The sequence below is a fragment of the Tamlana flava genome (assembly GCF_041287255.1).
GTDB lineage: Bacteria > Bacteroidota > Bacteroidia > Flavobacteriales > Flavobacteriaceae > Tamlana > Tamlana flava.
The window spans coordinates 980414-1028000 of the sequence record NZ_JBGGTX010000001.1 but is presented as its reverse complement, the minus strand read 5'-3'; the positions used below and the strand labels follow the sequence as shown (position 1 = coordinate 1028000).

At 33.9% G+C, this 47587-nt stretch carries 39 protein-coding genes and 1 rRNA gene; 26 read left to right on the top strand and 14 right to left on the bottom strand.

Going from position 1 to position 47587, the window contains the following annotated elements:
• The 20 genes from rrf to ACB104_RS04460 all read left to right on the top strand — a co-directional run.
• Positions 1-84, top strand: a 5S ribosomal RNA gene (rrf, locus tag ACB104_RS04555); the annotation flags it as partial.
• A gap of 160 nt (positions 85-244) precedes the next feature.
• On the top strand, positions 245-658 hold the full coding sequence (locus tag ACB104_RS04550) for an HYC_CC_PP family protein (RefSeq protein ID WP_370477088.1): 414 nt from the start codon (positions 245-247) through the stop codon (positions 656-658).
• Between the two features lie 107 nt (positions 659-765).
• Positions 766-4473, top strand: coding sequence for an efflux RND transporter permease subunit (locus ACB104_RS04545; RefSeq protein ID WP_370477087.1), 3708 nt, complete (start codon positions 766-768; stop codon positions 4471-4473).
• Positions 4470-5705 (top strand): TolC family protein, encoded by a 1236-nt coding sequence (locus ACB104_RS04540; protein ID WP_370477086.1) that lies wholly within the window; start codon positions 4470-4472, stop codon positions 5703-5705. Before ACB104_RS04545 ends, ACB104_RS04540 begins: the two co-directional genes overlap by 4 nt.
• A gap of 3 nt (positions 5706-5708) precedes the next feature.
• Entirely contained in the window at positions 5709-8210 is a 2502-nt protein-coding gene (locus ACB104_RS04535; RefSeq protein ID WP_370477085.1) for a heavy metal translocating P-type ATPase, read from the top strand.
• Between the two features lie 3 nt (positions 8211-8213).
• Positions 8214-8924, top strand: a complete 711-nt coding sequence (locus ACB104_RS04530) for a PepSY domain-containing protein (RefSeq protein WP_370477084.1) — start codon at positions 8214-8216, stop codon at positions 8922-8924.
• Positions 8925-8926: 2 nt separating this feature from the next.
• Positions 8927-10678 (top strand): efflux RND transporter periplasmic adaptor subunit, encoded by a 1752-nt coding sequence (locus ACB104_RS04525; RefSeq protein WP_370477083.1) that lies wholly within the window; start codon positions 8927-8929, stop codon positions 10676-10678.
• A 32-nt stretch (positions 10679-10710) separates the two neighbouring features.
• Positions 10711-11151, top strand: coding sequence for a heavy-metal-associated domain-containing protein (locus tag ACB104_RS04520; protein WP_370477082.1), 441 nt, complete (start codon positions 10711-10713; stop codon positions 11149-11151).
• A 304-nt stretch (positions 11152-11455) separates the two neighbouring features.
• Positions 11456-12802, top strand: a complete 1347-nt coding sequence (locus ACB104_RS04515) for a tyrosine-type recombinase/integrase (RefSeq protein WP_370477081.1) — start codon at positions 11456-11458, stop codon at positions 12800-12802.
• A gap of 25 nt (positions 12803-12827) precedes the next feature.
• A complete protein-coding gene (locus ACB104_RS04510; protein ID WP_370477080.1) occupies positions 12828-13667 on the top strand; it encodes a hypothetical protein in 840 nt (279 codons plus the stop codon).
• Between the two features lie 88 nt (positions 13668-13755).
• A complete protein-coding gene (locus ACB104_RS04505) occupies positions 13756-14031 on the top strand; it encodes a helix-turn-helix domain-containing protein (RefSeq protein ID WP_370477079.1) in 276 nt (91 codons plus the stop codon).
• Between the two features lie 34 nt (positions 14032-14065).
• On the top strand, positions 14066-14707 hold the full coding sequence (locus ACB104_RS04500; RefSeq protein ID WP_370477078.1) for a hypothetical protein: 642 nt from the start codon (positions 14066-14068) through the stop codon (positions 14705-14707).
• A 706-nt stretch (positions 14708-15413) separates the two neighbouring features.
• A complete protein-coding gene (locus tag ACB104_RS04495) occupies positions 15414-15575 on the top strand; it encodes a hypothetical protein (RefSeq protein ID WP_370477077.1) in 162 nt (53 codons plus the stop codon).
• Positions 15576-15619: 44 nt separating this feature from the next.
• Positions 15620-16525 (top strand): hypothetical protein, encoded by a 906-nt coding sequence (locus ACB104_RS04490; protein WP_370477076.1) that lies wholly within the window; start codon positions 15620-15622, stop codon positions 16523-16525.
• A 9-nt stretch (positions 16526-16534) separates the two neighbouring features.
• Positions 16535-17281, top strand: a complete 747-nt coding sequence (locus tag ACB104_RS04485) for a hypothetical protein (RefSeq protein ID WP_370477075.1) — start codon at positions 16535-16537, stop codon at positions 17279-17281.
• 9 nt (positions 17282-17290) lie between these two features.
• The gene (locus ACB104_RS04480; RefSeq protein WP_370477074.1) at positions 17291-17920 is read left to right on the top strand and encodes a hypothetical protein; all 630 of its coding nucleotides are present in this window, start codon (positions 17291-17293) and stop codon (positions 17918-17920) included.
• Positions 17920-18297: a hypothetical protein gene (locus ACB104_RS04475; RefSeq protein WP_370477073.1), complete on the top strand. Its 378-nt coding sequence runs from the start codon at positions 17920-17922 to the stop codon at positions 18295-18297. Before ACB104_RS04480 ends, ACB104_RS04475 begins: the two co-directional genes overlap by 1 nt.
• Before the next feature lie 11 nt (positions 18298-18308).
• Complete coding sequence (locus tag ACB104_RS04470) at positions 18309-19181, top strand: hypothetical protein (RefSeq protein WP_370477072.1); 873 nt, start codon at positions 18309-18311, stop codon at positions 19179-19181.
• Between the two features lies 1 nt (position 19182).
• A complete protein-coding gene (locus ACB104_RS04465; RefSeq protein WP_370477071.1) occupies positions 19183-19635 on the top strand; it encodes a hypothetical protein in 453 nt (150 codons plus the stop codon).
• A gap of 267 nt (positions 19636-19902) precedes the next feature.
• Complete coding sequence (locus tag ACB104_RS04460; protein ID WP_370477070.1) at positions 19903-20304, top strand: hypothetical protein; 402 nt, start codon at positions 19903-19905, stop codon at positions 20302-20304.
• A 229-nt stretch (positions 20305-20533) separates the two neighbouring features.
• On the opposite strand, the gene ACB104_RS04455 is transcribed toward ACB104_RS04460, so the two are convergent.
• A complete protein-coding gene (locus ACB104_RS04455) occupies positions 20534-21559 on the bottom strand; it encodes a WG repeat-containing protein (RefSeq protein ID WP_370477069.1) in 1026 nt (341 codons plus the stop codon).
• A 119-nt stretch (positions 21560-21678) separates the two neighbouring features.
• Here ACB104_RS04455 and ACB104_RS04450 point away from each other — a divergent pair, with 119 nt between their 5' ends.
• Genes ACB104_RS04450 through ACB104_RS04435 form a run of 4 tightly spaced genes read left to right on the top strand, consistent with a single transcriptional unit; the run spans position 21679 to position 24054 of the window.
• Positions 21679-22290: a hypothetical protein gene (locus ACB104_RS04450; protein WP_370477068.1), complete on the top strand. Its 612-nt coding sequence runs from the start codon at positions 21679-21681 to the stop codon at positions 22288-22290.
• Positions 22291-22308: 18 nt separating this feature from the next.
• Entirely contained in the window at positions 22309-22773 is a 465-nt protein-coding gene (locus ACB104_RS04445; protein WP_370477067.1) for a hypothetical protein, read from the top strand.
• On the top strand, positions 22751-23383 hold the full coding sequence (locus ACB104_RS04440; RefSeq protein WP_370477066.1) for a hypothetical protein: 633 nt from the start codon (positions 22751-22753) through the stop codon (positions 23381-23383). Before ACB104_RS04445 ends, ACB104_RS04440 begins: the two co-directional genes overlap by 23 nt.
• Positions 23384-23388: 5 nt before the next feature.
• Positions 23389-24054, top strand: coding sequence for a hypothetical protein (locus ACB104_RS04435; protein ID WP_370477065.1), 666 nt, complete (start codon positions 23389-23391; stop codon positions 24052-24054).
• On the opposite strand, the gene ACB104_RS04430 is transcribed toward ACB104_RS04435, so the two are convergent.
• The 9 genes from ACB104_RS04430 to ACB104_RS04390 form a co-directional block, all read right to left on the bottom strand.
• Complete coding sequence (locus ACB104_RS04430; RefSeq protein WP_370477064.1) at positions 24038-24460, bottom strand: hypothetical protein; 423 nt, start codon at positions 24458-24460, stop codon at positions 24038-24040. The genes ACB104_RS04435 and ACB104_RS04430 overlap by 17 nt on opposite strands.
• 55 nt (positions 24461-24515) lie before the next feature.
• Positions 24516-25325 carry a hypothetical protein gene (locus tag ACB104_RS04425; protein WP_370477063.1) on the bottom strand — a complete coding sequence of 270 codons (810 nt, stop codon included), beginning with the start codon at positions 25323-25325 and terminating at the stop codon, positions 24516-24518.
• A gap of 63 nt (positions 25326-25388) precedes the next feature.
• Entirely contained in the window at positions 25389-27116 is a 1728-nt protein-coding gene (locus ACB104_RS04420; protein ID WP_370477062.1) for a formylglycine-generating enzyme family protein, read from the bottom strand.
• 104 nt (positions 27117-27220) lie between these two features.
• A complete protein-coding gene (locus ACB104_RS04415; protein ID WP_370477061.1) occupies positions 27221-28201 on the bottom strand; it encodes a hypothetical protein in 981 nt (326 codons plus the stop codon).
• A 12-nt stretch (positions 28202-28213) separates the two neighbouring features.
• A complete protein-coding gene (locus tag ACB104_RS04410; RefSeq protein ID WP_370477060.1) occupies positions 28214-29782 on the bottom strand; it encodes an FG-GAP repeat domain-containing protein in 1569 nt (522 codons plus the stop codon).
• 50 nt (positions 29783-29832) lie between these two features.
• Entirely contained in the window at positions 29833-31485 is a 1653-nt protein-coding gene (locus tag ACB104_RS04405; RefSeq protein ID WP_370477059.1) for a formylglycine-generating enzyme family protein, read from the bottom strand.
• A 76-nt stretch (positions 31486-31561) separates the two neighbouring features.
• Positions 31562-33145, bottom strand: a complete 1584-nt coding sequence (locus ACB104_RS04400; protein ID WP_370477058.1) for a BatD family protein — start codon at positions 33143-33145, stop codon at positions 31562-31564.
• A 142-nt stretch (positions 33146-33287) separates the two neighbouring features.
• Positions 33288-34811 carry an Hsp70 family protein gene (locus tag ACB104_RS04395; RefSeq protein WP_370477057.1) on the bottom strand — a complete coding sequence of 508 codons (1524 nt, stop codon included), beginning with the start codon at positions 34809-34811 and terminating at the stop codon, positions 33288-33290.
• A 3-nt stretch (positions 34812-34814) separates the two neighbouring features.
• The gene (locus ACB104_RS04390; RefSeq protein WP_370477056.1) at positions 34815-36509 is read right to left on the bottom strand and encodes a hypothetical protein; all 1695 of its coding nucleotides are present in this window, start codon (positions 36507-36509) and stop codon (positions 34815-34817) included.
• Positions 36510-36711: 202 nt separating this feature from the next.
• Here ACB104_RS04390 and ACB104_RS04385 point away from each other — a divergent pair, with 202 nt between their 5' ends.
• On the top strand, positions 36712-39684 hold the full coding sequence (locus ACB104_RS04385) for a DUF4573 domain-containing protein (protein WP_370477101.1): 2973 nt from the start codon (positions 36712-36714) through the stop codon (positions 39682-39684).
• A 477-nt stretch (positions 39685-40161) separates the two neighbouring features.
• Here ACB104_RS04385 and ACB104_RS04380 read toward each other — a convergent pair whose 3' ends face one another.
• Both ACB104_RS04380 and ACB104_RS04375 read right to left on the bottom strand, forming a co-directional pair.
• Positions 40162-41955 carry a WG repeat-containing protein gene (locus ACB104_RS04380; RefSeq protein ID WP_370477055.1) on the bottom strand — a complete coding sequence of 598 codons (1794 nt, stop codon included), beginning with the start codon at positions 41953-41955 and terminating at the stop codon, positions 40162-40164.
• 73 nt (positions 41956-42028) lie between these two features.
• Positions 42029-43795, bottom strand: coding sequence for a formylglycine-generating enzyme family protein (locus ACB104_RS04375; RefSeq protein WP_370477054.1), 1767 nt, complete (start codon positions 43793-43795; stop codon positions 42029-42031).
• 141 nt (positions 43796-43936) lie between these two features.
• Here ACB104_RS04375 and ACB104_RS04370 point away from each other — a divergent pair, with 141 nt between their 5' ends.
• The gene (locus ACB104_RS04370; RefSeq protein WP_370477053.1) at positions 43937-44548 is read left to right on the top strand and encodes a hypothetical protein; all 612 of its coding nucleotides are present in this window, start codon (positions 43937-43939) and stop codon (positions 44546-44548) included.
• Here ACB104_RS04370 and ACB104_RS04365 read toward each other — a convergent pair.
• Positions 44545-46545 (bottom strand): coiled-coil domain-containing protein, encoded by a 2001-nt coding sequence (locus ACB104_RS04365; RefSeq protein WP_370477052.1) that lies wholly within the window; start codon positions 46543-46545, stop codon positions 44545-44547. The genes ACB104_RS04370 and ACB104_RS04365 overlap by 4 nt on opposite strands.
• Before the next feature lie 134 nt (positions 46546-46679).
• Positions 46680-47282 carry a hypothetical protein gene (locus tag ACB104_RS04360; protein WP_370477051.1) on the bottom strand — a complete coding sequence of 201 codons (603 nt, stop codon included), beginning with the start codon at positions 47280-47282 and terminating at the stop codon, positions 46680-46682.
• Positions 47283-47587 lie beyond the last annotated feature (305 nt).

The following is a 47587-nucleotide window of genomic DNA, read 5'->3' as shown; positions in this document are numbered from 1 at the left end:
CACCTCTTACCTTTCCGAACAGAGAAGTTAAGCCCGTTAGCGCCGATGGTACTGCATTTGTGGGAGAGTAGGTCGTTGCCTTTCTTGGAAGCCCTTCATGGAAACATGGAGGGCTTTTTTTTGATTTGTATGCAAGAATAATGATTGTTTTTTCTAAAATGACACGCATGTCATTCATGGAACTTCTTAATCTATTCCTAAAAATGGAGCTGATATTTTTATTTTTACTAACTTTGTTATTGATATGAAACAGGCATTCCATAAAATATTATCAATAGCGATGGCTTTTATAGTGTTGTTCACTACAATGTCATTTACTATAAACATGCATTATTGTGGGGATACTTTAGTTGAAACTGCGCTGTTCCATAAGGCAAAAGGCTGTGGTATGGAAATGGAAAAACCATCAAATGATGGTTGCGACATCTCAAAAAAAAGTTGTTGTGATGATAAGCAGGTAGTTATCGATGGTCAAGATGAATTACAATTAAACGTTGATAAAATTTCCTTTGAGCAACAGGTCTTCGTTGTTGCGTTAATTTATACTTATGTTGACCTTTTTGAAGGTTTATATAAAAATGTATCTTCTTTTGAAGAATATAAGCCGCCATTAGTCATCCGGCGTATCTACAAGATTGACGAAACCTATTTAATTTGATTTTTAAACTTTAGACTTTTTATCCTATGACTTTGTGTTCATAAGGATAATTCATTGTATTTGGTGTTATCTCAACACCCACGTCTAATAGTTTAACAATCAAAGATATGCTAAATAAAAGCATCAAATTTTTAATAGAAAACAAACTCGTCGCAGTTCTACTACTTGTCCTTTTTGTAGGGTGGGGAACCGTTAATGCTCCGTTTAATTGGTATACAGGATTTTTACCAACCAAACCTGTAGCTGTAGATGCTATTCCTGATATTGGTGAAAACCAACAAATAGTATTTACCAAGTGGGAAGGTCGCTCGCCACAGGATATTGAAGACCAAATTACCTATCCGTTAACAACCTCTTTGCTTGGTATTCCAGGAGTGAAAACCATTCGTAGTTCCTCTATGTTTGGTTTTTCAAGTATCTACATCATTTTTGAGGAAGATATAGAGTTTTATTGGAGCAGAAGCCGAATTCTAGAAAAACTCAATTCGTTGCCAAGTGGACTATTACCTGAAGGTGTAAATCCCGCTTTGGGTCCAGATGCAAACGCTTTAGGCCAAATATTTTGGTACACCTTGGAAGGACGTGATGAAAATGGTAACGTAACCGGTGGTTGGGATTTACATGAACTGCGAAGCATTCAAGATTACTATGTAAAATATGCTTTATCCTCTGCTAGCGGGGTCTCTGAAGTTGCCTCCATTGGGGGATATGTGCAAGAATATCAAATTGATGTAAATCCAGAATTAATGCGCCAATACAAGATTGGTTTAAACCAAATTGTAAAGGCTGTTAAGGAAAACAATAAGGATATAGGAGCGCAAACAGTAGAAATAAATCAAGCTGAATATTTAGTACGTGGTTTGGGTTATGTAAAATCCATTGCAGATATTGAAAATGCGGTGGTAGCTTCAGAAGATTTTATTGCTATCAAAATTAAAGATGTTGCTAAGGTATCTTTAGGACCAGCAACTAGGCGCGGTATTTTAGATAAAGAAGGAGCCGAAGTTGTTGGTGGCGTTGTGGTGGCACGATATGGCGCAAACCCTTTGGAAGTCATAAATAATGTAAAAGCAAAAATCAACGAGCTAAGTGCTGGTTTACCTTCAAAAGTATTAACTGATGGTAGGACATCCCAAGTGACCATTGTTCCTTTTTATGACAGAACAGAACTCATTCAAGAAACTTTAGGAACGCTTAATGAAGCGCTTACATTAGAGATTTTGATTACCATTTTGGTCATCATTATTATGGTATTTAATCTTCGTGCTTCGGTATTGATTTCTGGATTATTGCCTGTGGCCGTTTTAATGGTATTCATAGCGATGAAACTATTTGGTGTGGATGCTAATATAGTGGCTTTATCTGGCATTGCAATTGCCATTGGTACCATGGTGGATGTTGGTGTGATACTTTCAGAAAACATTATCAGGCATTTAGATGAAAACGAAAACAAGCTGCCAATAAACACAGTTGTGTATAATGCTACAGCTGAAGTATCAGGAGCCATAGTAACTGCAGTTATGACAACTATTATCAGTTTTATTCCGGTGTTTACTATGATTGGTGCTGAAGGAAAATTATTCCGTCCGTTAGCCTTTACAAAAACTTTTGCCCTTACTGCTTCAATAATCGTTTCTTTATTTTTAATTCCGCCGTTTGCAGCCTTTTTATTTCGTAAAAAGAGTATTCAAAAGAATTTTAAATATGTTTTAAATGGTGTTTTAATTGCGTTAGGTCTGTCAGTTATTGTTTTTGGGTATTGGCTTGGGTTAATTCTTATCGCTTATGGGGTTACGGCACTCTTAAATCTTCAAAATAATATTTCAGATAAACAAACAAACCTTGCCAATATCATCATTTCAGCTTCAGCAATAGTATTCTTGTTGGCAGCATATTGGCGACCATTAGGCGTAAATGAGAGCATCTTTTTAAATCTCATTTTCGTTGCCATTATCTGTTTTGGTCTATTAGGTGTGTTCTCGTTGTTCATTAAATATTATACACGTATTTTAAGATGGTGTTTGGATAATAAATTACTATTTCTGTCTATTCCAACGGCAATAGTTATCGCGGGTTTTTTCATTATGAAAAATACGGGCAAAGAATTTATGCCCTCATTAAATGAAGGTTCTTTTCTATTAATGCCAACCTCCATGCCACATTCAGGAGTGGAGGAAAACAAACGTGTTTTGCAGCAATTGGATATGGCCGTTGCAAGTATTCCAGAAATTGAAACCGTTGTTGGTAAATCAGGTAGAACGGAATCGGCTTTGGATCCTGCGCCATTGTCTATGTATGAAAATATCATTCAATATAAGCCGGAATATATGCTGAATGAATATGGGGAACGCCAACGCTACAAAGTCAATGATGAAGGGTTGTTTGAATTGAAAGATGGTCGTTTAATTGCTAATCCAAATAATTCTGAAAATGTCACTATGACCCCGGTTAAACGGTCTCAATTAATTGAAGATAAAAATGGTGAATTCTACCGTAATTGGCGACCTGAAATACAATCACCTGACGATATCTGGAACGAAATTGTAAAAGTCACCAAATTACCAGGCGTTACTTCCGCGCCAAAATTGCAACCTATCGAAACCCGATTAGTCATGTTGCAAACAGGAATGCGTGCACCTATGGGTATCAAGATTAAAGGACAGGATTTAAAACAAATTGAAGCTTTTGGAATGCAATTGGAAACCATTTTAAAAGAAGCTGATGGCGTTAAAGATGAAGCGGTTTTTGCAGACCGAATTGTAGGGAAGCCGTATCTTTTAATAGATATTAACAGGGAAAAAATTGCTCGATATGGAGTAAGTATTGAAGAAGTACAGAATGTTTTAAAAGTCGCCGTTGGAGGTATGTCATTAACCCAAACGGTTGAAGGTCGTGAGCGTTACGGCGTTCGAGTTCGCTATCCAAGAGAACTAAGAGCAAACCCAAATGATTTGGAACAAATTTATGTGCCCGTTGAAAAAGGCAGCCCTGTACCTTTAAGTGAATTGGCAACCATTCGTTATGAACGAGGTCCACAAGTCATAAAAAGTGAGGATACCTTTTTAGTGGGCTACGTGTTGTTTGATAAAATGGATGGTTATGCAGAAGTTAATGTAGTTGAAAATGCACAAGCCATGATTCAAGGCAAAATAGATTCAGGGGAGTTAATTGTTCCCAAAGGAATCAGTTATCGGTTTACCGGAAGCTATGAAAATCAATTGCGTGCTGAAAAAACCCTATCAGTGGTTGTGCCTTTGGCATTGGCCATCATCTTTTTAATTCTGTATTTCCAATTCCGTTCGGTAGGTACTTCGTTAATGGTTTTTTTGGGTATTGCAGTGGCTTTTGCCGGTGGATTTTTAATGATTTGGTTATATGGTCAATCCTGGTTTTTAAATTTCAGTTTCTTTGGTGAAAACCTACGGGATTTATTCCAAATGCACACCATCAATTTAAGTGTGGCTGTTTGGGTAGGATTTATTGCGCTCTTCGGAATTGCAACTGATGATGGTGTGGTTATGGCAACCTATTTAACGCAAACTTTTAATAGAAACACCCCTGAAACCCAAAAGGAAATCAGGGCTTCCATTGTTGAAGCAGGTGAAAAACGTATCAGACCTTGTTTGATGACTACGGCGACAACCATATTGGCTTTACTGCCTGTATTAACCTCAACAGGACGAGGAAGTGACATCATGATTCCTATGGCCATACCAAGTTTTGGTGGGATGATTATTGCCTTAATTACCCTGTTTGTAGTACCCGTTTTATATAGCTGGAAAGCGGAAGTTCAACTTAATAGAACATCAAAATGAAACATAGAATAATTAGTATAAAATTCATATTCGCTCTTGGCTTGTTTGTTTTTGGTATTCATTCTTATGCCCAAGAGTTGGAAGTACTTGTAAATGAAGCGCTATCCAATAACCCTGAGATTCAAAAGTTCGAATTGCAATACAGTATCGTTTCAGAAAAAGTGAATGAAATAGATGCCATACCTAACACAGAATTTAGTGTAGGCTATTTTGTAAGTGAACCCGAAACTCGAACCGGTGCACAACGTTTTAGAGTATCGGCCAAACAAATGATACCTTGGTTTGGCACCATTACATCACGAGAAAACTATATAACGTCTTTAGCGGATGCTAAATACGAAGACATCGTTATTGCCAAACGTAAATTAATGGCTTCTGTATCGCAATCTTATTACACTTTGTATGCAAACAAAGCAAAACAGCAAGTGTTGAGTGAAAATATCAAGCTATTAGAAACTTATGAAACGATGGCGTTAACGTCAGTTGAAGTAGGTAAAGCGTCAGCAGTAGATGTATTGCGCTTGCAAATGCGCCAAAACGATTTGCAGCAACTTAAAGCTGTTTTGAAACAACAGTTTTTGGCTGAACAAACCAATTTCAATAATCTTTTAAATAGGGACACTAATGTTAAGGTTACCGTGGTGGATAACTTGAATATCCCTATTGAAGATTTTGAATTGAAAGCATCCAATTTGGAAGTGCATCCTGAATTGTTGAAATATGATAAACTATATGAATCTGTCCAACAATCGGAGCTGTTAAACCAAAAAGAAGGCAGCCCTATGATTGGGTTTGGTTTGGATTATATCAATGTGGAACCAAGACCAGATATGAATTTTACCGATAACGGAAAAGATATACTGATGCCCATGGTATCGGTATCCATTCCAATTTTTAATAAAAAATATAGGTCGGTTTCCAAACAGAACGAATTGCAACAACAAGAAATCCAGTTTCAAAAGCAAGAGCGCTTAAATGCTTTGGAAACAATTCTTAATAGGGCCATCAATGAACGTATTTCAGCAAGAATTAGTTACACAACGCAAACCAAAAACTTGAAACAGGCCAAAGATGCTGAAGACATTCTCATTAAAAGCTATGAAACGGGAACTATAAAGTTTAACGATGTTTTGGATATTCAGGAATTGCAGTTAAAGTTTCAAATGAACCAAATTGAAGCTATCAAAAATTATTATGTTCAAAGCACCATCATCAATTATTTAATTCAGTAAAAAATGAAACACACATATCATATAAATGGAATGACCTGTAACGGTTGTCGAAGTCACGTAGAAGAGACACTCTCAAAAGTGGATGGTGTTTCCAATGCTACGGTCAGCTTGGAAAAAGCAGAGGCTACGATTGAAATGGAAAACCATATTCCTTTGGAAACATTTCAAAAAGCATTAAAAGAAGATGGTGGCAGATATAGCATCCACAAACAAGGAGAACATCACCATCATTCAGAACACAAAAAAGAAAGTCAGCCCAAAGGAAAGGGAACCAGAACCTTTTATTGCCCGATGCATTGCGAAGGCGATAAAACTTATGGCAAACCTGGCGATTGCCCCGTATGCGGAATGGACTTGGTGGAGGAGCAAAAATTATCCAATTCATCAGCAGAAAAATGGACCTGTCCCATGCATCCAGAGATTGTAAAAGATGAAGCAGGTTCTTGCCCAATATGCGGTATGGATTTAGTGCCCATGCAACCAGAAGCGTCAGCAGAAGAGAAAAATTATAAGAAGCTATTGAAAAAGTTTTGGATAGCTACCGCTTTTACCTTGCCCATTTTCTTAATCGCTATGAGCGAAATGCTTAATGACAATCCTTTGTACGAGGTCATGCAGCAAAAATATTGGAATTGGGTACAATTTGTGTTGTCCATTCCCGTAGTGTTTTATGCAACTTGGATGTTCTTTGAACGTGCTTACAAAAGCATAAAAACATGGAATCTCAATATGTTTACGCTTATTGGCATTGGCTCGGGTGTGGCTTGGATGTTCAGTGTGGTGGGTATGTTATTTCCTGATGTATTTCCGGCACAGTTTAAAACCGAATCGGGTGCTGTTCATGTATATTTTGAGGCGGCAACCGTAATATTAACCTTGGTGCTTTTGGGCCAACTGTTGGAAGCACGCGCCCATAGTAAAACCAATTCGGCAGTTAAGGAATTACTGAAGTTGGCTCCAAATAAAGCCATAAAAATAGTGGATGGTGAAGAAGTGGAAGTGAGTATCGATGACATAGAGTTGAACGATATTTTAAAAGTCAAGCCGGGAGACAAAATTCCTGTTGATGGTGTTATAACTGAGGGGAATACCAGTATTGATGAATCAATGATTACCGGTGAGCCCATTCCTGTGAATAAAGAAGAAGGCGACAAAGTAAACAGTGGAACCATCAATGGTAACCAATCTTTTTTAATGAAAGCCGAAAAAGTGGGGAGCGATACCTTGCTTTCTCAAATTATCCATATGGTGAATGATGCCAGTAGAAGTCGAGCGCCTATCCAGAATTTAGCCGATAGGGTGTCAGCGTATTTTGTGCCTACTGTGGTCATCATCTCTTTAATAACCTTTGTTGTTTGGGCCATTTGGGGACCAGAACCCGCTTATGTTTTCGCTTTGGTAAATGCCATTGCAGTATTAATTATTGCATGTCCCTGTGCATTAGGGTTGGCAACACCAATGTCCGTAATGGTGGGTGTTGGTAGAGGAGCCCAAAATGGTGTGCTCATTAAAAACGCTGAAGCACTTGAAAAGATGAATAAGGTGAATACACTTATAGTAGACAAAACAGGAACCATAACCGAAGGTAGACCAACGGTTGAAAAAATAGGTGCTTTTAGTAAAAGTTTCAGTGAAAGCGATGTGCTTAGTTATATAGTCTCACTAAACACCAATAGCGAACACCCATTGGCCGAAGCTACCGTTAAATATGGGAAAGAGCATGACGCCAAAATTCTAAAATCTACCAATTTTAGTGCAGTGACAGGAAAAGGTGTAGAAGCCCTAATCAATAGCAAAAAAGTTGGATTGGGCAATCCTAAAATGATGGAATATGCAAGTGCAGAATTAACTAAAGAAATGCTTGATGAAGCCAAACAGTTTCAGAAAAAAGGAAAAACGGTATCTTATTTGTCGGTTAACAATGCTGTTTTGGGTTATGTGGTTATTGGTGATAAAATAAAAGCTACCAGTGCAAAAGCCATAAAGGAATTGCAAAGCAAAGGTATTGATGTTATTATGTTAACAGGCGATAATCAAGAAACGGCTCAGGCTGTAGCATCAGAAGTAAATTTAGCAGATTTCAAGGCGAGTATGCTTCCAGAAAATAAATTGAAAGAAGTGGAAAAGCTGCAAGCCAACGGAAAAGTAGTGGCCATGGCGGGTGATGGTATTAATGATGCCCCTGCATTGGCAAAAAGTGATGTGGGTATAGCCATGGGTACTGGAACCGATGTAGCCATTGAAAGCGCCATGATTACCTTGGTAAAAGGTGATTTGCAAGGTATTGTAAAAGCTAAAAATTTGAGTGATGCCGTAATGAAAAACATTAAGCAAAATCTATTTTTTGCACTAGTTTATAACACCATAGGTGTACCAATTGCAGCAGGTGTGCTATTTCCGTTTTTTGGAATTTTATTATCACCAATGATAGCTGCTTTGGCCATGAGTTTTAGTTCAGTTTCAGTAATAGCAAACGCATTACGATTAAGAAGGGTAAATATCTAAAAAATGGTAAAAAGAAACACCGCATTAAAGATTAGAAAAACACACCGTTATTTGGGTTTGTTTCTGGGTATTCAATTTTTGTTTTGGACCACAAGTGGTTTATACTTTAGTTGGACAAACATTGATGATATACATGGAGACCATTTTATAAATTCAGATTATAAGCCTAATTTGTTCGACAATTTAATAAGTCCCACACAATTGGCTGTTCCACAAGGTGTAAAAAGCATTGAGTTGCGAGATATTGGTGATACGCCATATTATTGGATAAATAAAGAAGAACTGTTTAATGCCATAAATGGAAATCAAAAAAACGGCATTACTGAAACAGAAGCCCTTCAAATAGCAAAAAATTATATAAGAAATGACTTGAAAGTGAAATCTGTGGAAAGAATTGAAAAAGTTGGGAAACATCACGAATACAGAGAAAGGTTGCTGCCAGCTTATGTGATTTCCTATCAAGGTGATGATGCTTTAAAAGCATATGTGTCTGTTGAAGACGGAAGATTTCAAACCATTAGGCATCGTGGTTGGCGTTGGTTTGATTTTTTATGGATGACCCACACGATGGACTATGAGGGCAGAGACAACTTCAATACAACCATATTGAGGATATTTTCATTATTAGGTTTAATGACCGTGTTAAGTGGTTTTTTATTATGGTTTACATCATCACTTTCCGTTAGAAAATTATTAAGAAAAAAAAATAAATAGAAATGAAAAAATATGTTATTTATTCTGGAATATTGGTAGTTGGCTTGTTGCTGGGCTGGTTACTTTTCGGGAGTTCTTCAAATGAAGAAGCTTCAAATAATAATTCTGAAACTTCAAATACAACCCAAATGTGGACCTGCTCCATGCATCCACAAATTATGCAACCTGAACCAGGCGATTGTCCTATTTGCGGTATGGAATTAATTCCAGCGGAAGTCGGCGCAGATGGTTTAACCGCCAACCAATTTAAACTTACCAAAAACGCTATGGCTTTGGCTAATATCCAAACCACTATAGTTGGTAAGGGAATGGCTGAGGAAAATACTACTAAATTATCTGGTAAAATTGTCGAAAATGAAGAAGCTAATACGGTACAAGTAAGTTATTTTTCTGGCCGAATAGAAGGCTTGAATGTTAATTTTGCTGGCGAATACATTCGTAAAGGGCAATTGTTGGCCACTATCTATTCACCCGAATTGTACGCCGCACAACAAGAACTCATGACGGCAGCTTCGTTAAAGGAATCCCAGCGAGAGTTGTACCAAGCGGTTCGTAACAAGTTAAAGATTTGGAAGCTTTCCGATAGTCAAATCAACAATATTGAAACATCAGGAAAGGTTAGTGAAAATCTTCCAGTTTATGCCACGGTCTCAGGAACAGTTACTGAAAAACTGGTTGAGCAAGGCGATTATATTAAACAAGGACAGCCTGTACTAAAAATTACAAACCTTAGTACGGTTTGGGCAAATTTTGATGTTTATGAAAACCAAATAGACAAGTTCAAAAAAGGACAAGAAGTTTCAATAACAACAAATGCATATCCCAATAAAACATTCAAGGGAAAAGTAGATTTTATAGGTCCTATTTTAAATACCAAAACACGGACCTTAGCTTTACGGGTGGTTTTAAATAATAAGGATGATGTTTTTAAACCCGGTATGTTTGTCTCGGCTAAAATTGAAAGCATTAAAAATACGGACAATGAAGTGTTAACTATTCCATCGTCGGCAGTGCTTTGGACGGGTGAACGCTCTGTAGTGTATTTAAAACCGAACACCGAACAACCCGTTTTTGAAATGCGGGAAGTGGACTTGGGAAGCCGTATTGCGGATACTTATGAAGTACTGCAAGGCCTTGAAGCGGGTAACGAAATTGTTACAAACGGAACATTTACGGTAGATGCTGCGGCACAATTACAAGGTAAAAAATCCATGATGAACAAAGAAGGAAGTAAAACCATTACTGGCCACGAAGGGCATTTGGGGATGGAGAGTGAAAAGGCAGAGGTTGTAAATGAAAGAATAGAAGTGCCAAAGCTCTTTCAAAATCAATTGAAAAATGTGTACAACAGTTACATCGATTTAAAAAATGCTTTGGTAAAAGAAGAATTGAAAAATGCTGCAAACGCATCAAAAAGTCTTTTGGAAGATTTGCCGAATATGGACATGAGCTTACTAAAGGGGGATGCCCATAACCGTTGGATGGTATTGGAAAAGGATATAAAATCTTCTGCAATGTCAATTTCAAAGTCATCAAGCATAAAAGGGCAAAGAGGCTATTTTAAAGAACTATCCTCAAAATTAATCCAAGCAATTCAATCATTCGGTGTTGATGAAAAAGTTTATGTAGAGTATTGTCCTATGGCAGATAATAACAAAGGAGCCTACTGGTTGAGCAAAGAAGAAAAAGTAATCAATCCATATTTTGGTAGTGCCATGCTTAATTGCGGCGAAGTAAAACAAGTGATAGAATAATGAAAAACAGATAATAATTAAAATTAAGAAAAATGAAAAAAGTAATTTTAAGTTTGGCTGTAATAGCAGGAATAACTTTAACAAGTTGTAAAAACGAAATAAAAAAAGAAGCAGAAACTACAAATTCAGAAGTGTTACAAGACATAGCAATGACAGATATCTCCTTTGGAGTAAAGGGCAATTGCAGCATGTGCAAAAAAACCATTGAAAAAGCGGTTAACGGTGTTGAAGGTGTTGAAGCCGCCAATTGGGATGTTGATAAAAAGAAAATAGATGTATCTTTTGACGGAAGTAAAACAGATGTAATGGCCATTCACAAGGCTATAGCTGCTTCAGGATACGATACTGAAAAATTAGCTGGAGATGAAGAGGCTTACAAAAACCTTCCAGATTGCTGCCAATACGATCATAGCATGGCAATGAACCAAATGGGAGAAATGTCAGCCGAAGACCATTCAGGACACAATCATTAAAGTCACTTAGTTCTAATTAATTTAGCTAGACGATTTTATTAAAAAAACAAAACCCTTAAAACATTTATGTTTTAAGGGTTTTTAAGTGGTACCTCCAGGAATGGAACCTAATTAAACAACTAATTTTTAAAATAGCGTAAAATTCTATTAAAGTCCATTTAAACATAAGGTTTTCAGAAGGTTTTATTTTTTGACTGTTTACGGTTAGTTTCATAGTATTACGTTTTATTACGGAAAATGTTACCCCCAAACGTTACCCCCAATTTTATTTTTAATTATATTTGAGTGTTCAAGACTTCTTACTATGGCCACGATACAATTTTACATCAACAAGAAAGACCCAAACCGGGAATATACAATTAACGTTTTCTTGCAAAATGGACGGCAAGGAAAGTTTAAAAAATCAACTGGTTTAAAAATAATTGGTAAACATTGGGATCAGGTAAAACAATCCCCATTGCCGGAATCAAAAACCGGGGATAAAAGCTATTATGTTCTTAAACGCCAATTAAAAGGACTTAGGGCAAAATTAGAAAGTGAAATTGTTGAAGCCAATCATAAAAATGTAACTGTTAATAGTGAATGGTTAGGGGTTGAAATAGATACCTTTTTAGATAAATTAGCACCCGAACATAATTTTGAGTACGTTTCTGACTATGCGGAATATTTTATTGAGTGTATGCCCTATAAAATACAAAAGAATGGAGCCACCGGAGTTAAGGAGGTTACTATAAAGCAATATAGAACAGCTTTAAACAAAGTATTAGACTACGAAAAGAAAAAGGGCAAGCGTTTTAAGATTAACGAAGTTAATTTAAAGTTTCACGCCGATTTTATACAGTTTCTAAGCAAAGAACAGCGTTTAAATCTCAACACCATTGGAAAGTACATTAAATGCCTTAAATCTATTTTAAAAGGTGCTAAAAGATATGGTATTGAGATTAACAAAGAAGCTGAAAGTGATGGTTTTAGAAGTACTAATGAAAAAGTGCATTTTGTTACTTTAGATGAAGAAGAAATTGATAAAATATTTAATCTCGATTTATCTAATACGCCTTATTTAGACAATACACGAAATTGGTTAATTATTGGAGTTTGGACGGGTGCCAGGGTTAGTGACCTATTAAATTTTACTCTAGAAAACATTAACAAAGATGGGTTTTTAGAGTACACCGCAAAAAAGACCAAACAGAAAATTGAAATACCCTTACATTGGCAAATTCAGAGCATTATAGCAAAGAACGATTGGAGGTTACCCCATAAAATTTCACCGCAAAAATATAATGATTGGATAAAAAATGTTTGCGAAATGGCCGGGATTAACAAAATGTGTAAAGGCTCAATATTCATTACAGATAAGAAAAGGAAGAAAAAAGAAAAAACACCTCAACGAAAAAAAATAGGCACCTATCCAAAATGGATGTTGGTAAGCACACATACTGCAAGACGTTCTTTTGCTACAAATCACTATGGTAAATTAAGTACTCCAGTTATAATGTCGGCCACAGGCCACACCACAGAAAAACAGCTCCTAGAATATATCGGCAAGACACCTAAAGACAATGCTCTGGTACTGCAGGAATTTTGGCAAAAGGAATACATGAAACAATCTCGAAAACCTAATTTAGAAGTTGTAAAAGAAGCTAACTAATAACAATCGTTCAAAACTTATTACTATGGCTGATGAAAAAAATTATTTAGAAGATGCTATAAAGGATTTTAATTGGCAAAATAAAGACCCTTATGGTTATTGGATGGCTAAATTAAATGATGAACAAAGGGATTTGATTACGGATCTTGAAGAAAAGTTTAATAGCAGTTTAGAATATTATTCTACTGTTTCTCATGAAGAATACCAAGAAAAAATTGATTACCATATATCCTTTAATTCTCAAAAGACCATTTTGGAAAGAGAGCATTTTAGAATATTAGAAAAACCAAGTTTCTTGATGGATTATAGAAATATTCTCCACAAAGAAAATAATTTGATAAATAGTAAAGAATTTCCAAAATATATAATGGGTTTTAAAGTAATTGGGCTAGCATCTGACGAAGTGAATGAAGAAAATGAAATAGAAGCTCTTTCTCTTTTGGAAGACATCGCAGCTTTAAATGTTCTTGAATTTATGATTGAAATGTTGAAGTATGAACGTGATAAGAATTTATTTAATGATAAAGTTTATCATAGTATAAAAGGTCAGAGATTTTTAAAATATGTATTTGATGAATGGTTGAAAAATGAGGATATTTTTAATGCGGTGCATTTTGTATTAAGGATGTTATGGGAAAAAGGAGGTTTTATTAAGGATATGGATTTAGCGATTAAGGGAAATGCATTAAATGTTATGGAGCATTGGAATAAGGTTTATGCACCATATTGTAAAAATAAAAATGCAGTCTTTAATCTAGAAATTAAAAACCCAAAAATAAATGAGGTCGGCAAAATCGGTAATAAACGAATGGAAAGTTGGACAGAAAAATTAAAAGGTTTGTCAAAGGAGTTTAGTGAAAAATAATAGGGCGTAAAATTTCCGAAAACATCCCCCTATTTAAGCCATCTATTAATTGTGTTTTGTTGAGATTTTTACAAAAAAATCAATAACAATGAGTGACATAACACAATTACACAGTATTACTCCAGAGCAGTTAACCGAAAGAATATTTAAAGGCCTGGATGAGAGATTAAACATTCTTAAACAGAATTTTGAGCCTAAAGAACCTGATGAGCTTTTAACGGCAAAGGAGTTAGAAAATGAACTAAAAATAAGTCCTACAACCAGGTGCGTATGGCAAAAGAAAGGGATATTAAAACCTAAAAAGATAGGTAATAGAACATACTACCTACGAAGCGAGATAAAGGAATTGTTAAATAATTCTTAGGCTGTTGAATTATGGAATTTCAACAGCTTTATGTATGAAAGATAAGGAAATTATACAAAATGAAGCTAGAGTTAATTATTATTATGGATCTTATCTTAACTATAAAGCTTTTAAAGATTTTCATCTCAAAAATAATATTGATGATAGCTATTTAACCCCTGCACATTGCATGTTATTGGCGTTTATGGTAGATAAGTTTTATAAAGACCGTAAAATGCCTCATATAGTTAAAAATGGCTGTAGGTATGTATTAATGAATACTAACTTTATTAAGGATAACCTGGTTTATTTGTTTGTGGGGGAAAGGATGATAAAAAAATATATATCAAACTTTAAAAAGTTTGGTTTGATGAAAATTGAAGTAAAGGATGAAAGCAATAGGTATGTTAATATAAACAAAGAACTTATTAACCTATGTTTTGAGAAACATTTCACGTTTAGACCAATAAACCATTTAATACAAAGCCGTCCTGAACTATGGAAAGGGTTTGTTAAAGAATGGGAACCCTATTTTGATAGTAAAGAGGAGTTTAAATTTTTTATAGATGATTTTAATGATACTAGGGATATAGATGAGTTAAATTATAATTCCAAAGAAATATATGAACACCTTATAAATTCTGTTAAATTTAAAATTTATGGAAAGGGAAGTAAGAGAGGTTTAAAAATTAGATAGGGGTACTATGAAATTAAATACATACCTGCTGTGAAATGAATTACATGCCTCCTATGAAATTAAATGCACCAATAATATAATTAAATAATAAAAAAATAAAAAGGAACGTATATAAAAGCTAGATGTTTATTTTTTATAAATAAAAGGGGTATGGGGTAAAATCTATAATATTAGATTTCCTTGAACATCGTATGCTAGTAGTATTTTTACTCGGTGCAATTTTTAGGTAGGGGGGGGTATTGCATAATAATGTGCCTTTGGAAAAAGTGAGCAAGTTATTAGGGCATAGCAAACTACAGACAATACAAGATAGCTATTGGAAAGTGGTTGAACAGGATATTGGCGGGTTGCGTAAAACCAATCGGTATTCTGTACAGAACTAAAAATAACTAATGAGGGAAGGATTGTGTTTTATATAGATGGTAAAAATTACCTCACCTATAATTTTGATATTATAAAAAAATAAATGACAAAGAGCATTATGCTTTATCTTTTGGTTCTATGAAAAAGGAACATTTTCTGAGACGGTTTTGGTTTTATAATTCTAAAACCACTGAGTAAATCCACTCCGGAGACCATGTTTGCATTAAAAACTAACCTTATTTTTAATTAATTAATTACATTATAATTATTATGTTAAATTTTATAATAAATATGGTTAGGTTTTTATGTATTTGGTGTATTTTAAAATATTTTATTAATTGAAATGAGCTCTTCTCAAATAAATGGTTTACTTGGAAAAGCTGATAAGGTATTCTTTTACGAAGATTTAACCGAAGGTTATATGGAATATTATATTGAACAAAACAGGATTCTTAAAATTTCATTTGAAAATGGCAAAGTTATTGACGTCAAGCTTTTTACTTAAAATCTTAATTGTAGAAGGTACTTTACATCACTAAATTCAGTAATATGAAAAATTTAATATCCTATTTACCATTATTACTTTGCTTTTCATTATCGGCCCAAAAAGAATATCCAAGAATAGATAGCATAGAAGTAAATGACAAAATATTTTATGGTGAAATTGATAACAGACTCATAACCATTTATCTTAAACATTATAAGACCTCAGAAGAAAAAAACATCTACTCTGTTACTGGTTGGTACTATTTCAATGAAAATAAGAATAAAAAATTATTAGCTGGAGTATCTGTTGACAATGCAAAATTAGTGCTTTTCAATTTTGATAACTCCATTTTAACTAATCAACTCATCGATTTTCAATTTGATTTTTTTTGGGCTAACTTACATGAAGATTTAGAAACACATTTTCACAGCTACAAAGAGAAAATTATGATTAGTAACGAATCATCATATTGGAGTAACAAGGAAAATAGCCTGCCTATTTATTTATATGATGATGATCTTAAAATAAAGAAATCCTTAGCCTATTTGAGGTTAAATCAGAAGGAAGCTATAAAAATAAGCCCTTTATATATTGACATAAAAGCCTATAACAATCAAAAATACATTCTTGAATACCTTTATGAAGGTATTGGTTCAGGACAATGCGGAACGGGTGTTGAGAGAGGGTTTTCAATTCTTGAATTTGATAACAGTTATAATCTTTTAAATTCAGAGATGTTTTTATTTGAAAGCTGTGCCCAATCCATAAATACAACTGAAGAAATTATCAATAAAGATATCTCAGTTTATATCTGTGAGAATAATAGCAGTGAGAGATGTAAATCATTTTATGTTGATACCAACAAAATAGAAATTAAATGGACTAACACTATTGATTTTGAGGAAACCGAATGGTTGACCTCTCTCTCTTTAGACAAAATTAGACAACTATTAATAGAGAAAGACTAAATTATCTTAATGCCAATATTTCATAAAATACATTTTTGTTTATCTCAACTAGTGCGCTTTTTGGTCTATACTTTTGTTTTAAGTCTATTGTCTTGCCAATTTACTTCTAAAACAAAAGACACTAAGCAGTTATTTGCAGAAAGTTTATCCCAACACCAATCACCACAAAACAAAAACAACCTAGACACCATTTTAAACACAACTACCTATTTAATTTTAGGTCAAAAACCTGATATTGTTAAGGTTGTAAAAAACACTAGCATTTCTGAATATGCTTCTTTTAAGGTATTGGCAAAATATAAAGATGATGTAATTGTTGGGCGGGTAGCAGATATAAACAATATTACAATTTACCGAAAATTTCATCCTAAAACCACTTTTGAAGATTACCATGTAGAGGTGTACAAAGGTCCTCTTGCTACTCCCAATTTTTCTACCAACCCTAAGGCTAAACAATTTATTACACGAATAAAAGAGGCCTGTGCCGAAGGTGTTAATTTTGCAGGCCACTATACTTTAGTGCTTTGGGGTTGTGGTACGGCTTGCCAAATGGGTGTTGTTGTAAACCGAAAAACAGGGGCGATTTCAGAGTTTTTTGACACCTTACTTGGTGTGGAATTTAAAAAAGACAGCAACCTCATTATAAAAAACTCTGGAGCCATAGACCCAGCCACCCAACTCATTGAACTTTGTAATTATTGCGAAGTCTCCCAAGACATTTGGACGGGTACTAAATTTAAAGCAATTAGCGAATAAACACATCCTATGGAATACTTAAAAACAATAAAGGTTATAATTCTTTTCTTTAGTGGTTTTGTTCTATCCGCTCAAACTAATTGTGGAAAAGAAAATGAAAATGGAGATGCTGAAATGGAGGTTTTAGCGATGAGATTATGTTTATCTATTGATAACAACTTTGGTCACGATAATGCTGGCGAAAAAATTGAAGATGTGTTTTTAGCACATCTAAAAATTACTCGAAACACTCCCGATTACAAATCACAAATATTAGACCTTTGGAATACCTATTCCAATTGTTTTGTTTGTAAAACAAAATCTGCAATAAAACCCGAACTACGCTATCCCACCCATTTTTTAAAGCGTGTGGTGGATTTTGATATGCAAGCTGAAGTCTTTGATGATTTTTTACTCAATGATAGTGAAGAATTTCCCATAGATGTCAATGCTATTGAGATGGTAGATGGTAAAGGGGAAACTTTATTGGATTATTTAAATAAAATATTAAGTTATCCTAGTGAATACAAAAGAGATGCTGGTTATGAATTTGAATATTTTGTTGCTCCGAATGGAATTTTTTATAAAGGAACTGTCATAAAGGAACTTCGCGAGTACCTTATAGAAGATTATGGTGCTAAAAAAGCAAGTGAATTATAATGAAGCCATTAACTATTATTTTATTGGGTTTTGTATTGATTTTGTTTTATAACTGTAGCAATCCCAATACGGAACCCGTAAATGGAAAAATTGTTTCTAAAAGCGTTATTTTGGAAGCTCCCAATAGAAATACGTTTGCAAGCCCAAAACGTATTAGGTATGAGCTTGAGTATTCCTTTAACAATGAACTTTATAACAACTTTGAAATCACCTCAAAAGATTTAGGAAACACAAATGACACCATAACCCTTTTTATTAATCCCGAAAATCCTATATCATTTCATGTAAAAAGTGAAGCAAAGCACTATTTGTCTTATCTTTTTATTTTAGGAGGTATAGTTGTGGTTGGTTTAATATTTAAATATTTCAATCCCTAATGCAAAAAATAATGACAAAACATAATTTTAAATTGGCAAAGACTAGCTATGTTTTATTTTCAACTTTAATAGCTTTGGTATTGGTAGTATCTTGTAATAACAAAGGCAAAAAACCAACTGGGAATCCCGAAGCAGTCGCTTCTGTTTCTATAGAAGAAAAACTTCAGGATTATTTTAAGCTTAAATCTACTTACACAGCATATTTTAACCGCAATGATGTTAGTCCCGTTAAAAATGGTTTAAGTGATTCGCTAGATATATTAGGTGAAAAACTTAAAAATGTTTTACAAACTTGTAACACGCTTAAAAATTTAAAGGAGAGCCATATTAACTTACAAACATTAGATTCAGCATTTATAGACAGGGAATTAGAGGGTTTAATATTGAATAAAGATTCACTGTCGTATCTCTACACATCCAAACTTTTGGTTCAGGCTTTTGGAATAGATACCGATAGTCTTAACGCATCGTCTTTACCTTATCTCTTTGAAGTAGCTTTTGCTTTTGATGCTAATATTATAGACTATGCAGTATTCGATTTAAAATCAACAAATAAATATCAAGCTTATGGCATGTTGGGTGCTGGAACTCAAGACATGGCACCGTTGTACCCCGATTTTATGGCTACATTAGTAATTCAAGGCGATTGTATTTATATAATAAGTAAAGATTACGAGATGACTACCCCTTTACCCGAATGTAAAGAAGCTGCTGATTTGTTCATGGGTATTTATGAGCAATTTAATGGTTTTGAAGATGCAGGGGAAAAACAGGAAAACTATTTAAAATGCTTTAATGAAAACTTTAAAAATTCTGATGCCTACCATACGTTAAAAACCCAGCTTCAAGATTTGGTAAAGCAACTTGAAAATAATATACTTTAATTTGAAAACTTTTAAAATTAAATACCTCTTAACTACTGTATGTCTAGTTGCATTAATAAGTTCTTGTAAAAAAGATGGAAAACAGTATGATGAGATTGAAAATAGCAATATTTCAAAAAAAGGATATTACCAGCAACAAATGCGTATAAAACAATACCAATTATTATCTAATGGCCCCTGTGATGATGCTTTGGAAGATACCCTTTATACACGTAATGTCCCTATCATTGAGTCTAGCACACTAACAGATTCAAAAGCTATTGTTGAGTTTAAATTTAAGGAAGCTTGTTGTCAAGAATTTATGGGTCATTATACTATAAAGAATGACACCCTAATTTTCACCTATGAGCAAGTGAATGAAGAGGTTTGCGAGTGTATTTGTTGGTATAGATATAAATTGATGTTAAATACAGGTAAAAAAGAATTTAAAACAATTAAAATTACATCCCTTTAATTTTACTATATTTTTATAAATGTGCTCTTCCGTAGATTTACTTTTTTTCAAACCAAAATGCTTCTTTGTCTTAAACTCTATTGCAAAGCCCAAGGCGAAGAAATTGAACTGTTTATTCAATTTAGGTATGGATAAGAAAAGTTCTATGTTTAAAATCCTAAATCACCATTAAAAAGTAATAGGAATATCTATATATTTTAATATTTATACTTTTGTCTTTTTTAAAAAGAAATTTCATAATTCTTAATTATTATCCTTTTTATTATTATGACCAGAGAGTTTGACTCATTTATTATTGTTCCTGAATTTGCGAATGGACAAATAAAGAAATATCCTGATTACTTATCAGCAAAGGTTGAAGACAATCCAGAAATGGCTTTTTTAAAATTTAATGGAATTGATGCAACTTATATTCATGATGCAACAGAAAAGGAAGAAAAAACTATAGAATTTCTAGAGCAACCTGATTCTAAATTAAAGTACATATTTCAGAATGAATTAGATGCAATTAATAAAGAATTAAAAATAAATTCAAATATTTTTTTAGATACAATAAATATACTACCAGAAGAAAATGAGAATTACCATTTAACAAAAATCACTTTTGTTACAAACGATAAAGTCATTTCTATTTATTCATATGGACCTGAAGTCAATTCAATACAATAATAATTTTTATTAATATATTCAGTAACGTTGACTTTGTTTAATATATTCTTCAAATGTTGTATAAAGAACATGCACAAGTTGAAAAAGGATTATTTTAGGCATATAATAGTGGTTTATAAACTTAATTGAGAGATACCAAATTGCTATTTTATTGACTTAACCCATGTATGGCAGATATTAAAAACTATTGCGAATATTGATTTCATGATTTTAAAGGTTTAAATGTTTATCAGTCAATTTTATATACAGGCTCTTCCGTTTTGTTGCCATTTTTATCAATCCAAAACCACTCTTGACCATCATAGACCTTAGCGGCTCCCAAATCGAAGGGATTTACATCATAGTAAATAAAATCTATTACTTGCTTGCCTGTGGTATCTATAAAACCATATTTTATAACGCCATTTTCTTCTGGATCACGAATGGAAACAACGGCCATACTTTCACTAAATGGTTTGGCACCACTAAAGTCAAAACCCGTTATCAATTCTCCTTTTAAGTTGATAAAGGCCTGTGCCGATTCCCTACAGGTATAATGTTTGGCATACAAGGTATCAGTACATTTTGTCACTTGGGCAAAACCTTCACTAAAACGGTCTGCACCAAAGTATTTGGGTTCTATTACCCATTGGCCATCAAAATTGATATAACCCCATTTATCCGGATTTTGCAACTCGTCTTTATGAGCATTATCATCGTGGGTAGAGACAGGAATGGTACCATATTCTTCATTTTCCCATCTAAACTCCAAAAACTCAAAGTCGGTTTGCAATTTCCCGGTTTTGGTATTGAGTAAGGCATAACAACAACTATGTCTGGTATAGTCATCATTTCTATACGGAAAAGCTGTTACGGCTTTATCATTCGTCCAAACCCAAACCATATAAGGGCGGTATTCCATCTGGTAAAAGCCTTCAAAAGGGCTATCACCGTAAGCATATTGGTCGTATAAAAATTCATTCAAGTAAAATGGGGTTTCTATAACCTTGTTCAGGTTTTTGTCTACCAAGTAGTAATCATATAACTTAATAACTTCACAATCTTTACAGGATTGATGTTCCTTATATGTTCCAGGAACATAAAACCAATAGCCTCCATTTACACTTCTATGCACTTTTTTTATATGGTTTCGCACCAGTGCTTTATCTTCATTTGTGGGTTTGACGGCTTCTTGTGCATATCCTTTGGCTGTTAAAATAAACAAAAGAAAAAAAGTTGTTATTATTTGTTTACTTGGTTTTATTTTTACTTTCATACAACCAATTTAGTTTAATAAAACGAACCCCACAACCTAAAAAAATGTAAATGGCACTGATAAGTAGGGTTTTATGATCAAAATAATTAAATTGAAGCCTTTAAACATTGCTATTAACCATGAAAAATCTACAACACTTTCGTATTGCTCTTGTTTTTATTTTAGTTACCCTGCCCTTAGCAGCACAAACCAATTGTATTAAAACTGAAAATGGTTCAAGTGAAGTAGAAATGATAGCTAGTAAAATATGTCTCTCACTCGATATAAATTTTGGTTATGATAATGGTGGTGAAAAAATTGAAGATATATTTCTTTACCATTTGGGTATTACCCGTGACACACCCAATTATAAACAACAGATTTTAGAATTCTGGAACACCTATTCCAATTGTTTCGTCTGTGAACTCGAATCTTCAAAAAAAACCGAATTACCATATCCCACCCATTTTTTAAAACGTGTGGTAGATTTTGGCTTGATGACCGAAATATTTGACGAGTTTCTATTGGAGGATAGTGAAGAGTTTCCCATAGATGTGAATGCTATTGAAATAGTAGATGGTAAAGGAGAGACTTTATTGGATTACTTGGATAAAATTATTGCAAATCCTAATAGACATCAAGATGTTGATGATATTGATAACTGGTTAAGAGTTATCAAAGAACTCCGCGACTATCTTATCGAAGACTATGGCGCTAAAACGGCGGAAGAGTTGTTGGTAGACAAAAATTAATCATAAAAAGAATTATATATGTGGCAGGAGTTTGAAAAACAATACAATTCTCTTGAAAAGTCGCTCCACGGTTTTAGTCCAGAAGATGTCGATTGGTTTTTGCCCAATGTATTTAAACTTATACAACAGTATGGTTCTAAAATAGCAATCGAGTTTGCAAGTAAGGATATAAATCCTATTTACACACTAGAACTATTGATAAAAGCAGGATTACGAGATGTGGATAAAACCATTTTATTACCTTATACCAAAAATAAGAATGAAGACACTGTGTATGGAGCCGCTTTATGTTTGGCCATGTGTGACTATAAGGAAGGATTTGACATTTTAGAACAGTTTGCAAGAGGTACACACCCTTTACAAAAACATATTCACCCCAAAGCTGATATACTTCCTGATTTAAAGTTTATAGATGATGAACGAGCGGAAATATTAAAACACATAATCGATTCTAAAACTTATGAGCCACCGACAAAACTATGATATATGGTTACAACCTTTGCGTGTTCCGGAGGGTTGGCAAATAAAGTACAATCAATTGTATGAAGTCGATCCCGTTGCCGGTAATGAGCAGTATTTTGACAGCCCAACTTTATTGCATTTAAAACACCATGATTTAAAACGGTTAATTGATGTGTCCTGGAAACCCGAACGCGATTTAGATGGTTCTTATGAACTACTTGTTTTAAATTTTATTGAGGATTTTAATGAACATACCAATGAAATGGACAATAGTGTAGATTGGTGCCAACCTTATGCTACCTATAGTTTTAAAACTCGTAAAGAACTGGTTGAAACGTTGGAACAACTACTTGTTCAATTACCTGCTTTTGAAGACCCTCGTATTTTGAAAAAGCGCGGTGTGGTTGATGAACCTTCGGAAACATATCGCATACAATTACTGGAACATGCCATAACCGACAATCTGGTTAAAAACGTCGTTACTCATGGTAATACACGCATACAAAATATGCTGCTAGACCATAAGGATATGAGCCTTGAGTTATTATCTTTTGTTCTGGAGAATACGCAGAGAAAAGGTGTTAAAAACAAAGCCAAACAAATGTTAGATAGTAAGCGGTTTAATAGTTAAAGAATATGTTGTACGTTGAATTTCAAATTAATACCCCCTCAAAATTTGAGGATTTCAAAAAGCTCTATCATTATATGGTGAATTCTAGAAAACTTAACTATGACCGAAATCTAATAGTTAAAAGAGCTGAAAGTGAACCTCTTGAATATATAAACAAAGGACTTGAACCATATGAACAAGAAGTGAGACGATACCTGTCAATAATACCTAGGTACGCCCATGAGTTTTTGACAAAATATATACAATTCAACCATGATTACAGCGATTTGGAGTCAATATATGTGGAAGAATTAGAGCTGTATATCAACGAATTAGAACCGGTATCTAATCTGCTGAACTATCTTGAGATTGGATTTGAAGTAAATATGGATGAATTGATAAAGGTTGGAGATTCCAAAGGGGTTGTTCGATTTTCTACAGGAAATTTTCCTTATGGAGGCCTCGATCGCTTTTTGATAACCTTAAAAGCATTTGATCTAATCCCAATTGAATGTTTTAATGGTTTTACCATTTTTCAGTTCGATTGGATTTCAATGTATGATTACGAAACTGTCAATTTGCCTGAAAAAACAAAAAAGTACCTTTCTACTTTTGATGTAAATAAAAAGACCAATATTTTTACCAATATTCTAAATTACATTAGAAAAAACTATTTTAAAGTTTTTTCTTAAATGCCCTGCCTTTAAGAAAAATTTCGTTAGTGACTTCTATTTCATCTATACTATTAATAATATAGTTGGGATTCGATGAATTTAAAAACAACTTTGCCAATAAAGGTCTGCCCAAATGCGCCTTTACAATTTCTGAAAAAGCAACTTCATGGTTAAATAGTTCTTGAAGTGAACAATAACCCGATTCTGAAAAATCCGAAGTGTCGTTCATAGCTTCATCATCTGCTTTAATTTCATTTCTAACTTGGTTGTAAAAATCTTCCATTAAGGACAAAAAATGGTCTTGACCCAATGAAATGGTATAGTCTACTACTTTAGTGTCTTCAAAAAACCTTCCGAAATTGAGACCATCGTTGTATGTTACTAGATTAAGCTCGATATATAAACTGTCAATAGTTACTTTCATATTTTCATATTAAAAACTCTACTTAATCCAAGAATCTCAGACAGGGAAATAATAATTAACTCCTAACTAGTAGATTTATTGGTTCTGAGTGGTACAACAAACCATGCTTATCTTTAAAAGCATTTACAATAGTACATCTACAACTTTTCTTTATTTTAAATAAATAGGAATATATTTTTTTAAAGTTGGAAGTATCAGATAAGGGGTTAATAACTGACATTTCGGGTCCATCAACTAAAAAAATAGACTCCGTAAAGTTTTTTGGTATCAAATTTAGCTCTTTAGTTAGTTTATAGGTGATTCTAAATTCTTGATTAACTTTTACAAGATACTGATTAGGGTTTTTAGCCGAACTCGGTATCAACTCAGTATCATTAATAAAAACAGAAACGATCTGTCCTTGAACTTCTTTTGAGATAAAATTAAGCAATATATCATAAGCGTTATTAAGCTTATTTATATCTTTTTCAAGGTTACCTCCAACATATTGAGAGTTAAAATGAGCTGTTGTTATTTGGGTGTTTTTCTTTCCATATGCAACATTTAAATTACTTATAGTATATGGTTTTTCAAAACCTATTAATTTCAATGCTTCGTTAATTGAGTTTAGATTTTCTTCTGTTTGTCCTGGTGACACCCATGGGATTTCACTGTCAAAAGAACTTGTTTCTTGGCCAGTAAGTACACTATAAGCTTCTTCTAGCTGTTTAAAATTCTTCTGGTAGAGTGATTTTAGGTGAGTAGTTGGCGCATTGGTAATACGCATCTGGAACTCGTTATAAAACTCTTGATATTGCTTTTTTATATCTTGCTCACTGGCTCCCACTTCCAGCTCCAATTTTTCTAAGGCTTCTTGTTTGTTCATTTAATTTATATAGTTAGCTTTTTAACTCATTCTACAAATTTTACAGGAAATTTAATCAATGTTTTAATGAGGTGTATTAATAACCAAGCGAAAACCTGTGATGAAGCCTCCATAATCTGGATTCATCATTCCACGATTAGAATTTCTCATCCATATCTTTCTTGCACCAGATCCACGTAAAACTCGCCGTTCACCGGTATTTGGCCCTGTGGGGTTTATAGTAGGGCTATTATCATAATAATCTTCGTCATACCAATCTTGGCACCATTCGGCAGTTTTACCAGTCATGTCATAAAGCCCTAACTCATTAGCTTTATATGAACCTACCGGTTTATTTGAACTTTCAGAGCCAACAACACTGATCGTGTTACTTCCTGAGTATATATAATTTTTAGATTTCATACCTCCACGAGCAGCATATTCCCATTCAGCTTCTGTAGGTAAACGAAAATCATTACCTGTTAAATCATTTAATTTAACTATAAAATCTTGAACATTATACCAGCTTAAACTTGTTATAGGACACTGCTCACAAGACAATGATTCATTATCAGGCATATATCCCATTAATGAATTCCATTGAACCCTTGTTATTTCGTATTTTCCAATAAAAAAATTACTCAAAGTAACTTGATGTGGAGGATATTCATCGTCCTCACAATCCTTTTGTTCACTTGTGCACCCCATAATAAATGAACCTCCCTTTACATAAACCATGTCTTTAACTATTTTTTTTATTTCTTTTGGTAAGTTGTCAGGGATATTGTTTATTTCAACCAAGGCTTTTTTCAATTTATCATTTTCCTCTTTTTGTCTCATTTCTATTGCCATTTTTTTTATAGATGATATGGCATTGGAAGCTTCATTCAGAAACTTACCATTTGGGTAGGTTTCCAAATAATTTTGATAGGAATCTATAGTATTGGTAGACTTGGCTATTTCCCAATCTGTTTCTTCTTTCTTTGTTATAGCGTCTAACTGCCTTTTTATAGAGGCAATACTATCATTTACCTCTTGGTTTGGGATTAAAGCATATGCTTTTTTATATCCTTCTAAGGCTTCATTCAATTCATTTCTTTTAACCAATAAATCTGCCTGAGCTTTTAAGGTAGTAAATTGCTTTTCTATCTTAGGATCAATCTTATCTGCCCAGGGCTTTAATATCCATATAGTGATTGTAACTATAACCAAAATTAGCAAGACCCATATTATAGAACTATTACGTCCTTTATTTTCAGTAAGTTTTACTTCGTCTGCCAAAGCGAGAGGTAACAGTAATTCGTAAGCCTGTTGTTGTTTATTAAGTATCTCATCAAGTGCTTGAATAAATTGTTTATCTGTATGTTTGGTCTTACTTTTTTCGTAAACTTTTTTCTTTGCCTTAAAAGCTTTAGTCAACATTAACTTAGTAAATGGTTCTTTTAGCTCCAAAAGACTTAAAGCTCTTGTTTTCGTTATCTTTTCTTTAGAAGATTCAGGTTGTTTTTCATTAGGTGTTTCAGGTTCAGCCTTGGTAATTGCATGTTCTATATTTTGCTTTAATAATGTTTCTCCTGGACTGGACCAAGGTATTTCACTATCCATTGATTCTATACTTTTGCCAGTAAGCACACTATAAGCCTCCTCTAGCTGTTTGAGTTTATTTTGATAGAGTGTTTTTTGATGTGTAGTGGGTGCGTTGGTGATACGCAACTGAAACTCATTATAAAACTCTTGATATTGTTGTTTTATGTCTTGTTGGCTAGCTCCAGTTTCCAACTCTAATTTTTCTAAGGCTTCTTGTTTGGTCATAATATCTCAAGAGTTTTTATATAGATTTTGTAATCTCTTTGGATAAGTAATTAAAATTATTATATTTCAAATGCTCTATTTTTTGATAATTTTTCAAAATGTTTTTAATTTCCCTTATTAGTTTGGGCAACTTGTATTTGGTTTAATTTGTAGTGTAAATAAATAACACTTAGCGAATAGGGGCCCAAAACAAGAAATAGCGAAAAAACACCTAATTTAATAGAGAAAATTTCTGATGGCAATAAAAAAATCCCCAAGAATAAAAAAATACCAACCCAGGACTTATTCAAAACAACTTTTGTAATTAATTTATAGTTTGAAACTACATTGCCAATACAAAATATCAAATGAACCAAGATGGAAATAAATAATATATCTCTAAATCTATTATAATGGCCGTAAACATCCTCTACAAAAATCACCCAAATAAGCGATAAAACGTACAAAATATAGAATATTAATGCCATTCTCCTGAGATTTTTTATTTTTTCAAAATTAATACCTTTGGATATATTATAAGTTTTATTTTTATTAGGCACCCCTATAGTTGATTCTTTTGTTTTTGGAACTGATTGTGGTTTTTGTTCTACTGTTATTTTTTCCCTACTTCTTTCTGCAAGGGGCTTTAAAAACTCTGCAGCCAGTTTTATATAATCGGCTTCTGTCTTAATGGTTTTTTTTAATGACTCCGTTGGAGCTGCATCATAACTTTGTTGGTAAGAGTTGCGTTTATTATCATAGGATATTTTTAATTCATAAAGAGAATATGGTTCGACCAATTCAAGTATTTTTAATGCTTCAGCCTTAGTAATTGAATGTTCAATATTTTGCTTTAATGTTGTTTCTCCTGGACTAGTCCATGGTATTTCACTGTCTATTGATTCGGTGCTTTGGCCAGTAAGTACATTAAAGGCCTCCTCAAGTTGTTTTAGTTTTTTTTGATAAAGGCTTTTTTGATGAGTCGTTGGAGCATTGGTAATCCGAATCTGAAACTCATTATAAAACTCTTGATACTGCTGTTTTATCTCTTGTTGGCTAGCTCCAGTTTCTAACTCCAATTTTTCTAAGGCTTCTTCTTGTGTCATAATTAATATTTTTCAGCACCCACCTGAATAAAACCAAACATTAGGGTTTCCATTTTTATCTAATAATTCAATCCAACCTGCAAATGTTTCTTTTACATTTTCATCATTATCGAAACTACCATTGCATGGGTGGCTATAGTATTCAATTACTGTTACTTTGTTCCATCTACCTATTAGTTTATTAGTTAATGTAATCTCTAACAAATCTCCCTTTAAATACTTTATTTCTCTGGAGTTATTATTTGGTTGCTCTCTAAGTGCAAGTCCTGGCTCATCAGCATAATAGCCAAGAACTTGATTACTGTTTCTGATAAGAAAGTCGGTATATGAAATAAGATCATAGCCAAGTGTCTGCAGGTCTTTTTCTTTTATCCAAAGAGATTGTGCTCCAGTGAATATTTTTACAAAGCCATTATCTCGCTTATCAAATGTTAAAGCATATTCTTCATAGCCTATGGAAGTTACTCCAGAAAATTCAATATTTTTTTCTTGGTTAGAAGACCTTAAGTATTTTAAGGTAAAACCTTCATAGTATTGTTCATTTGCATACAATTTTCCAATTTTACTTTCTTGGAAATTACTATATACATCAAAGCCACTTTCATGAATAACATTTAACCCCGCGTTAGCCGGAAAAATAATTCCATCATTGAAATCTGATTTATATCTTAGTGGATCATTTTTAGTCACCTCTACTCCCTTTGTGAGGAGTTGTATAGTTTCATTTTTTATATCGTTAGATTCATTATCAAAAAATGTAATTTTAATTTTATCCGAATTCATTTTTTCTATCAAACTTAAATTTGGGTTACTTAATTGTGAGATTTGTATTTCTAAAATATCAAACATATATAATACTTCCCAAACTCCTAAATCATTATAGGAGGCAATTTGGTATGTGTTTTTATTTGAGCTATCATTCCAATCAATTACAAAAGAAATTTCGTCTCTCCCATCATTATTTAAATCTCCTTCATTTTTCAAAAAATGAAGGTTGTTTGCCTTGCTGCTAGTAGTTAGAAAAAAGCTATTAATCACTTTCTCATTTGAGTATAAAACAATACTAGCCAAAGAATCTTTTGTTAAGCCATATGTAACATTAGCATAAAGAGTATCCTCTAATCCATCACCATTAAAATCACCAGTAATTGATGGTTCGAGTTCGGGTGTATTAATACTTTCTTTAGTCAGTATAAAGAAATATATGATTAGAATAGCCATGGCCGTAAAAGTCAAGGCCAAAATTTTAAAAAATGGGTTTTTCTTTTTACGCTTCTTTATTAGTTTTTCTTCGGTTCGAGGATTATTTTTTTTAACTTTTTGAGTATTAAATAGAGTTTCGCTAGGTCCAGTCCATGGAATGTCACTATCAAGTGATTCTGTTTTCTGATCTGTTAATAAGCTGTAGGCCTCTTCTAAAAGTTTTAGTTTTTTTTGATACAGCCTTTTTTGATGAGTCGTTGGTGCATTGGTAATACGTAGCTGAAACTCATTGTAAAACTCCTGGTACTGCTGTTTTATTTCTTGTTGACCAGCTCCATTTTCTAACTCTAATTTTTCTAAGGCTTCCTCTTTGGTCATAAATTCAATATTAAGTATTCTTTTTTTATAAAAATATAATCTGCCTTACTTTAGTTTGATACGACAACACGAAAACCTATTAGCATGTTTAAGTTACTTATACCTTCATAATCAGATGCCCTAAAAGATACCCTGCAATCACTAATATCATCCCATCTACCTCCTCGTGCAACTTTAAAATTCCACCACCAATCTTCACTTGGCCTTTTTGGTCCTTTAGGATTAATTTTTGGGCTGTTTATATAAAAGTCTGCACCATACCAATCATTACACCACTCCAATACGTTTCCGCTCATGTCGTATAAACCTAATTCATTGGACTTTTTCTCTCCAACAGGATGGGTTTTGTTTCCACTATTTTTTTTATACCAACCTACCGAATTTAAATCATTACTCCCCGCATAAATAAACCCTTTTGTCAATTGCCCACCTCTGGCGGCATATTCCCACTCTGCCTCAGTAGGCAGTCTAAATTTCCACCCTGTTATTTCATTGAGTTTGTTAATGAATCTATTAGTTGATTTCCATGTTACGGACTCTACTGGGCACAGGTCACAATCTTTAAACCAACTAGGGTTACCCTGCATAATAGCATTCCACTGTGCCTGAGTTACCTCGTACTTTCCTATATTAAAACTATTCACAGTGACTTTGTGATTAGGCTTTTCATTACCATTACAATCCTTCTGTTCACTAGTGCAACCCATGGTAAAACTACCTCCTTCTACATACACCATGCTTGTAACCAAATCTCTAATAGGTATTGGTAAACTATTTAACCATTCTACCTTTTCCATTAATACTGAAATACTATCGTTAACTGCATCATTGGCTGTAAATTCATTAGCTATTTCAGGATCTAAGGTTTCTATAAATTCCTTAGTTCTTTCATATTTTTCCAATGCCAATTCTACGTTTCCCACTAATGCAATGCTATCCGCTTCACGTTTCAGGTTAGTGTAAGTATTACGGTCTTTTTCTGTGAATTTTGCTTTCCAAGGTTCCCAAAGATACAATGCAACTGCCAATAATAGAATTGGTAGGATATATAACCAAATACTTTTACCATTTGGTTTTAGAGGTTCTTCTGGTGAAGAACTAAAATTAGGCTCTCGTTTGGATGGAGTCATAGTTTCAGTTGGAAGCAGAGACTCCTCAATCTTTTCCTCTATTGCCAGAGGAACCAATATATGATATGCCTTAATCATATCCTGTAGTGTTGTTATGTAAGCCTGCTTTACAGCATCTAACCCTGATTCCTGAATACCTCTTTCACAATCTCGTTTTTTTATTTCAAATACAGTTTCAAGTTCAGAATCTGTAAATGACTCCCTTAACCCTAATAGACTTAAAGCTTTTGTTTTCGTTATCTTTTCTTTAGAAGATTCAGGTTGTTTTTCATTAGGTGTTTCAGGTTCAGCCTTGGTAATTGCATGTTCTATATTTTGCTTTAAAAATGTTTCTCCTGGACTGGACCAAGGTATTTCACTATCCATTGATTCTATACTTTTGCCAGTAAGCACACTATAAGCCTCTTCGAGCTGTTTGAGTTTCTTTTGGTACAGTGTTTTTTGGTGGGTTGTGGGTGCGTTGGTAATACGCAACAGAAACTCATTATAAAACTCTTGGTATTGTTGTTTTATGTCTTGTTGGCTAGCTCCGTTTTCTAGCTCTAATTTTTCAAAGGCTTCTTGTTTGGTCATTAGAATTAATATAGACTAATAATTAGATTTAGTTGAGAATAAAGTGGTTTTCATTAGACTAATGGTTTTATAATAATTACCTAACATTAATTATCCTGTCACCATCTGATGAAACTGTCAATAATACCTCTGATCTTATCTTACTTCCAAAAATATCCCTCTTATTACTAGGAATATCAACCTTAACCTCTAACCTAAAGGGATCAATTAAAAAAACTCCTATCTTATGAGGGAATAATTCTAGCTTATCTATTTCAATTAACCTATATTTTTCTCCTTGATAAGTTACAGTATTTAAAATCATATCTGCTTTCCTTTTGACAACAGTAAAATCATCAGATGATGGTGGTTTGTATTCCTCTACAGTTAGCTCATATTCAAATGGGATATATAACTTATAGAGAATTGTTAGTGACTCGTTAATGTTTAAATTAGTCCTAGAATACTCAGCTACTAAATGTATTCTTTCTTTAGGTAAATCGTTTAGAGACTTTTCTTTTATAGCACTTTTATGTTGGGTAGCTTTAGTCACAGTCACTAAAAATGAATCAGTTTCGTGTATTTTTCCATCTATTTCAATAGTCGCTGTACCTATTTTAATTTTACCCTTTTTTTGTGGTGATAAAAAATAGGAATATGTTTTTTTGAAGTGACGTTTTCCGTTTATCCAACTATTGCTTACTGATTGTTGGGGCCCACTGATTATTGTAAAACCTTCAAAACTTGGAGGAGTGAAATTATCACCATCTTTATCCATTTCAAATTCAACTTTTAATCTTTCATTGATGCCTAGACTTTTACTGCTTAATTTGGTTACGAAAGTTATATTTGAATTAATAATCTCTTTTATTTTTAATTCCATGGATTGAATACTGTCTTTGATAACTGCATTCTCTTTAAAATCAAAGGCCTTTTTATAGTTTACTAAGGCTTCTTCATAGTTCTTCGAAGAAGCAAGGTTATCTGCTTGACTCAAATGTTTATCGTATTGATTTTTAGCGTAAATTGTGTAAGCTACATACACAAGGATTGCTAAAATAACAGTACTTCCTATGATAAGGTAAGGTTTTTTAGATATATAATCATTACCTTTCTTGGTAACAATATCTTTCTTTTTTGGAGAATTCCTTGGATGGTCTTTTTCCTGTTTTGGTTGAGAAACAGGCTGTTCTTCAGCTATAGCCAAAGGAATCATTAAACGATAAGCAGATGTTAGCTCTTTTAGGGCAGATATGTATGCTCGCCTCACATCATCGTTTAAAGCGTTCTGCATCCCAGTTTCACATGCGGCCTTTTTTGCTTTAAAAGTCTTTTCAAGTTTTTCATTTGTAAAAGGTTCATTTATCCCCAAAAGCTCTAGGGCTTTTGTTTTTGTTATCTTTTCTGTAGGTTCTGGAGGTTTACTTCCAGGCCCAGTTTTTCCAGGGCTTGACCATGGAATTTCATTATCTAAACCACCTGTGTCTTGACCAATAAGGATATTGAATGCCTCTTCTAGCTGTTTGAGTTTATTTTGATAGAGTGTTTTTTGGTGGGTTGTGGGTGCGTTGGTAATACGTATCTTGAACTCATTATAAAACTCTTGATATTGTTGTTTTATGTCTTGTTGGCTAGCTCCGTTTTCTAGCTCTAATTTTTCTAAGGCTTCTTCATTGGTCATGTTTTATTAGAAATTATTTCTTCAAAATTATTTTTGATTTTTCCATTTTAAGGAATACTGTAAATTTAATAGTTAACTTAATATTCACTTGCCAAAGGATGTACTCTTATTTTATATTATACAGTCAGGATTATGATATATATTAAACGGACCCAATAATGATGGTAGAATTGACCAAAGCTTTTTGTCGAGGAAGCGATGCTCCAGGAGAATCTTCGTCACCAAATACTTTTTCAATTTCCATTCCTGTTTTTGGGTCAATAGCCTTAAACCATACCGTGCCATCTATCCTATTTTCTATTTTTACTTTTATTGGGTAGTTAGCTTCGTTTGAAGGTAAAGGCCCAATTATTAAATGTCCTAAACTTTGTTCTTCAACTCCTTTGCTTATGTATTGAATAATCTCAAGACGCATTCTTTTTTGGTCGGGACTAGTGGTATAATATGTTTTCTCGTTTACAGAGGGTAATGGCATGTTCTTTTTTACAAGGTTGTCAATGATAACGCGCCCTGTATTTGGATTCATGGCTCTTATTCCCAAATTATATCCTGTTACACCTCTTAGCTCTGGTGGAATCTCGTAATCTACTTTTTTTCCTGATAGTTGGATGGCATGTAGAGCAGCACCATAAGTTACTGCTTTCATAGGTTCGTGAGAGTGTATTTCTTGATTTTTGGAAGGGAATAATATTTTTAATCTCTTTTTAATTAAAGGGACCATAGAAGATCCACCGACTAGAATTATGCTGTCTACATCACTAGTTTCTATACCTATGCTTTTAATACACCTTTTTAAAACCTCTTCTGTTTGCTCTATTAAAGGTGCAATAGCCTTTTCAAATTCTTTTCTACTTATATGTACTTCAAGGGTGTGCTTGCCTAAAACACATACTTTGTCAATGAATGTAGTTCCAGGTATAGACAATTCAATTTTGATTTCTTCTGATATATAGCGAAGATGCAATAGGCTTCTAGCATCTAGGGCTACATCAAAACCAAGTTCATCTTTAAATTGCTCAAGGATTAATTCACCTATTTTTTCATCAAATTCCTTGCCTCCTAAATCAGTGATGCCATCTTTAGCCATAACAAATACTCCTTTCGGGTTCATTGTTAATGCTGTGACATCAAAAGTCCCCCCTCCAAGATCATATACCAAAATAGTTTTATCGTATTTTTTATGTGTTATCCCATAATGCATGGCGGCAGCTATAGGTTCTTCAAGGAGACCTATAACTGGTAATTCAATCAAAGTTGCAGCATTTAAAATACATTTTCTTTGTAGATCGTTAAAATGGGCAGGAACTGTTATAACTGCCCCTTCCACAGTTTGAGATGTGTAGGTTTCGGCATCAATTCTAAGTTTTTTAAGTATTAAAGCTGCTAAGCTTTCTGGATACCAAGGTGTTTGATCTGAGTCAATATAAAGAGGTTTTTTTTCGCCAAATTGCCTTTTGAAAAAACGTATGACTGGAAGCCCTGGATTTTGTTCTAAACGTGCCTCTATAATATTGCCTATATAGGCCGTTTCTCCTTCAATATAAACTGCAGATGGTGTATGAAACAAATCATTGTTTGAGTTGTCTGGCAATAAAATAGGTTCTCCATTTCTACCTATGGTAGCAGACAGAGAAAAAGTAGTTCCGAGGTCAATTCCAATCAGCATATATTAAATATCCAATTTTAAAAAGGTTTGTTTCAATTCTGTCTCTACACTTTTGATAGCAGACTCTATTTGTTCTTTTTTTCTTTTAGAGTCATTCAATTTTTTATCAAACGCTTCAAGCTTTTGTATTTTACGTTGAGTAAGATTTGTTTCTTTTCCCAAAGTTTCGGATCTAGCTATTTGAAAATCTTTCAAGTTACTCTCGGCTAGCAGCAAAATTTCATTAAATCTATTTTTAGCGACTTCAAAATATAGACTTTTCCACTCTTTTTCAATTGTTGAGAAAATGCGTTTATATTCAGATTTCAACCATTGCTGAGTTTTTTTAAGTTCCTCTTTTTTAAATTCCAGATCCTTCTTTTTCCCATTTTTTAAAGCAAAGTATAATCCAACTACAATAGATAAAATATACAGTGGCCATAATTTACCTCTAAGTTCTTTAAGATCTGGTATTTGTGAAATTATACCAACAGACATTATAATCATCATATAAGGTTGTCTAATTGCACTAAATAGAGCCATCATTCCTTTTTTTAACGGTTTGGAATCATATTCTTTTTCAAACACAAATTGATCTTCGAGTTGCTTGGTTACTTCTTGCCTCGACAAATTGTTAGCTATTAAATCAAAACCTAAAAGGCCTTCTTTTTTGAATAAACTGTCTATTTCTTCAATGGTTACTTGAAAATAATCATTTAAAGAAACTATGTCATTAGATAAGTGTTCATGAAAAGCAGAATAGGTTTTCTCTTTTAATTCATTTAACAGCGCGTTTGATAAAAAATATTTTGTTTCGCCTCCAGATTTTATCTCCTCCAAATCGGTTATGGCATCAATTTGGTCCATTATATAAGTGAACATTGTGCCGGATTTATTTCTGGTTAGTTTTTCAAAGCGATTATTGATACCATTTTCAAATTCAGAATAGCTACGTTGTAAATTCAACTTCAGAGAAGTATATAATTCCTGCCCCACTCTGGAATTCCCCAACTTTTTAAGTTGCATATGGTCGTTATGCACTGTGATTTTTCTAGAGTTTAAATCTTTATATTCATTATTTATTGTTGTTTCAAGTGCTTTACAGACCTTACTATAATTTAAATTCAATCCAATAAGATTAGCTAAACTTGAAATTGAGCTTAAATTACTTTTAACTTTAGTCCATTCCTCATTGCTTTTGATATTGATAGTTTTCCATGCTAATTTTTTACTTGATAACTTGATCTTATTCTGAATTTCAGCATCAGATTTAATGAATAATAAAATGGATTCTTTTGCTAACCTCTGTGAATAATAAATTAAATCTTCAGTTTGATAAGATTCTGGATTACATAAAAAAACTTTTACTAAGGAGGGGAGAGTATTTGAATTTTTTGAAGGGAAATGATTCTCGTCATAAACTCTAATAATGGTATTTATAGTCTCAATAGATACTTTACCTTGTTCATTTAGAGATTCAATATCAGCTTCAGTAATTTCAGAAATAATCTCTTGCAATTCTGACAACGATTTAGTCTTGCTAACGTATAAAACATCAATTTTAAGAAGATTATCATCAATCTGTTCCCACAAAGCTTCAATCGGTTCAACAAGGTAACTTATATTGTTTTGAATGGAAATATTTTGGCTTAGTAATTGTAACTCCTTGTGAAGGGATTTTAATTTACTAATGGAAGAGTTTAATCTTATGTTCTCCATAAATGCTTGTTTATGTTCATAAAAATAGTAAATTTAAGTCCCTGTACAACTTGAATATGAAGGTGTTCACCTATTTAATAGGTCATTTCAAAGATTTTTTTAAAAATAGGTATGTCGGAAAGTTTAATTTCATAGATTTAAGTAAAATTAATTTGTAATGCCAAGTTCGAATTCCTCCACTAATATGGCCTCTTTGTCTGAGATGAAGGCTAATGGTTATTCTCCCACTGAATTAAAAGATATATTTACTGTAAATGAGTTAAAGTCTGCATTTTCATATAATGAATTAAGGACCGCCTATTCTATAGCAGAACTTAAAGATAGCTTTGATGCTGCTGAAATTCAAGGGGTTGTTACATCCGAAGAGTTACATGGAGTTTATGAAGCTAGCGAATTAAAAAAAGCTTTTTCAGCAGAAGAAATCCATGGGGTCTACACTGCAGAAGAGATTCACGGGGTATATAAGCCTGATGAGATCCATGGGGTTTATACCGCACAGGAGATCCATGGGGTTTATACCGCACAGGAGATCCATAGAGTTTATACAGCGGAAGAAATTCATGGGGTTTATACGGCTGAAGAGATTCACGGGGCATATAAGCCTGATGAGATTCATGGGGTTTATACAGCAGAGGAAATCCACGGAGTTTATACTGCTGAAGAAATCCATAGAACTTATGCGGCCGAAGAGATTCATGGGGTTTATACAGCTGAAGAGATTCACGGGGCATATAAGCCTGATGAGATCCATGGGGTTTATACCGCACAGGAGATCCATGGGGTCTATACGGCAGAAGAAATCCATAGAGCTTATGCAGCTGAAGACATTCATGGAGTCTACACTGCAGAGGAAATTCACGGAGTATACAGGCCTAAAGAAATTCATGGGGTCTACACTGCAGAAGAGATTCACGGGATTTATACAGCAGAAGAAATACATAGGGTTTATACTCCTAGTGAAATTCATGGAATCTATACCGCAGAGGAAATTCACGGAATATTTTCGGCTAAGGAAATTTATGGAGTTTATACGGCAGATGATATTCATGGATTTTTTCCAGCAGAAGAAATTCATCGTGTTTATTCCGCAGCGGATATTCACGGAGCCTATACTGCAGAGGACATTCATGGGGTTTATGATGCAGAAGAAATCCATGGGGTGTATATAGCAGAGGATATTCATGGTGTTTACACTGCAGATGAATTATATAAAATATATACCGCTGAAGAAATTCATGGGGTCTATACGGCTGCAGATATTCATGGAATTTACCAGCCTGAAGATATTTACGGAATCTATACCGCTGAGGACATACATGGTATTTTTAGAGCTGAAGAAATTTATGGTATATATAATGCCGAAGATATCCATGGAGTATACACGGCCAATGATATCCATGGAGTATATAATGCCTTTGATATTCATGGAGTTTATTCAGCAGAAGAAATTCATGGAGTTTATGATGCTAATGAAATTTATGGTGCCTATTCGGCAAAGGAGATCCACGGAATATATAGTGCTGCTGAAATTCATGGTACTTATGTGGCTGAGGATATTCATGGGGTCTATTCAACAAAGGAAATTTATGGTATTTATTCTGCGGGAGAAATCCACGGCGTCTATACTGCAGAAGAAATTTATGGCGTTTATACAGCTCAAGACATCCATGGCGTTTATACAGCCCAAGACATTCATGGAATCTATATGGCTGCAGATATACATGGAATATACTCCGCTGAGGATATCCATATGGTTTATTCTGCTTCGGAGATTCATGGAGTTTACACAGCTGCTGATATTTATCGGGTTTATTTTGCTGCAGATATTCATGGAATCTATTTTGCTTCAGAAATTCACGGGGTCTACTCTGCGAGTGATATTCATGGAGTTTATTCAGCTTCAGAAATTCATGGGGTATACACAGCAGAAGAAATTCGTTCAGGTACCGGAGGAGGAGATTGGATTATGCCTGCAATGGGCTCAACAGTATATACAGCTGAAGAAATCCATGGGGTATATACCGCAGAAGAAATTCATGGAGTCTATCCTGCCTGGGAAATCCATGGAATCTATACAGCCGAGGAAATTCATGGGGTTTACACAGCAGAAGAAGTTTATTCAGGAACAGGTGGAGATAATATGGGATCATTCACTGCACAAGGTGCAGTATATACTCCGGAAGAGATTCATGGAGTGTATACAGCAGAAGAAATTCACGGAGTGTATTCTGCAGAAGAAATTCATGGAGTGTATACAGCAGAAGAAATTCACGGGGTATATACTGCGGAGGAAATTCATTCAGGATCTGGAGGTGGAGACTCTTCGTTTTTCGGTTCGTCATCATTTGGAGCGGTATATACGGCGGAAGAAATTCATGGGGTTTATGAAGCAAAAGAAATTCATGGAGTGTATACTGCAGAAGATATCCACGGCGTGTATACTGCAGAAGATATCCATGGAGTTTATACCGCAGATGATATACACGAAGTCTATACAGCAGAAGACATTCACGATGTATATACAGCTGAAGACATTCACGGCGTGTACACAGCAGATGATATTCATGGAATTTATACGGCCGAAGACATTCATGGAGTGTATTCTGCCGAAGATATTTACGGAGTATATACAGCAGATGATATTCATGGAGTGTATGAAGCGGAGGACATTCATGGAGTTTATGAAGCTAGTGATATTCATAGTGTTTACGAAGCGGATGATATTCATGGGGTTTATAGTGCCGATGATATACATGGGATATATGAACCAGATGAAATACATGGAACTTATGATGCTCAAGAGATTTATGGAGTATATGATGCTAGTGATTTGCAAGGTGTTTATGATGCTGGAGAGTTAAAAGGGGGAGGATACAAAGCAGATGAATTGAATGGTTATTATTCGGCTTCAGAATGTAAAGATGGTGGTTATGATGCAGGGGAGTTGAAAGATGGTGGTTTTGATTGCGGAGAACTTGTTGATGCTGGATTTGATTGTGGGGAATTAAAAAGTGCAGGATTTGATTTATATGATCTCGCAGATTATTTTGACTTACATGAATTAGCAAATCATTTTAGCGTGGATGAATTAGAGGGACATTTTAGCGATGACGAATTGATTGCTGCAGGTCTCAAAGAACCGCCAGTAGAAGATGATTTTATGTCTTGGTATTAAATAATAGTTATGAAGAACCAGTGCATATAAAACTATTTTATCTTATAAATATTTAAGAACCCTTCATATTATTAGAACCACTAGTGCTAAGTAGTTACCATCAGGAGTTAGGCATAATAGAAAAAACTATTTCATATGAAAATGTATATCATTGTGAAAGATGACATTCCATACAAATTAGTTCTTGTAATAACTGCCACGCTTCATTGGCTTGTTAAAAAAATATGAAACTAATCGGGATATGAAAAAATGGATTAATGGGATATTTAAAAAAGTAGTTTGTCTAACCAATGAAATTGAATTTAACAAGCTTAAAGATGAGTCCGATTTTATCTTACTGTCTGAATCCTCACTTGGTAACAATGAAGTTTGTTTAGCATTTTGTCCGAGAGAGGAATACTCAAAAAAGTTTATTTTCTATTCACTTACTTATCTTATATGTTAAGCAAAAATTTAATATAATCTCAAGTATTCTTATTAATCCTCGACTTTTTCACCTTTATTATTAATCCAAAACTTTTCCCCATTTTGTTTTACATTCCATATGCCATCAGACCCGTAACCACTGTTAACAGAATAATCTCCATCATAAATGAAACCAGTAATTTCTTCTCCAAGATAATTAATTAAACCTATTTTTTTTCCTTTCTTTACTAGAATTATACCTTTTATAAAACCCTGAATACAAACCTCATCATAAATAAATGGCAATCTGGTTTTACCTTTATTATCTATAAATCCATATTTACCATTTAGTTTAACACCGATCCATGCTCTTTTACTGTTAGGTTCGTTTAAACTACCGATTACATGTTCATAAATGGCTTGAGTAATATTTTTACCGTCTTTATCTAGAATGCCCCAATTACTATTAGAATATTTTTTATAATAAAATATTCCGGTGGTAGCACTTTCTCTGATATCATAGTATTCAACAGGTAGTAGTACTTTTCTATCCTTATCTATTATACCATATTTATCATCAATCCCTGCAATCGTATATTCCCATCCTTTGTTGTAATCATAAATATATTTGTATTTCGCTTTTTTGAATTTACTGTAGGCCTCACCTATAAATATTCCATTTGGATATTCATCCATATATTTTTTGTAAGAGTTTTGTGTATCCTTTTCTTTTGCCGTATTCCATGCTTTTAATTCTGCCGAAGCTATAGCATCTTCCTGTTTTTGCTTTTCCATTTTTATTCTATCGGCCTCTATCTGTTGTTTTGCTCTTGCTTCAGCCTCTTTTTTGGTAGCAATTTCATTGGCTTGTTTTATCTTATCTTTTATAAGCTGTACAGCATTTTCACATTGTATTTTGTATCTCCCATTTGGGTATTCATTTAAATAGGTATTATAAGCCGCAATTGTATTGGTCTGTTGTACTTCTTCCCAATCCTTAACCTCTTCTGCGATGGCCATACGCTCTAATCGTGTCGTTATACTTTGAATGCTATCCAATACAGCCTTGTCTTCCATCAATTTATTTGCAGACTCGTACTTTTCTAAGGCTTCTTCCCATCGGAATTCTTCTGCTAGAAAATTGGCATTTGCTTTTATTGCTGTAAATTGTCTCTCAACTGCAGGATCAATACTTGGCTCCCAAGGCTTCCATATTAATAGAATAACAGCAAGAATTATAGTTGAAAGTACTATTGGAGTAAGTAAGCTTTTCTTTTTTGTAGGTTTTCGGTTATCATTTTTATCATGTCCTTTTGTTATATCCTGTTTGGGATTTTCTTTAACCTTATGAATAGGCTCCTTTAAGTCTGCCTCAGCCAAAGGAATTAATAATTGATATGCTGCAATTATTTCCTGTAAAGCACTTTTGTAAGCTTCCTTAATAGAGGCTAATGAAGCTTCTTTAATTCCTTTTTCACAATCACTCTTTTTTGTTTCAAATGCCTTTTCAAGTTCTGCTTCTGTAAATGGGTATTTTAACCCTATTAAACTTAAAGCTTTGGTTTTTGTTAACGTTTCTTTAGGTGGTTCTGGTTGTTTTCCCTGAGGAGATTCAGGTATAGCCTTACCTGGGCTTGCCCAGGGTATATCACTATCTAGTGTATCTGTTTTTTGACCTGTAAGTAAATCATAAGCCTCTTCGAGCTCTTTTAATTTTTTTTGATAAAGTGTTTTTTGATGTGTAGTGGGCGCATTAGTTATGCGCAGCTGAAACTCGTTGTAAAACTCTTGGTATTGTTGCTTTATCTCTTTTTGGCTGGCACCAATCTCTAATTCTAATTTTTCTAAGGCTTCTTCAACTTTCATAAGAAATAACTATCTTTTTAATAATTTGTAGTATATATTGCTTTGATATAGTCTAAACCAAAAGTAAAATTACCTAATTTAAAATTAACCTAAAACCTAAAAATTCGTACATCCATGCTGGATTGGTTGTATCACGAAAAGTAATTCTGCAACTATCAGCCGAATAAGCATAATTACATCCTCGAAATACACGTGCAGTGCCTGAACTAGGTCCTTTTGGATTTTTCAATGGGCTATTTGTATAATAAATCTCGCCATACCAATCTGCACACCATTCTGATACATTACCAGTCATGTCATATAGACCTAACTCGTTGGCTTGCTTACTTCCTACTTTATGTGTTTTGTTATCACTATTTCCTTCATACCATGCAATAGTATTTAATGTATTACTTCCTGAATATTTGTAATCACCAGATTTAGTGCCTCCTATTGCTGCATATTCCCATTCAGCCTCTGTTGGCAAACGATAATGCTTACCAGTTAATTGATTTAACTTTCTTATAAAATTTTGAACATTTGTCCAACTCACCTTTTCTACAGGACAATTGTCACAATCCGAATGATAACTTGGATTATTTTCCATTATTGCCTTCCATTGCTCCTGTGTAACTTCATATTTTCCTATTGTGAAATCATCCAATATTACCTGATGGGAAGGTTTCTCATCATCAGAACAACCATTTTGCTTATTATTACAACCCATTGTAAAAGTACCTCCCTTTACAATAACCATACTTTCTTCTAAATTTTTTATTACTGCAGAAATATTATCTAATTTATTTTTCTCTTTTATGATGCTCATGTCATTTTTTAAAGCATCAATAGCAGTTTTTGCTTCAATTGTGTACTTGCCCTCTGTGTAGTTTGTTAAATAATCGTTATAACTCTCAATAGTGTTAGTGGATTTTGCAGTTTCCCATGCATTTATTTCATTTTTGTTTGAAATAAGCTCTAGACGTTTGGTTATAGAGGCAATACTATCTTGGACTTCTAGCGTTAAGATTAAATCATTGGCTGTCTTATATTTCTCTAAAGCTTCATTCCAATTCATTTGCTTTGCCAATAAATCTGCTTCAGCCTTAATTTCTGTGAATTGTTTTTCTATCTCTGGGTCATTAGCCTCTTGCCATGGTTTTAATATAAATAAAGCTACTCCAATAACAATAACAATTAATACTGTCACAAGAATTGGACTTATGCTCTTTTTGGATGTTCTATTAAATTCTTTAGAATTATCTTTTGGTGCTGCCGTTTCCTTTTTTTGGAGTTGTTCGAGCTTGGTATGAGTTATTTCTTCTTTTTTAGGAATTGTTTGTTCCTTTGGAGGCACAGAGGTCATTATATCATCTTCTTTTGCAAAAGGAATCAAAACCTGATAGGCTTCAGTTATCTCTTTTAAAGCAGTTTTATATCCATGTTTTATTGCATCTAAAGAAGCCTCGCTTAGTCTTTTTTCAAAATTATTTTTTTTGTTCTCAAAAAGTTTATCTAATTCTGAATAGGAGAAAGGCTCTTTTAATCCTATTAACTCTAATGCCTGGGATTTTGTTGTTTTTTCTTTGATTGGATTATTTACTTTAGGATTAGGCTTTGTGTCACCTGGGCTGGACCACGGTATTTCATTATCTATTGATTCTGAGCTTTGGCCGGTCAGAACGTTATAGGCCTCCTCAAGTTGTTTGAGTTTCTTCTGGTAGAGTGTTTTTTGGTGGGTGGTGGGTGCGTTGGTTATACGCAACTGAAACTCGTTATAGAACTCCTGGTATTGCTGTTTTATATCTTGTGGGCTTGCTCCCGATTCTAACTCTAATTTCTCTAAGGCTTCCTCTTGTGTCATTATGTATATAACTGGTATTGATAAAAATATTAATATTTTTTATTTATACAATAATTTAAAAGTAAACAGCCTATCAAATTCTGTATGAGTTTGATGAATTACTTTTTTTTAATAATTTAGAAGTTCAATAAAAAATAAACTATGGATCCGAAAGATGTAAAAGGTTTGATTGAGGTAATTAGAAGAGATGAGCAATCAAAGAAATATGTTGACTCTATCTTAAGTTATATCCTTCCGGATAATTGGGGTGTAACAGGTGTTGTAAGAAATTTTCGTTATTGGCTTAATGAAAATGCCCTAGAATCTAGGACTAAAAATTGGACAATGATGGGATTTATGTCTGAGCTTGAAGCACAAGACATGCGTATTAAATATGATTTATATACTGAAAAGTATGTTTGTACAGGAATTGCCAGGGTAACCTCTAATGCTATAAATCGAGAAATCGAACTCGGTAATCCACTTTTAAAAAATATTCAGAAGGCAACAGATGTTTCAAGAACTGTAAATGATACAGCACATACGGCAACTAAAATAATTACAAATGATGGAAAATCTTTTGTCTTGGATTATCATCAAACATTAAATACTGATAATCCATTGATATTTAATACACTTGAAGATTGGATGAATGCTAGGAATGGGCAAACTGCTGAAGAATATTTTATAGATAACCTTGTAAAGTTCAATTATAAAGAATTGCTTGATCAAATAAGATATAACACTCAACAACTCAAAATTAACATAATTTAGTAATCTTCTGCATTATCAGCCGATCTTTCTGCTCGGTCTGCTGCACTCTCTGCTCTATCGGCTGCATTTTCAGCCCTATCAGCTTCAGTTTCTGCTGATTTAGAATAATCTTCTGCATCTGAAGCTGCTTCTTGAGCTTTTTCTATAATTTCTTCAGACCTATCTCTGGTTTGCTCCAATAATTCTTCTCCTTTATCTAATATTTCTTCAGCCTTATCAGTTGTTTGTTCTAAGAGTTCTTCAACTTTCTCAATTAAGCTTTCGGCCTTATCGCAAGTTTGATCAAACAAATCATGTGTTTTGTCCTTAATATTGTTTGTTTCTTCCATAAGGTCATTAGCTTTTTCTTTTAAATCGCTTACTTTTTCAGTTTCATCAACCATTTTTGAAACGGAATCATTTATTTCATTTAGAGCCGTCTCAACTTCACTTGATACTTCATTAATTTCACTTACTCTCTGGCTTACTTCTTCTGAAGCATTTTGCATTATTTCAATATATGGTTGGATTTGTTGAGCAGCTTGTTCTACAGTTTGTAGGTGTTCCTGGGCTTGAGTCATAGATTGCTCTGCTGCTTGTTCATGTTGTTGAGCTTCACTCATAGCCTGTTCTGCATTTTGCTCATGTTGTTGAGTTTCACCCATTGCCTGTTCAGCAGTATGTTCATGTTGTTGAGCTTCATTCATTGCGTTTTCAGCACCTTCCACAAAACTCTGAACCTGATTCATAGCCTCTTCTGCATGCTGTTCATGTTGTTGAGCTTCATTCATAGCATTTTCAGCACCTTCCACAAAACTCTGTACTTGATTCATAGCCTCTTCTGCATGCTGTTCATATTGCTGTGCTTGACCCATAGCCTGTTCAGCTGCCTGTTCGTGTTGCTGTGCTTGACCCATAGCCTGTTCAGCTGCCTGTTCGTGTTGCTGTGCTTGTCCCATAGCCTGTTCGGCTGCCTGTTCGTGTTGCTGTGCTTGACCCATAGCCTGTTCGGCTGCCTGTTCGTGTTGCTGTGCTTGACCCATAGCCTGTTCGGCTGCCTGTTCGTGTTGCTGTGCTTGTCCCATAGCCTGTTCAGCTGCCTGTTCATGTTGTTGGGCTTGACCCATAGCTTGCTCAGCTGCCTGCTCGTGTTCCTGTGTATGTGTTAGTGCTTCGTTTGCAGCCTGTTCGTGTTGCTGTGCTTGACCCATAGCCTGTTCAGCTGCCTGTTCGTGTTGCTGTGCTTGTCCCATAGCCTGTTCGGCTGCCTGTTCGTGTTGCTGTGCTTGTCCCATAGCCTGTTCGGCTGCCTGTTCGTGTTGCTGTGCTTGTCCCATAGCCTGTTCAGCTGCCTGTTCATGTTGTTGGGCTTGACCCATAGCTTGCTCAGCTGCCTGCTCGTGTTCCTGTGTATGTGTTAGTGCTTCGTTTGCAGCCTGCTCGTGTTCCTGTGTATGTGTTAGTGCTTCGTTTGCAGCCTGCTCGTGTTCCCGTGTATGTGTTAGAGCTTCGTTTGCGGCCTGCTCGTGTTCCCGTGTATGTGCTAGTGCTTCGTTTGCGGCCTGCTCGTGTTCCCGTGTATGTGTTAGTGCTTCGTTTGCAGCCTGCTCGTGTTCCCGTGTATGTGTTAGTACTTCGTTTGCATCCTGTTCGTGTTCCTGTGTTTGGGTGAGTGCTTCGTTTGCAGCCTGCTCGTGTTCCTGAGTATGTGTTAATGCTTCGTTTGCAGCCTGCTCGTGTTCTTGAATTTGCTCTAGAACTTCAATAATCCTTTGCTTAATATCAGTAACTTCATCTAATATAGTTTGAATTTGATCTTTATAATTTTGTGATTCATTATTAATTTCAGAAATAGCTTCCTTGAGTTCTATAGATTCATTTTGTGTATTTATTATTTCTTCTTGTGTGGCAAGAGCTTCTTGATGTGTCTTTTCAATCTCCTCACTATACGTTATTGTTTGTGTTTGGATTTCTTTTACTTCTTCTAAGATTGCATTAAGTTGGTTGGCTGCACTCATATTCTAAATATTTTCAATTTTTTATAAATAACTATATTGACTTTTATGGATTCAAATTTGAAAAATTGTGTTGGTTATGACGGTGAAAGATTAACCACCGATTACAATCTGTATTCGTGTTTTTTTCTTAATCATTATTTGTAAAAATTTTCAGCTTCTTCATTCAATCTATTAAAAATCCTTTTCTCTAATGTGTCTATTCTAAAATTATAACCTTTTTCAACTGCGGTTTTCATAAATTCAAATCCTTGTGATCTATTGTTTGGATTCAACCGATGAAGTGTTTTTCCATAATAATATTTTCCCGCTAAAGAGCCTAAACCATTAGCTTTTTCAAAATATTCTAAAGCATCACTATAATTACTAGATTTAAAAAATGATAAGCCCTCTTCAACATAATTACTTGCAATATGGAGCCTAACTCCAAAAAATGAAACAATGACAATTAATATAATTCCAAATGTTACTGCTAATTTTTTTTGTTTGGGGCTTAATTGTACTGCAGGAATTTTAAGGCTTTCCTTTTTTCTTAATTCATTTTGATTTGTTTTGATATATTCGAAAGCTGAATTAAGCTTTTCAATTCTATTTGAATATTCTTTTTTTATAATTTCATTAGTAGCATTTTCAAATGATAATTTTGCTCGTTGCAACTCTTTTTTATACTGAAATTCAATATCATCAATTCCCTTAAAGTTTTCAATTTTAATTATTTCTAATGCTGTTTTTAAATCCATTGCTAAATTTATCTAAAATTAAAACCTAAATATAAAAATTTAATTTTTAGGATTTTGAAATATATTTTTACATGAACGATTGTATGCTTATTGTGTGATATTATGAAAATTTACCTGTATCTTTTAATTGGATTTATATGTTTTAAAACAAGAGCTCAATTAATAAATGATGAGTCATATTTAGACTCAGAGTTTGTGAAATTTAAAAATGAGTTATTAAGGTGTGTAATCAATAAAGGTACTACGGGCCTAAGAAGTTTGCTGGCCGAGAGGATTCTTGAAAGTAATGATGGCTGTGGTAATCC

Coding starts and splice junctions, on each gene's coding strand:
- ACB104_RS04395 (WP_370477057.1), bottom strand. CDS start 34,811: ATGCTGATTGGAATTGACCTCGGAACTACTTTTTCTCTGTCTGCTACC.
- ACB104_RS04505 (WP_370477079.1), top strand. CDS start 13,756: ATGAGTGACATAACACAATTACACAGTATTACTCCAGAGCAGTTAACC.
- ACB104_RS04375 (WP_370477054.1), bottom strand. CDS start 43,795: ATGACACAAGAGGAAGCCTTAGAGAAATTAGAGTTAGAATCGGGAGCA.
- ACB104_RS04515 (WP_370477081.1), top strand. CDS start 11,456: ATGGCCACGATACAATTTTACATCAACAAGAAAGACCCAAACCGGGAA.
- ACB104_RS04520 (WP_370477082.1), top strand. CDS start 10,711: ATGAAAAAAGTAATTTTAAGTTTGGCTGTAATAGCAGGAATAACTTTA.
- ACB104_RS04500 (WP_370477078.1), top strand. CDS start 14,066: ATGAAAGATAAGGAAATTATACAAAATGAAGCTAGAGTTAATTATTAT.
- ACB104_RS04425 (WP_370477063.1), bottom strand. CDS start 25,325: ATGAACAAACAAGAAGCCTTAGAAAAATTGGAGCTGGAAGTGGGAGCC.
- ACB104_RS04470 (WP_370477072.1), top strand. CDS start 18,309: ATGACAAAACATAATTTTAAATTGGCAAAGACTAGCTATGTTTTATTT.
- ACB104_RS04480 (WP_370477074.1), top strand. CDS start 17,291: ATGGAATACTTAAAAACAATAAAGGTTATAATTCTTTTCTTTAGTGGT.
- ACB104_RS04545 (WP_370477087.1), top strand. CDS start 766: ATGCTAAATAAAAGCATCAAATTTTTAATAGAAAACAAACTCGTCGCA.
- ACB104_RS04525 (WP_370477083.1), top strand. CDS start 8,927: ATGAAAAAATATGTTATTTATTCTGGAATATTGGTAGTTGGCTTGTTG.
- ACB104_RS04450 (WP_370477068.1), top strand. CDS start 21,679: ATGAAAAATCTACAACACTTTCGTATTGCTCTTGTTTTTATTTTAGTT.
- ACB104_RS04365 (WP_370477052.1), bottom strand. CDS start 46,545: ATGAGTGCAGCCAACCAACTTAATGCAATCTTAGAAGAAGTAAAAGAA.
- ACB104_RS04420 (WP_370477062.1), bottom strand. CDS start 27,116: ATGACCAAACAAGAAGCCTTAGAAAAATTAGAGTTGGAAACTGGAGCT.
- ACB104_RS04550 (WP_370477088.1), top strand. CDS start 245: ATGAAACAGGCATTCCATAAAATATTATCAATAGCGATGGCTTTTATA.
- ACB104_RS04445 (WP_370477067.1), top strand. CDS start 22,309: ATGTGGCAGGAGTTTGAAAAACAATACAATTCTCTTGAAAAGTCGCTC.
- ACB104_RS04435 (WP_370477065.1), top strand. CDS start 23,389: ATGTTGTACGTTGAATTTCAAATTAATACCCCCTCAAAATTTGAGGAT.
- ACB104_RS04430 (WP_370477064.1), bottom strand. CDS start 24,460: ATGAAAGTAACTATTGACAGTTTATATATCGAGCTTAATCTAGTAACA.
- ACB104_RS04410 (WP_370477060.1), bottom strand. CDS start 29,782: ATGACCAAAGAGGAAGCCTTAGAAAAATTAGAGTTAGAAAATGGAGCT.
- ACB104_RS04485 (WP_370477075.1), top strand. CDS start 16,535: ATGCCAATATTTCATAAAATACATTTTTGTTTATCTCAACTAGTGCGC.
- ACB104_RS04540 (WP_370477086.1), top strand. CDS start 4,470: ATGAAACATAGAATAATTAGTATAAAATTCATATTCGCTCTTGGCTTG.
- ACB104_RS04415 (WP_370477061.1), bottom strand. CDS start 28,201: ATGACACAAGAAGAAGCCTTAGAAAAATTGGAGTTAGAAACTGGAGCT.
- ACB104_RS04360 (WP_370477051.1), bottom strand. CDS start 47,282: ATGGATTTAAAAACAGCATTAGAAATAATTAAAATTGAAAACTTTAAG.
- ACB104_RS04380 (WP_370477055.1), bottom strand. CDS start 41,955: ATGAAAGTTGAAGAAGCCTTAGAAAAATTAGAATTAGAGATTGGTGCC.
- ACB104_RS04475 (WP_370477073.1), top strand. CDS start 17,920: ATGAAGCCATTAACTATTATTTTATTGGGTTTTGTATTGATTTTGTTT.
- ACB104_RS04370 (WP_370477053.1), top strand. CDS start 43,937: ATGGATCCGAAAGATGTAAAAGGTTTGATTGAGGTAATTAGAAGAGAT.
- ACB104_RS04530 (WP_370477084.1), top strand. CDS start 8,214: ATGGTAAAAAGAAACACCGCATTAAAGATTAGAAAAACACACCGTTAT.
- ACB104_RS04460 (WP_370477070.1), top strand. CDS start 19,903: ATGACCAGAGAGTTTGACTCATTTATTATTGTTCCTGAATTTGCGAAT.
- ACB104_RS04390 (WP_370477056.1), bottom strand. CDS start 36,509: ATGGAGAACATAAGATTAAACTCTTCCATTAGTAAATTAAAATCCCTT.
- ACB104_RS04400 (WP_370477058.1), bottom strand. CDS start 33,145: ATGACCAATGAAGAAGCCTTAGAAAAATTAGAGCTAGAAAACGGAGCT.
- ACB104_RS04490 (WP_370477076.1), top strand. CDS start 15,620: ATGAAAAATTTAATATCCTATTTACCATTATTACTTTGCTTTTCATTA.
- ACB104_RS04535 (WP_370477085.1), top strand. CDS start 5,709: ATGAAACACACATATCATATAAATGGAATGACCTGTAACGGTTGTCGA.
- ACB104_RS04510 (WP_370477080.1), top strand. CDS start 12,828: ATGGCTGATGAAAAAAATTATTTAGAAGATGCTATAAAGGATTTTAAT.
- ACB104_RS04405 (WP_370477059.1), bottom strand. CDS start 31,485: ATGACCAAACAAGAAGCCTTTGAAAAATTAGAGCTAGAAAACGGAGCT.
- ACB104_RS04495 (WP_370477077.1), top strand. CDS start 15,414: ATGAGCTCTTCTCAAATAAATGGTTTACTTGGAAAAGCTGATAAGGTA.
- ACB104_RS04455 (WP_370477069.1), bottom strand. CDS start 21,559: ATGAAAGTAAAAATAAAACCAAGTAAACAAATAATAACAACTTTTTTT.
- ACB104_RS04385 (WP_370477101.1), top strand. CDS start 36,712: ATGAAGGCTAATGGTTATTCTCCCACTGAATTAAAAGATATATTTACT.
- ACB104_RS04440 (WP_370477066.1), top strand. CDS start 22,751: ATGAGCCACCGACAAAACTATGATATATGGTTACAACCTTTGCGTGTT.